Raw genomic sequence first — 55,190 nt, 5'->3', positions numbered from 1 at the left:
CAACGCCCGGCCCTTCAAATGGACCAAGACCGCCGACCAGATCCTCGACCGCATCTGCCGCTACTGCGACAGGATCTCCGAACCAGGTCACTAGGGGCCGGTCGCCGGACGCCCCCTACGGCCAGAGGAGTTCGCGGGTCCAGCCCTCGTCCGTGCGGCGGTAGCGGAGGCGGAGGTGGCGGCGCCGTTCGTCGCCCTGGAAGAACTCGACCTCGGCCGGCTCGACGACGTAGAGCGTCCAGGTGGGGGCGGGGGCGTCCGGTTCGGCCTGCGCCCGGCTCCAGGCCCGCCCGCTCGCCTCCGCGAGGGTCTCCGGGGAGTCGAGGAGCTCGCTCTGCCGGCCGACCAGGGCCGAGGCCAGGGCGCCGGTGGAGCGGGCGTGGAGGTCCTCGTACGCCTCCTCCGGCGTCCCGGTGGTGACGTGGCCCCGGATCCGGACCTGGCGGCCCTGGACCGGCCAGTAGAAGCCGAGCGCCGCCTCGGGGCGGGCGGCGAGCTGGCGGCCCTTGGCGCTGGTGGCGTGGGAGGCGAAGTGCCAGCCGCGGGCGTCGGCGTCGTGCAGCATCACCGTACGGACGTCGGGCCTGCCGTCCTCGTCCACGGTGGCCAGCGAGAGGGTGTGCGGCTCGGTCTGGCCGGCCGCGACCGCCGCCGTGAACCAGTCGTGGAAGAGGGGGAGCGGCTCGGGCGGGGCGCCCGCCGGGTCGAAGGCGGGCAGCTCGGTGTCCCAGACCTTCAGGGAGCGCAGGGCGTGGTGGAAGTCGGTCATGAGGCCACGGTAGAGCGCGCGGCGGTGGTGCCGCGGGTGCCGTTCGTGAGGGGTGTCCGGTAGTCCACCAGCGGGACCGCGTTCGCCGCCGCCTGGATCTCGTCGCGGATCTTCTTGGCGATGAGGTTCTTCCACGGGGTCTTCGGCAGGGTCCGCACCATGAGCATCCGCAGCTTGATCTTCCACTTGGAGCCGACGGTCATCTCCTTGACGAAGCCCTCCGCCATCCGCTGGTTGCGTTCCACGCCGGGCCGCATGTGCGCCTCGTAGCGCTCGAAGGCGACGCGGTGGTCGCCTCCGGCCCGGGCCAGTTCGCCCGCCAGGACGTACGCGCCGGTGAGGGCGAGCCCGGTGCCCTGGCCGGAGGCGGGGGAGGAGCAGTGGGCGGCGTCGCCGAGGAGGACGACGCGCCCCTTCGACCAGCGGTCCATCTCGATGAGGGAGATGGAGTCGAAGTAGAGGTCGTCGGCGTCGGCGGCGTGGCCGAGGAGCCGGGGGATCTCCCAGCCGTCGCCGGCGAAGGACTCGGCGAGGTGGCGCCGCTGGGCGGTGATGTCCCGGTGGTGGTACGGGAGTTCCTCGGGCGCCGAGAAGATGAAGAGGTTCTTCGCGTCGGTCTCGCCGGCCGAGCTGTAGACGCAGACCAGCTTCCCGGGCAGCGCGTGGTACGTCTCCCAGCGGTCGAGGCCGAGGTGGTTGGGGGCGGTGAAGATGGAGACGTACGCGCCGAGGTGGCGCTTGAACCGGCTCTCCTCGCCGAAGACCAGGCGTCGGGTGTGGGAGTGCAGTCCGTCGGCGCCGACCACCAGGTCGAAGCGGCGGACGGTGCCGCTCTCGAAGGTGACGGTGACGCCGTCGGCGTCCTCGTCGAGGGTGGCGATGGAGTCGCCGAAGAGGTACTCGACGTCGTCGCGGGTCCGCTCGTGGAGGATGCGGGCCAGCTCGCCGCGCATGATCTCGTCGTCCTCCGCGACGCGTCCGCCGAAGACGTCGGCGGACAGTTCGCCGATGGTGCGGCCGCGGTCGTCGACGTAGGAACCACCGCGCATGTCGGTGGACTCGGCGCGGATCTCGTCGAGGATCCCCATCCGGCGGCAGACCTCGATCGCGGTGCCGCGGATGTCCACCTTGTAGCCGCCGGTGCGGAGTCCGGGGGCGCGCTCGACGACGGTGGGGGTGAAGCCGTAGCGGTGCAGCCAGAGGGCGAGGGCGGGGCCGGCGACCGAGGCGCCCGAGATGAGGACGGTCTTCGCGGAGGTGTGTGCGGCGGTGTTCGCGGCGGTGCGAGCGGTGCTGTTCACGGCAGGACTCCTTGTCGGCGGCTGCGGGCCGTTCCCCTGCCCGCAGCCATGACTATACGGATGTCCTACACGCTTGTCTATGACGCTTGTATAGATTCCTGGCCGGGGTCACGCCCGGCCGAGGACCACCGTCCCCGACGAGCAGAACCAGCCCCCCGTGCCCGACGCCACCGCCACCTCCGGCAGGCTCCCGTCCGGGCGTCGCACCTGGAGGCCCGGCGCCTCCCCGCGCAGCTGCCGTACCGCCTCCACCAGCAGGAAGAGCCCCCGCATCCCCGGATGGCAGGCCGAGAGTCCGCCCCCGTCCGTGTTCACCGGCAGCCGGTCCTTCTCCTGGACGAACGCCCCTCCCTCGCCCTTCGCGCAGAACCCCAGGTCCTCCAGGGTCACCAGGGTCATGTAGGTGAAGGCGTCGTAGATCTCGGCGAGGTCCACGTCCGCCGGGGTCACGCCCGCCCGCTCGAAGGCGAGCCGGCCGCTGACGGCCGCCGGGGAGACCGTGAAGTCCTCCCACTCCGACATCGTGGTGTGGGAGACGTGCTCGCCCGTGCCGAGCACCCAGACCGGGGCCTTGCGGCAGTCCCGCACGTACTCCTCGGCGACCAGCAGCACCGCGCAGCCGCCGTCCGAGCGCAGACAGCAGTGCAGTCTGGTGAACGGGTCCGCGATCATCGGCCCGGCCAGGACGTCGTCGACCGTGATCGGGTCGCGGAACATCGCCTCGGGGTTGAGCGCCGCGTTCGCCCGCGCCCGGACGGCCACCTCGGCGAGCTGCTCCAGGGTCGTCCCGTACTCGTGCATGTGGCGGCGGGCGGCCATCGCGTACTTGGCGATCAGGGTGTGTCCGTACGGCACCTCGAACTGGAGCGGGCCGCGCGCGCCGAACGACAGGTTCGCGGTGCGCCGCCGGGCGCGGATGTCGGCGCGCGCGGTGGAGCCGTACACGAGGAGGACCGCGTTCGCGTGGCCGGCGGCGATCGCGTCGGCGGCGTGCGCGGCCATGACCTCCCAGGTGGCTCCGCCGACGGCGGTCGAGTCCACCCAGCGGGGCCGGAGCCCGAGGTACTCGGCGACCTCGACCGGGGCGAGGGTGCCGAGGCCCGCCGAGGCGAGGCCGTCGATCAGTGAGCGGTCCAGGCCGCTGTCCGCGAGCGCGCGCCGGGCGGCCTGGGCGTGCAGGGCGTAGGGCGTGGCCTCGTCGACCCGGCCGCAGTCGGCGAGGGCGACGCCGGCGACGGCGACGCGGCGGGGGCGGCGGACGATGGTGCGTGCGGTGGCGCCGGCGGTGGTCGGCACGGTGGCGGGCGCGTCGGTCGGCACGGTGGTCGGCATGAATCTGACGGTACATCAGATTCATGTGAACGGAACCGGCGCGACTCTGGCAACCGGACCGGCGCAGGCCTAGCATGACGCACCGTCAGAAACGGAGGGAGCCTCATGGACGCCTCGCTCGCCGTCCCGCTCACCGAGGAGCAGCAGGAGATCCGCCGCACCCTGCGCGACCTGCTCACCGAACGGGCCGGACCGCAGGAGAACCGCGCGGCCGCCGCCACCCCCCAGGGCTACGACCCCGACCTCTGGGCCCGGATGTCCGGCACCCTCGGCGTCGCCGGGCTCGCCCTCCCCGAGGAGTACGGAGGCGTCGGCTGCGGGCCCGCCGAACTCGCCCTCGCCTGCGAGGAGGCAGGCCGCGCCCTCGCCCCCTCCCCGCTCCTCGCGACCAGCGTCCTCGCCGCCCCGCTCCTCGCCGCCCTCGGCACCCCCGAGCAGCGCGCCGGACTCCTCCCCGCGCTCGCCGACGGCACTCTGACCTGCGCCCTCGCCGTCCCCGGCGGCTCGCTCGCGCTGGCCCTCGGCCTCACCGGCGACAACACCGCCGAGGACTGGTCCGGCGGCGGCCGTGCGGGCGGCGTCCAGGCCCGCGCCGTCGACGGAGGCTGGCGGCTGTACGGCGAGGCCGCCCAGGTCCTCGACGGACACAGCGCCGGACTGCTGCTCGTCGCCGCCCACACCGGCGGCTTCGCCCGCAGCCGCACCCTGCTCTTCCTCGTACGGGCAGGGTCCCCGGAACCCGGCGGGCTGGTCCGCACCCGGCAGACCACCCTGGACGCCACCAGGACCCAGGCCACCGTCCAGTTCCGGGACACCGAGGCCGAACTCCTCGGCGAGGAACCCGCCGACGTCCTCGGCGTGCTCGCCGTCACCGGCCGCACCGCCGCCGTCATGCTGGCCGCCGAGGCCGTCGGCGCGGCCCGGGAGGCGCTCGACCGGACCGTCGCCCACGTCGGCGCGCGCGAACAGTTCGGCCGGCCCGTCGGCTCCTTCCAGGCGGTCAAGCACCGCCTCGCCGACCTGTACGTCCAGGTCGAGGCCGCGGGCTCCCTCACCTCCTGCGCGGCCGGGGAGCCCGCACCCGGACCCGACAGCGGGCCGCTCGCGCTCGCCCACGCCCTGGAGGCGCTCCGCGCCACCGCGGGCGAGTCCATCCAGCTCCACGGCGGCATCGGCTTCACCTGGGAACACGAGGCGCACCTCTACTTCAAGCGGGCCGCCTCCGACGAACTGCTCTTCGGGCCCGTGCGGCGGCTGCGCGCACGGGCGGCGGAACGGACCGGACTCTTCGGAGAGGTGGCGGCGTAGATGCCCGTCGGACGCACGCTCATGCAGAAGATGTCCTCGACCAGGACCTTCGCCCGGATCGGCCCGCACGTCGTGCCCGCCATGGACAAGGCCGTGCACCGGCTGACCAGGGGAAAGGTGCTGCTCAGCGCCCAGATGCTGCCCGGTGTGGTGCTCACCGCCCGGGGCGCGAGGAGCGGCCTGCCCCGGGTCACCCCGCTCGCCTGCATGCCGGAGCCGGACGGCGGCTGGCTGCTGATCGGCTCCAACTTCGGCCGCCCCGGGCACCCGGCGTGGACGGCGAACCTGCTCGCCCATCCGGACGTCGAGGTGAACTGGAAGGGCGAGGACGTCCCCGTGCGGGCGCGGCTGCTCGCCGGGGAGGAGCGTGCGGAGGCGTGGCGGGCGGCGCTCGTGTTCTGGCCGCCGTACGCCACGTACCAGGCGCGGATCGAGCGCGAGATCAGGCTCTTCCGGCTGAGCAGGCGATGAGACGTCGCGGTCGGCGCCGGTCGCGGCCTGTGCGGCGGCGCCGCGGAGCCCGCCCGGACACGGCGACGCCGACGGCGGTCCGTGGGGCGGGCCGCCGTCGGCGTCGACGACAGGACGGGTGGAGGAGTGGGCGGGGCTATCTGGTCGGCTTCTTGCCGGTGATGCCCAGATGCACCAACAGAGCGAGGTTGGGCTTGAGTTCGGCCTGCTTCACGCCCCAGGTCGTGAAGCCCTTCTGATGGCCGGCGACCGCGGCCAGCATCGCCACGAGCGAGCCGGCCATGGCGGCGGGGCTGACCTCCTTGTCGACCTTGCCCTTGGCCTGGAGCTCCTTCACCGCGTCCGTGAGGGAGTTGGTGACCGAGTTCAGGATCTTCATGCGGATCTTGTAGAACCGCTTGTCGCCCTCCGCGGCGCCGAGGTCCACCACCCGGAGGATGGCGTCGTGCTTCCGCCAGAAGTCCAGGAAGCCTTCGACGAGTTCTTCGGAGGTCTGCCAGCCGGCCTTGCCGACCCAGGAGCGGCCGGAGACCAGCTCGGTCAACCCGGCGCCCTCCTTGGCCATTTCCTCCGCGATCTCGAGAACCGCTCCCTCGACGTCCGGGAAGTACTGATAGAACGTCGCGGGTGAAGTACCCGCCTTCCGGGCCACATCGATGACCTTGACGTCCCGGTAGGGCGAGGAGCTGAGCATCTCACCGAGGCAGTCGAGCAGCTTCTGCCGCGTCGCCTGGCCGCGTCGTCCGGCCACGCGGCCGTCGACGGTGCGTACTTGTCCTGTCATGCCGTCAGCTTACCGAGGGGGTGTCGGCGCGCGATTCGGCCGACTGCAAATGGGGTGCACCCCTCTGCCACTCGTGTTCTCCGAGGTCGGCACGCGTGTCTCCGTGGGCGGGGCGGTGCGGGGGAGGGGCGGGATCGCGCCACTCGTGACGGGTGGGCAGACGGTCGGCGGGGTCTTCGCGTCCCGGCGGCGGGATTCCCGTACCCGAATAGGCTTATGAACAGCCTGTGGACAACTTCGGTGGACAACTCAAGCGCCCCAAGGGTTCTGGGACGATAAATCGCCACTTTGTTCGCATGTCGGGGCGGTGCGGGACGCTGCGGGACGGTTTCCGCCGACCTAGCGTGTGGACATGGCCGTACGTACTGAGGGCACCCCCTGCTGGGTGGACGCACAGCTCCCCGACCTCGAGGCGGGCAAGCGCTTCTACGGCGAGCTCTTCGGCTGGACCTTCGACCCCGACCACGACGAGGCCCTCCTCGACGGGCGCCGCGTCGCCGGCCTGCTCCCCAAGCGCGACGGCCGCATGCCCACCACCTGGACCGTCTACCTCGCCACCGAGAACGCCGGCACCCTCGCCACCCGGATCAAGGCCGCCGGCGGCCAGATGGTCATGGAGCCCTACCCCGTCGGCCCCTTCGGCGTCCTCGCGCTCGCCGCCGACCCCGGCGGCGCCGTCTTCGGCCTCCGCCAGTCCGGCGACGACAACGGCTTCGAGGTGATCAACGAACCGGGCTCCTTCTGCTGGATGGAGGTGTACACGCGCCGCCCCGACGCCGTCGACACCTTCTACGCCACCGTCTTCGGCTACCTCGGCCGCCAGGCCGACGCCGACGAGGAGGGCAGGGAGGCCGACTTCGACTACCGCGTCTGGTCGCCCCCCGGCTCCCGGACCGGCGACGACAGCGCCTTCGGCGGACGCGCCGTCATCAGCGACGACTTCCCCGCCGAGATGCCGGGACACGTCCTCGTCTACTTCGCAGTCCCCGACTGCGACGAGGCCTGCGCGACCACCGTCCGGCTCGGCGGCCGGGTCGCCACCCCCGCCTTCGACACCCCGCACGGCCGCATCGCCGTCGTCCACGACAACCAGGGCGCGCGGTTCGCGGTCCTCTCGGAGCCGTCCGGCACGGTGTGAGGCTTCCCTTCCGGATGGCTTCCATATGACCTGAGACACCCCGATCCGCCCCCGGGTTCGCAACCGGGCCCTCGGACAGGAAGAATCAGGGCCACGGGGCCGTACCCTCATGGCCCGTACGGGGAGGTGGCAGGCAAGTGGAACAGCTGACGCAGCACGACCCGAGACGTATCGGGCCCTTCGAGGTGCTGGGCCGGCTCGGCGCGGGCGGAATGGGCCTGGTCTATCTCGCGCGCTCGGCCTCGGGCCGGCGCGTGGCGATCAAGACCGTGCGCACGGAGCTCGCTGAGGACCAGCTGTTCCGGGTCCGCTTCACCCGTGAGGTGGAGGCCGCGCGGGCGGTCTCCGGCTTCTACACGGCCGCCGTCGTGGACGCCGACCCACGGGCCGCCGTGCCCTGGCTGGCGACCGCGTACGTCCCCGCGCCCTCGCTCGAAGAGATAGTGAACGAGTGCGGACCGCTCCCGGCCCAGGCCGTGCGCTGGCTGGCAGCCGGCGTCGCCGAGGCCCTGCAGTCCATCCACGGCGCGGGCCTGGTCCACCGTGACCTCAAGCCCTCCAACGTCCTCGTCGTCGAGGACGGCCCCCGGGTGATCGACTTCGGCATCGCGTCGGGCGTCTCCAACACGCGCCTGACCATGACCAATGTCGCCGTCGGCACCCCGGCCTACATGTCGCCCGAGCAGGCCCGCGACTCGCGCAGCGTCACCGGCGCGAGCGATGTCTTCTCGCTGGGCTCGATGCTGGTCTTCGCCGCGACCGGCCACGCGCCGTTCCACGGCGCCAACCCGGTCGAGACCGTCTTCATGCTGCTGCGCGAGGGCCCCGACCTGGAGGGCCTGCCCGACGAGCTGCGGCCCCTCATCGACTCCTGCATGCAGATGGACGTCACCCGCCGGCCCACGCCGGCCGACCTCCAGGCCCAGCTCGCCCCGCATCTCTTCGGTCCCGGCAGCGACGACAGCGGCACGGCCTCGGCCTGGCTGCCGCGCAGCGCCACCGACATGATCGAGACCCGCCGCGGCGGCCGCCCGGCTCCGGCGGCGACCGCGCCGCCGATGCCGCCGCGCCCGCCCCGGCAGCCCGCCGAGCGGGGCGGCGACCCGCGCTTCCCGGACCCCGCACCCGTCGGGGGCGGGGGCCGGCACGCCGAGCCCGCGCCCGTCGGCGGCGGCCGGCACGCGGGGCCCTCCGAGAGCTCGGGCGGTCCCGTACGCCTCGGGGGCGCGACCGTCCCGATCGGCCCCGGCCCCCGGGTCGCCGACACGCGTGCGGCGCTCGCCGTCGGCCGGAGCGCCGACGCGGGCCCGGCGACCGGCTGGATCCGTCCGCCCGGCGGCGGCCCGCACGGTGCGGACCACGGTTCGTACGCCGGGGAGCCCGGCCCGCCGCCCGGCTCCCGCCCGGTCAACGTGCCGCCGCAGGGCTCCGACCAGACCGCGCCGGCCGAACCCGGCCCCTGGCGCCCGTGGCGCTTCCGGATGTCGAACGACGTCTGGGGCACCCCGGTCGTGGACGGCGACCTGTTGTACGTGACCTCTTTCGAGGTACACGCCCTGGACACCGGCAGCGGTCGGCGCCAGTTCAAGACCCGGGACGTGGCCTGGTCCATGGCCGTCGCCGCGGGCCGTATCCACGCCTCCGACGGGCCCACGCTCTACGCCCTCGACGCGGCCGACGGAACCGAGCGCTGGCGGCTGCACACGGACGCCTGGGTGTACTCGCTCCAGGTCGACCGGGGCACCGTCGTCACCGGCACGCGCGGCGGCGGCGTGCAGGGCTGGGAGGCCTCCAACGGCGCCAGGCTGTGGGAGATCACCGGCGCCCAGACCGACTTCGAGACCCCGGAGGCGGGGCCCGCCGTGCACGGTGACACCGTGTACGTGTGGCGGGAGGCCCGGCTCCAGGCCCTCGACGCCCGCACCGGCGTGGAGCGCTGGTCGTACCCGATCGGCGACGCCGCCTCCTGTGCCAACGTGCCCGTCCGGGTCGCTCCGGCCGAGGACGGCTGCGTGTACGTCTCCGCCGGGACCCGGGTCCTGTCGATCGACATCGCCGCGGGTCACGTCCGGTGGCACTTCGAGGCACCGGCGGTCTTCACCTCTCCGCCGGCGTTCGCGCCGGGCCCGGCGGTCACGGGCGGCGGGGTGTACCTCTCCGACCACCTCGGCACGGTGTACGCGCTCGACGCCACCACCGGTCAGGACCGCTGGCGCATCGCGACCGAGCCGCGCCAGTCGACCGAGCCGGTCCTCGTCGCCGACGGCAACGTCCACGTCGGCAGCGGCAGCGCGCTGTACACGCTCGACGCGGTCACCGGCACGCCCCGGTGGCGGTTCGCGGCGGGCGGTGAGCTGGTGGGCTCCCCGGTCGTCGCCGACGGCCGGGTGCACTTCGGCTCGGCCGACCACGTCCTCTACACGCTGGACGCGACCGGCGGGCAGCTCCGCTGGAAGCTCGCGACCGGCGGTGAGATCACCGGCTCGCCGGTGGTGAGGAACGGGGTCGTGTACGCCTGCAGCAAGGACCGCTGCGTGTACGCGCTCGACGCGGCCAAGGGCACGGCCACGGGCCGCGGGGCCGCCGCGCGGTAGCCCGGGCGACAGGGCGTACGCGGGCCGGCAGGACGTGCGCCGCCGGGTCGGCAGGGCGGCGTACGACGTACGGACGGGAGGGACCCGCCCCGAAGCGCTTCAGCTCTTCGGTGGCGGGTTCCGCCGTTCCTGCTCCGGGTCCCAGGTCGGTACGTCGAAGGTCTGGGTCGCCGCGTACGGCGCCGAGGCCTGCGGGTGCGCGCGCGGCTCCTCCAGGGTGGACGGGTCCTCCGGGGGCGGCCCGTCGAGCGTGGGACGGGTGGGCCGCGGCTGCCGGTCCACGTGGTGCGGCGGCCGGGACCTGCCCGACATGACGAGCGCGCCGAGCAGCAGCAGGATCCCGCCGCCGAAGGCGTTCGCGACCCCGTCGCCGAGCCCCGTACCGTCGCCGCCGATCGTGAGGCTGCCCTCCGCCTGTCCCACCCGCACCATCCACAGGACGGTGAAGCCGAGGACGACGAGCCCGGCGAACGCGACGAGCAGCCGGGAGCGCAGCACCACTCCGACGAGGGTCAGGAGGGCGGCGAAGAGGAACGGCGCGAGCATCGAGCCGAGCAGCTCGCCCTTGGCGTCGGTGATGCCGGTGAACAGCTCGTCGATCGCGTAGTCGCGTCCGTGACGGCCGTCGTACCAGGCACGGAAGGGGCTCCAGACGGCGGCCGTCGCTCCGACGAGAGCCAGCACCGAGCCGGCGACATTGCGGATCATCGATGCGGCCTCCTTGGCGGTCCGGCTCTCGCTCCCGACGCTACGCCCGCAGCGGGGGGCCCGCCATGCGGCCAGGGGGCGTCGCTAAAGTGGCGCGGACACGACAGGGAGACGGGGGAGCGGCGATGGTACGCACACGCCTGAAGCTCGCGGCGACACTCACGGTGGTGGTGCTGGCGCTGACCGGTTTCCACACCGGCCACGGCAGCAGTAGCAGCGGTGGCGGCAGCGGGAAGAGCAAGAGCGGCAAGAGCCGTGACGGAGACTCCGACGGCGGAGGCTGCTCCAGTTCCAAGAAGAGCAACGACGACTACGAGGGCGACTCCGACTCCGGTTCGGACTACGGTTCGAGCTCCGGCTCCGGCTCGTACACGACGGCCCCGACGCCGACGCCGACGCCGGTCTCCGCGGCGCGGGCCGAGGTCGTGGTCGTCGACTGTGTGAAGCCCGCCGCGAAGAAGCGCAAGGGCAAGCCGGCCCGCGCCGCCGACACGACCGCGACTTTGAAGATCACCCCGAACGACCTGCAGGTCCGGGGGACGTTCGTGGTCACCGTGAAGTTCAAGGACGCCAAGGGCGCGACGGTGGACATGGACATCGTCGAGGTCACCGTCAACGGCGCCGAGAAGGAGTTCGAGGCCTACGTACACGACCCCAAGGACGTCGAACGGGTGAAGAGCTGCACGATCGGTGACGTGACCGAGCGGTAGCCGGACCGCCTCAGCGCAGCCGGAATCCGGCCGCTCTCCTCCCGAACAGCTCCGCTTGGCGGTCCGCCGTGAGGTTGCCCAGGGCGACCAGGTGCGGCGCGTGCGCCAGTGCCTGGGCCCGGGCGGCCTCCTTCACCGACCACAGTGCCCGGACCGTCCCCTGCACCGCCTCCGTCGGGTGGGCCGCGATGACGGCGGCCGCCTCGCACGCGGCGGCCAGCGCGCCGCCGGGCGGGGTCAGCTCGGAGACGAGGCCCGTCTCGTACGCCCGCCGGGCCGAGATCCGTTCGGCGCTGCCCATGAGGGCCATCCGGGCGATCTCCCCGTACGGCATCCGCAGGGCCATGTGGACGGTCTCGAAGGCGCTGACCATGCCGTAGGTGGTGTGCGGGTCGAAGAAGGCGGCGTCCTCGCCCGCGACCAGGAACTCCGACTCGCCGAGCAGGTAGAACGCCCCGCCGCAGGCCATCCCCTCGACGGCGGAGACGACCGGCTTCCACAGGTCGTTCGCCTTGGGGCCGATCGTGAGGAGCGGGTCGTCGATCGTGTACGGGGACGAGGGCTGCGGCACGTTCCCGACGGCGGCCCGGTCGATGCCGGTGCAGAAGGCCCGCCCGCCCGCCCCGGTGACGACGATCGCGCGGATCTCGTCCTCGTACCGGAACCCCCGCCAGACCGCGCCCAGCTCACGGGCCATGTCCAGGGTGATCGCGTTGTGCTTCTCGGCCCGGTCGAGGGTGACGACGGCGACCCCGGACTCCTCGTCCCGCTCGACCCGGATGCTCATCCGCGCTCCAGGAGCCAGCGCGGCACGACGACGCCGTCGACCTCGGCGAAGGCCACCCGCACCGGGGCGCCGATCCGGAGCCGACTCGGGTCGACCGAGTTAAGCGGCGCGTCCGGGGCGGCGACCACGTTGCCGACGAGGCGGATGCGGGGGGCGTCGGCCAGTTCGACGATCACCGCGTTGTACGGGGCCTGGGCGGCGTACTCGGGCAGGAGGGGCGGGTGGGGGAGGACGTACGACCAGATCCGGCCGCGGCCGGACATCGGGCGCCACTCGCTCGCGAACGACTGGCAGTGCGGGCAGCAGGGGCGGGGCGGGAAGCGCAGCTCGCCGCAGTCGGCGCAGCTCTGGACGCGCAGTTCGCCCTGGGCGGCGTACTCCCAGAAGGGGGCGCCGTCCTCGTCGGTGACGGGGGTCAGCATGTGGATCAGCTCCTCAGGTGCGCAGCAGGACGGCGGAGGTGGGGACGCCCTCGCCCGCCGTGACGAGGCAGGTGGCGGCGTCGGGGACCTGGGCGGTGGAGGTGCCGCGGAGTTGCTTCACGCCCTCGTTGATGAGGTTGAAGCCGTGGACGTACGCCTCGCTGAGTCCTCCGCCGCCGGTGTTGAGGGGCAGCCGGCCGCCGATCTCCAGCGCGCCCCCCTCCGTGAAGGCGGCGCCCTCGCCGCGGCCGCAGAAGCCGTAGCCCTCCAGGGAGAGCGGGACGAGCGGGGTGAAGGCGTCGTAGATCTGGGCGACGTCGACGTCCTGGGGGCCGAAGTCGGCCTGCTTCCAGAGGTGGCGGGCGGCGGTCCAGGCGGGTCCCGAGAGCGGGTCGTCGTTCCAGTAGTTGACCATGCCGTGGTGCTGGGCGGGCAGGCCCTGGGCGGTCGAGTGGACGTACACGGGCTTCTGGCGGCAGTCGCGGGCCCGCTCGGCGGAGACGATGACGCAGGCCAGCGCCCCGTCGGTCTCCAGGCAGTTGTCGAAGAGGCAGAGGGGTTCGCTGATCCAGCGGGAGGTCATGTACATCTCGCGGGTCAGCGGGCGCTCGTACATGATCGCGGCGGGGTTCTGGTTGGCGCGGTTGCGGCAGGCCAGGGCCACGTTGAAGAGGTGGTCGCGGGTGGCGCCGTACTCGTGCATGTAGCGGCGGGCGAGCATGCCGATCTCGTCGGCGGGGCGGAGCAGGCCGAAGGGGCGGGTCCACTGGCCGGGGGTGGGCAGCTGCACGGCGGTGTTCTTCCAGGGGCGGGGGCCGCTGCCCCGCTTCCGGGACCGCCAGGCGACGCCGACGCTCGCCTGTCCGGTGGCGACGGCGGCGGCGAGATGGCCGACGGTGGCGCAGGAGCCGCCGCCGCCGTAGCCGACCTTGGAGAAGAAGGTGACGTCGCCGGCGCCGATGGCCTTGGCGACCTCGACCTCGTCGGTCTCCTCCATCGTGTACGAGGCGAAGCCGTCGACCTCGGAGGGTTCGATGCCGGCGTCGTCGAGGGCGGCGAGGATCGCTCGGCAGGCGAGTGTCCTCTCCGTCTCGGGGAGCTGTTTCGCGAAGGGTGTCTGACCTATGCCGACGATGGCCGTGGCGTCCTTGAGCACCGAACCTCCTCATGGGGCAGCACTGCTGACAGCGCGTCAGGCTACAACTAATCTGACGGATAGTCAGCTACAGGAGGTTGGGTATGAACATGCGCGGCGACCTGGAGTGGGGCACGATCCCCGGTCTCGTCCGAGCGGCCGCCGAGCGGTACGGCGCGCGGGAGGCCGTCGTCGACGGCCGCAACCGCGTCGGCTACGCCGAACTCGGTGAACGCGTGGAACGGGCCGCGGCCGCCTGCCTCGCCACCGGCATACGGGTGGGGGACCGGGTCGCGATCTGGGCCCCCAACACCCTCGACTGGATCGTCTCCGCGCTCGGCGCCGTCACCGCCGGCGCCGTCCTCGTCCCCCTGAACACCCGCTTCAAGGGCACCGAGGCGGCGTACGTCCTCCAGCGCTCCCGCGCCCGGCTGCTCTTCGTCACCGGCACCTTCCTCGGCACCTCGTACGTGGCCTCCCTGCGCCGCTCCGGCGTCGCCCTCCCGGACCTGGAGCGGGTCGTGGTCCTCGGCGACACCGCGCCCGAGGAGTGGACGACCTGGAAGGAGTTCCTGGCGGAGGGGGACGCCGTCCCGGCGGCCCAGGTCCACGCGCGGGCCGCCGCCATCGACCCCGCGGGCCCCTCGGACATCATCTACACCTCCGGTACCACCGGCCGGCCCAAGGGCGCCGTCATCAGCCACGCCCAGAGCCTGCGCTGCTACGCGATCTGGTCCGAACTCGCGGGCCTGCGCGAGGGCGACCGCTATCTCGTGGTCAACCCCTTCTTCCACACCTTCGGCTACAAGGCGGGGATCCTCGCCTGCCTGATGCGGGGCGCGGTGATCGTCCCGCAGCCGGTCTTCACGGTCGACACCGTCCTCGCCAACATCGCCGCCGAACGCATCACCGTCCTCCCCGGCCCGCCCACCCTCCACCAGTCCCTCCTGGACCACCCGGCGCGCGGGAGCCACGACCTCTCCACCCTCCGCCTCGTCGTCACGGGCGCGGCGGTCGTCCCCCTCCGCCTGGTGGAGCGCCTCCGCTCCGACCTGGGCGTCGGCACGGTCCTCACGGCGTACGGCCTCTCCGAGGCGAGCGGCATCGTCACCATGTGCCGCCGCGAGGACCCTGCCGGGACGGTGGCCACCACCTCGGGCCGCGCCATCCCCGGCACGGAGGTCCGCGTCTCGCCGACGGGCGAGGTGCTGGTCCGCGGCCACCACGTGATGACCGGCTACTTCGAGGACGAGGCGGAGACGGCGGCGGCGATCGACGAGGACGGCTGGCTCCACACGGGAGACATCGGCGTCCTCGACGAGGAGGGCAACCTCCGCATCACCGACCGCCTCAAGGACATGTTCATCGTGGGCGGCTTCAACGCCTACCCGGCCGAGATCGAGCAGCTGCTCGGCCTCCACCCGGACATCGCGGACGTCGCCGTCATCGGCGTCCCGGACCCGAGGCTGGGGGAGGTGGGCAAGGCGTTCGCGGTCCGGAGGCCGGGCGCGAGGGTCACGGCGGACGACCTGATCGCCTGGTCGCGGCGGGAGATGGCGAACTTCAAGGTGCCGAGGGAGGTCGAGTTCGTGACGGAGCTGCCCAGGAACGCGAGCGGGAAGGTGGTGAAGGGGGAGCTGAGGGCGAGGTGCGCGGGCGCCGCCTGAGCGCGTGCGCCCTCGCAGGGAGCGCAACCGTTCGACGCCGTGTACACGTCATAGGGGCAGTCCTCGGCGAACCGCAGTCCACCTCCCCTGGAGCAGCCCGTGTCCTCGCCAGCGCCTTCCGAGATCCCTCTCACCCTGACCCCGCAGCAGGCGGCCCAGGGCGTGATCATCACCGTCACGCTGCCGACCGGCCCCGCCCACCTCAGCATCCGCCCCTGCCGCCACGGCGAACTCGTCGCCGCCCGGCTGGGCGAGGGCACGGTGTACCTGCGCATCACCGTCGCGAACGGCCGGAAGAACGGCGGCGTCCTCGGCTGCCTGATCCCGCTCGCCGTGATCGGCGCGATCATCGGCGGCTCGTACGTCCTGAGCGACGACAAGGACGACCGGCCCGGTTCGACGGGCCCCGGCCCGATCCCGACGTTCTCCTACCCGCCCCCGCCCACCTTCGACGTGGACGGCACGCCCGGCGCCGGTGCCACCCCGACGGAGGAGGAGCCCGACCCGTACGAGAAGGGCACCTGCCTCAACGGCTCGCTCCCGGACTCGACGACCGCGCAGTCCGTCAGCGGTGTCGACGAGGTCCCGTGCTCGGCGTCCGACGCGCACTACAAGGTGATCCAGACGTTCCCGTTCACCTCCGACATGAACCGCTGCAACACCAACCCCAGGACCCAGTACGCCTTCTCGCACCGCTACACGATGAACGGCGCGGTCGTCAGCCAGTACGTCTACTGCCTGATCGGCCTCGGCTCGTACGCCCGCTGAGAACCGGGCGCGACACGGCGGGCCCCGCGGGGCCGTGCACACACCGGAGGGGCCGGGCAGCTGCCCGGCCCCTCCGTTCGTGGCGGTCCGATCGCGTTGCGCACGGGTCCTGTCCTGACGGATCCCCCCTGGTTCCGCCAGGTGTCCCCCGAGCCCGTGTGCTCCCCCGTCGACCGGACCTCCCTTGCCGGCCCCGGCAGCTCCCCCGAAGTCGCCGCCGCGGCCGTTCCCCGTCGGGAATGGCTCAGTTGGCCGGCTCGGTGGTCACGTGGATGTTGCCGAGCGGAGCGGCGACCGGGGTCTCACCGTCGGCCTCGCCGCCGGTGACGTGGATGTTCTTGATGCCGATCTTCTCGGCTATCGCGTCCTCGGCCTCTCCGCCGGTGACGTGGATGTTCTTGGTCTCGATGTCCGTCGGCTTGACGATCGGCTCGTCGCTCATCGCAACCTCCTGTGGTTCTACTCGGGACAGATGGGTCGTCGAGACCCGTCCGACCGTTCCCCCGTGAACGGCCGGACGGGTCCCCCTGCAGGGCCGCTCACCCTAGTGCGTCGGTGCGACGGCCTTCTCGGCGACCCGTCTGCCCCCCGACGCGACGGATCGATAGGGGAAGCATGGCCGTCGGCGATAAACGAACGATGAACGCCCAGTCCGGGGGACCGGCCGGGCGGTTCAGGCGGCCGCGGCCGGGGCGAGCAGGGACCGGACCTCCGCGGCCTCGGGGGAGTCCAGCTCCTCGTAGATGGCCAGGGCGTCCCGCCAGCACACCTCGGCCCTGCCCAACTGGCCGAGCCCGGTGAGGGCGTGGCCCAGGACGGTGAGGACGTTGCCCCGGCGCCACTCGCCTCCGATGCCGCGCAGAACCGTCAGCGCCGTCTCGGCGTCGGCGGCCGCCTGCGCGTACCGGCGTCCCGCCACGTCCACCTCGGCCATGCGGAACAGCGTCATGCCCTCCCACAGCCGCTGCCGGCTGTCGCGGAAGACCTCCAGGGCCGCGGCCAGGCTGTCGTGGGCCTCGGTGAGCTGGCCGCTCCGGGTCAGCGCCACACCCATCGCGTAGCGGCCGTTCGCCCCCTTCAGGCCGTGGCCCATCCGGTCGTAGATGGCCGTTCCCCGGCGGGCCAGGACGACCGCGCTGGTCGTGCGCCCGGTGAGCAGGTGGATCCGGGAGAGGTTGCACAGGGCGCTCGCCTCACCCGGTTCGTCCTGGCAGTTCCGGAACTCCTCGATGGCGCGGTTGAGGAACTCCTCGCCCTCCTCGTAGCGGTTGCGGTAGACCGCCATGACGCCCAGGGTGTTCGCCGCCCACGAGCGGGGCATGCGGTCGTCGACCCGGTCGGCCAGGCCCATCGCCTCACGGGCCTCCTGGTCCGCCTGGTCGAAGCGGCCGGACACATGGTGCACGTACGCCGACGCGATCGCCGCGCGGCCCGCCGCACGGGTGTCGTCGGTGCGCGCCGCCGCCTCCCGCAGAACCGTCGCCACCGCCTCGTACTCGCGCGAGTTCGCGCCCGACTCCGCCAGGTCCAGCGACGCCCAGAGCAGGTCCACGCCCCGCCGCAGGGTCCCCGGGGACGCCACCGACTGGCGGACCGTCGCCAGGAGGCAGTTCGCCTCGGCGTAGAGCCAGTCCTGGGCCGTGTGGCGGTCGGTGAAGGTGAGGCCCTCGTGGGTGGTGGGTTCCAGGTGATCGACGAGGCGGTCGCCGGGGCGCTCGATCGCGTACACCCGCGCCGCCGTCGACAGGTAGAAGTCCAGGAGGCGGGACAGGGCCGCCTCCTTCTCCGTCGGGGGCTGTTCGTCGCGGTCCGCGCACGCACGCGCGTAGAGCCGTACCAGGTCGTGGTAGCGGTAGCGTCCCGGGGCCGCCGATTCCAGGAGGGACGTGTCGACCAAGGCCTCCAAGAGGTCCTCCGTGTCCCAGAGCGGGAGGTCCAGGACCGCCGCGGCCGCCGCGAGCGAGATGTCCGGGCCGTCCGCAAGGCCCAGCAGCCGGAACGCGCGCGCCTGCGCCGGCTCCAGCTGTCCGTAGCCGAGTTCGAAGGTGGCCTTCACCGCCAGGTCGCCCGCCTGGAGTTCGTCCAGGCGCCGCCGCTCGTCCGCCAGCTTCGCCGCCAGGACCGACACCGTCCACGTCCGGCGGGCCGCCAGTCGCGAGGCCGCGATCCGGATCGCCAGGGGCAGGAAACCGCAGGCCGCCACCACGTCGAGGGCCGCCTCGCGTTCCGACTGGACCCGCTCCACGCCCACGATCCGCGTGAACAGCTGGAGCGCCTCCTCCGGGGACATCACGTCCAGGTCCACCAGATGCGCGCCCGCCAGGTCGACCATCCGGATCCGGCTCGTCACCAGCGCCGCGCAGCCCGCCGTGCCGGGCAGCAGCGGGCGGATCTGCGCCGCGTCCCGCGCGTTGTCCAGGAGGACCAGGACCCGGCGCCCGTCCAGCGTCGAGCGGTACAGCGCAGCCCGGTCGTCGAGCGAGTCCGGAATGGCCGAGTCCGGGGTGCCGAGGGCCCGGAGGAACGAGCCCAGGACCGTCTCCGGCGCGGCCGCCCGGGAGCCCGCCCCCTGGAGGTCCACGTACAGCTGCCCGTCCGGGAAGTGCGGCCGGGCGTCGTGCGCGACGTGCACGGCCAGCGTCGTCTTGCCGACCCCGCCGATGCCGGCCAGCGCCGACACCGCCATGACATGGCCCTCGGCCGTGGCCAGCCGGGCGCCCAGCTCCCGTACGAACGCGGCCCGGCCCGTGAAGTCCGGGACGGTCGCCGGGAGTTGCGCGGGACGGGCGACGGACGGAGCGGCCGGGGCGGCCTCCTCCACCGGGCGGGCGAGCTCGGCGTCGGCCTGCAGGATGCGCTGCTGGAGCCGGGAGAGTTCGGGGGTGGGGTCGACGCCCAGTTCGTCGGCGAGCAGCCGGCGCGTGTCCGCGTACACCGCGAGCGCCTCGGCCTGTCGGCCGCTCCGGTAGAGGGCGAGCATCAGCAGCTCTCGGAGCCGCTCCCGCAGCGGGTGCGCGGCGGTGAGCGCGGTCAGCTCGGACACGGCCTCCGCGTGCGCGCCGACCTCCAGGTCGATGTCGAGCCGGGTCTCCAGGAGCGTGAGTCGCCACTCCTCCAGACGGGTCCGCTGCGTCTCGGCGTACGGCCCCGGCACGGAGGCCAGCACCTCGCCGTCCCACAGGTCCAGCGCCTCCGCGAGCCGGTCGCGGGCGCCCGCCCGGTCCCCGGCGGCCCGCAGCTTCTCGGCCTCGACGCCGAGTTCCTGCGCGGCGGCGACGTCGAGCGCGGCGGCGGAGGTGCGCAGGGCGTAGCCGCCGGACTCGCTGACGAGGACCTTGGGGCCGAGCGCCTTGCGGAGCCGGGAGGCGTACGTCCGTACGGCCGCGAGGGCCTGCGAGGGCGACTCCTCGCCCCAGAGGGCGTCGATCAGCTCGGAGGCGGTGGCGGTGCGCCCGCCCCGCAGGAGCAGCGCGGCGAGCAGGGCCCGCTGCTGGGGGGACCCGGTGGGCACGGGCTCCCCGTCCCGCCAGGCCCGGACGGGCCCGAGCACGGCGAACCGGAGGAGCCCGGAGGCGGGTGCGGTGGGGTGGTGACCGGGGATGTCGTCCGTCCCGGGGTCCGCACCCGCGTCGGGCCCGGCGCCGGGCCTGTCGTCCGCACCCGTGTCCGGCCCGGCGTTCGTGCCCGCGTCGGGCCCCGCGTCCGCCTCCCCGTTCGTACCCGCGACGTGGCCGGAATGCATACCCTCGCCCCGGCCCGCTCCCTCGCTCGCGGCCCCGTCCCGGCCCGTGAGGGCCTGTGCTTCCGTGTCTGCCCGTCCGCGACCGCCCTCGTCGGGGTTCAGGCCCGTGCCGGCGTCCGCGCCCGTCTTCGGAGCCCGTTGCACCGGAACTCGCGGCCCGCTCTCACGGTCCATAGCTCCCCCTGCCCGTACCGCCCACGCTTGTTTCGCCCTGGACAGTCTGCCTTGTCCGGAGGGAGTCCGTCAGCATCGGGTCGGCCGTAGTCCGGGCCGTGACACGGCCGTAGTGAGCCCGTCGTACCACCGATTCGCCGCACGATAGCTGACGGACCGTCAGATCAGCGCTACCGTGAAAGCCATGGAGACCTTCCCGAAGATCATCTCGGTGGACGACCACACCGTGGAGCCCCCGCACGTCTGGCGGGACCGGCTCCCGTCCCGGTACCACGACACCGGGCCCCGGATCGTCCGCGCCCCGCTCAAGGAAATGACCTTCCTCGGCGGGAGGTTCGCCCCCGTCATGGGGGCCAAGGGGGACGAGGGCCCGATCGGCGACTGGTGGGTCTACGAGGACCTGCACCGGCCCCTGACCCGCCTCGACACCGCCGTCGGCTACGACCGTGACGAGATACGGCTCGAAGTCATCACCTACGAGCAGATGCGGCCCGGCTCCCACTCGGTGCCCGAGCGGCTCGCCGACATGGACGTCAACCACGTCCAGTCCGCGCTCTGCTTCCCGACCTTCCCCCGCTTCTGCGGGCAGACCTTCACCGAGGCGGGCGACCGCGAGCTCGGGCTGCTCTGCGTCCGGGCGTACAACGACTGGATGGTGGAGGAGTGGTGCGGGCCCGAGGCGCAGGGGCGACTCATCCCGCTCACCCTCATCCCGCTCTGGGACCCGGAGCTGGCCGCCGCCGAGGTCCGCCGGAACGCCGCGCGCGGGGTGCGGGCGGTCGCGTTCTCGGAGATCCCGCCGCACCTCGGGCTCCCCTCGGTGCACACGGACCACTGGGACCCCTTCTTCCGCGCCTGCGACGAGACCGGCACGGTCATCGCGATGCACATCGGCTCGTCCAGCCGGATGCCGTCGACGTCCGCCGACGCCCCGCCGGCCGTCGGCTCGACCATCACCTTCGCCAACTGCTGTTTCTCGATGGTCGACTGGCTGATGAGCGGCAAGTTCGAGCGCTTCCCCAACCTCAGGATCATGTACGCGGAGGGCCAGATCGGCTGGATCCCGTACATCCTGGAGCGCGCCGACGTGGTGTGGGAGGAGAACCGCGGCTGGGGCGGGGTCGCCGACAAGGTGCTGCGCCCGCCGTCGGAGCTCTTCGCCGGGCATGTCTTCGGCTGCTTCTTCGACGACGCGTTCGGCCTGAAGAACCTCGACGCGATCGGGGTCGGGAACGTCCTGTACGAGACGGACTACCCGCACTCGGACTCCACCTGGCCCAAGTCCAGGGAGGTCGGCGAGGCGCAGATGGGTCATCTGGCACCCGACGTCGTCGAGCGCATCGTCCGCGGCAACGCGATCGACCTCCTCGGCCTGACCCCGGACGGCCTCTGGCGCCCGTAGGCCGATGGCCCCCACCCCTTGTCTGATGGCCCGTCAGGTACGAGCATGGGCCCCGCTCGCAGAAGTGACGGTTCGTCAGACAAGGGCCGCGAGGCCAGGGCTCGAGGGGGTTCCTCATGGTGGTCTACGGGATGCAGCTGCCGGTCCAGTCGCAGAGCGCGATCTACGCCGAGCCCTGGGAGGCGACCGCCGGGGTCGCCGATCTGCTCGCCGTCGCCCGCGCCGCCGAGGACCACGGATTCGACTACCTCGCCTGCTGCGAGCACGTCGCCATCCCGCGCCGGCTCGCCGAGGCCATGAGCACCGTCTGGTACGACCCGGTCGCCACGCTCTCCTTCCTCGCCGCCGCCACCGAACGCGTCCGGCTGCTCTCGCACGTCGCCGTCGTCGGGCTGCGCCATCCGCTCGCCACCGCCAAGGCGTACGCGACGCTCGACCACCTCTCCGGCGGCCGGCTCGTCCTGGGGGTCGGCGCCGGGCACGTGCAGGAGGAGTTCGAGACGCTCGGCGTGGACTTCGCGCGCCGGGGCGCCGTGCTCGACGAGACCATGGACGCGCTGCGGGCCGCGCTCGGGCCCGAGGAGTACCCGGAGCACCTGGGGGAGCGGTTCGCCTTCAAGGACCTCGGGCAGCTGCCCCGGCCCGCACAGGAGCGCGTCCCCCTCTGGGTCGGCGGCTCCTCCCCGGCCGCCGTGCGCCGCGCCGCGCTCAAGGGGGACGGCTGGCTCCCGCAGGGCGATCCGCGCGAGCGGCTCGCCGTGCAGATCCAGAAGCTGCTGCGGCTCCGCGCCGAGGCCGGGATCGCGGAGCCGATCACCGTCGGCGCGATCGCCGAGCCCCTCTACATCGGCACGCCCGACCGGCCCGTCGGCCGGCGCACCCTCAGCGGTCGCCCGGAGGAGATCGCCGCCTCCCTGCGCGCGTACGGGGAGATGGGCGTGCACCAGATCCAGGTCCGGTTCCGCTCCCGGAGCCGTACCGAACTCGTCGACCAGATGGCGGCCTTCGGCACGGAGGTCGCCCCTCACCTCTAGGGAGCACGGACATGGGCACACTCGACGGACGGGTCGTCCTCGTCACCGGCGCGGCACGCGGGCAGGGCGAGCAGGAGGCCCGGCTGTTCGCCGCGGAGGGCGCCAGGGTCGTCCTCGCGGACGTCCTCGACGACGCCGGCGCCACGCTGGCCAAGGAGCTCGGGGAGGAGCGGGCCGTCTACGTCCGTCTGGACGTGACCAGGGAGGACGACTGGGCCGCGGCCGTGACGGTCGCCAAGGAGCGGTTCGGGAAGATCGACGGGCTCGTCAACAACGCCGGCATCCTCCGCTTCAACGAGCTGCTCTCCACTCCCCTGGAGGAGTTCCAGGCGATCGTCTCCGTCAACCAGACCGGCTGCTTCCTCGGCATCCGCACCGTCGCGCCCGAGATCGCGGCGGCCGGCGGCGGGACGATCGTCAACACGGCCTCGTACACGGGTCTGACGGGGATGGCGGGGGTCGGCGCGTACGCCGCCTCGAAGCACGCCGTCCTCGGGCTGACCCGGGTGGCGGCCCTGGAGCTGGCCGCGAAGGGGATACGGGTGAACGCCGTCTGCCCGGGCGCCATCGACACCCCCATGAGCAACCCGGAGGGCGTGGACCCGGCCGCCACGGCCGAGCTGTACCGCAAGCTCGTGCCGCTCGGGCGGATCGGCCGCCCGGCCGAGGTGGCGGCCCTCGCGCTGTTCCTGACCGGTGACGACTCGGCGTACATCACGGGGCAGCCGTTCGTGATCGACGGCGGCTGGCTGGCGGGAGTCAGCCTCTTCTAGTTCCGGCTCCAGCCTTACCTGACGACTCGTCAGCTATTGACGGGCCCACCCCGCGGTGCGACAGTCGGGCACATCAAGAATCTGACGGCTCGTCAGAAACCCGTCAGGAACTCACGAGGACGGTGAACCCCCTTGGAATTCGGGATCTTCGTACAGGGATACGTCGGCAAGCGCGCCGAGACCGATCCCGAAGCCGAGCACAAGGCGCTCATGGAGGAGACCGAGTACGTCATCCAGGCGGACAGGTCCGGCTTCAAGTACGCCTGGGCCTCGGAGCACCACTTCCTGGAGGAGTACTCGCACCTCTCCGCCAACGACGTCTACCTGGGCTACCTCGCCCACGCCACCGACCGGATCCACCTCGGCTCCGGCATCTTCAACCCCCTCGCCCCCGTCAACCACCCGGTGAAGGTCGCCGAGAAGGTCGCCATGCTCGACCATCTCTCCGGCGGACGCTTCGAGTTCGGCTCCGGCCGGGGCGCCGGCTCCCACGAGATCCTCGGGTTCATGCCGGGCATCACCGACATGAACCACACCAAGGAGCTGTGGGAGGAGACGATCGCCGAGTTCCCCAAGATGTGGCTCCAGGACGAGTACGTCGGCTTCCAGGGCAAGCACTGGTCGCTGCCGCCCCGCAAGGTCCTCCCGAAGCCGTACGGGAAGTCCCACCCCGCCATGTGGTACGCCGCCGGGTCCCCGTCCTCGTACGCCATGGCCGGCAGGAAGGGCCTCGGAGTCCTCGGCTTCAGCGTGCAGAAGGTCTCCGACATGGAGTGGGTCGTCGAGTCGTACAAGAACGCGATCAAGGAAGCCAAGGCGATCGGCGACTTCGTCAACGACAACGTCATGGTGACCTCGACGGCGATCTGCGCCGAGACCCACGACAAGGCGGTCGAGATCGCGGTCGGCGGCGGGCTGAACTACCTCCAGTCCCTCCTGTTCCGCTACCACGACACCTTCCCGCGGCCGGAGGGCATCCCGGAGTGGCCCGAGCTGCTGCCCGAGTACTCCGCCGAGATCATCGAACTCCTCATCCAGGAGGAGCTGATGATCTGCGGCGATCCGTCGGAGGTCCTGGCGCAGTGCAAGCGGTGGGAGCAGGCGGGGGCGGACCAGCTGTCCTTCGGACTGCCGATCGGGATCTCGTACGAGGACACGATGAACTCGATCAAGCTGATCGGTGAGCACGTGATCCCGAAGATCGACACGGACCCGATCCACCGCACGACCCGCTTCCGCCGCGCCGCGGGCGCCTGACGCTCCACCCGCGGCACGGGCCCAGCCCCTGACCGGCGCCTCCGCCTCCGCGCGCGGGGCCCGCGCCTTGCAGGGGCCTCCGCCCGCCACCGCCCGGCGTGTGGGGCCCGCGTCCCGCGCCCCCCGCCGTGTGGGCGATCGTCCCTCCCCCGAGGACTTCGTCCAGGGGGGACCCCCAGGGCGGGACGGGTGGGCACACGGGACGGCGCCCTTGGCGGCGCCCCCGGCCCTTGTGCCTGGACCCGCACCCACAGTGCGACGCACATCGGGTGCGGGTCCAGGCCCGGAAGCCTGACCGCCAGGTGCAGCCGCAGCGCGGTGCACGACGAGCGCGGGGTGGTGTCTTCCCGGACCGCCGCCCCGTACCGGCCCCGGCCGGAGGCCGTTCCGCGGCGGCCCCCGGTCCGGGGCACACCCGTGTCCACGTCCAGAAAGGGACCGTCATGCTCGACCACCTCATCACGGGCGCCACCGTCGTGGACGGCACCGGCGCCCCCGCCTTCACCGCCGACGTCGGCATCCGCGACGGCCGGATCGCCGTCGTCGCGGAGCCCGGCACCGTACGCGAGGAGGCCGGGAGCACCGAGGACGCCACCGGTCTCGTCCTCACGCCCGGCTTCGTCGACCCGCACACCCACTACGACGCCCAGCTGTTCTGGGACCCGTACGCCACCCCGTCCATGAACCACGGGGTCACCACCGTCGCCGGCGGCAACTGCGGTTTCACCCTCGCCCCGCTCCACCCGGACCGGCCCGAGGACGCCGACTACACGCGTCGCATGATGTCGAAGGTCGAGGGCATGGCCCTGAAGGCGCTGGAGGAGGGCGTCGACTGGTCCTGGTCGTCGTTCGCCGAGTACCTCGACGCCCTCGACGGCCGGATCGCCGTCAACGCCGGTTTCATGGTCGGTCACTGCGCCCTGCGCAGGTACGTGATGGGCGCCGACGCCGTCGGCGGGCAGCCCACCCCCGAGCAGCTGGCGCACATGGTCGCCCTCCTCAAGGAGGCCATGGAGGCCGGTGCCTGGGGTCTTTCGACCACCCAGTCGTCCACCCACTCCGACGGCGACGGCGCTCCCGTCGCCTCCCGGCACGCCGGCCCGGAGGAGCTCGTCGCGCTCTCCCGCGCCGTCGGCGAGCACGAGGGCACCCAGCTCGAAGCGATCCTGGCCGGCTGCCTCGACCAGTTCTCCGACGACGAGATCGAGCTGTTCGTCGAGATGACGGCCGCCGCCGGACGCCCTCTCAACTGGAACGTCCTCACGATCGACGCGTCCGTCCCCGAACGGGTCCCGCGCCAGCTCACCGCCTCCGAGCGGGCCCGGAAGTCCGGCGGGCGGATCGTGGCCCTCACCATGCCGATCCTGACCCCGATGAACATGTCGCTCGGGACGTTCTGCGCCCTCAATCTCATCCCGGGGTGGGGGGAGGTCCTCGGACTTCCCGTCCCGGAGCGGATCGAGAAGCTCCGTGACCCGGACGTGCGGGCCGAGATGCTGCGGCGGGCCGACTCCAGGGAGGCCGGCGTCTTCCGGCGGCTCGCCCACTTCGGGCGGTACGTCATCGGGGACACGTACAGCCCCGAGAACGAGGGACTCACCGGCCGCGTGGTGAACGACATCGCGGCCGAGCGCGGCCAGGACGCCTTCCAGTGCCTCGTCGAGATCTGCGCCCACGACGAGCTCCGGACGGTCCTGTGGCCGATGCCCAGCGACAACGACCCGGCCTCCTGGGCGCTGCGCCGCGAGACCTGGGACCACGAGGACGTGATGCTCGGCGGTTCCGACGCGGGCGCCCATCTGGACCGGATGTGCGGGGCGCCGTACACGACCCGGTTCCTCGGCGACTGTCTGCGCGGCCGGAGGCTCGTGCCGCTGGAGCGGGCGGTGCGGATGCTGACCGACGACCCGGCCCGGCTCTTCGGGCTCCGCGAGCGCGGCCGCATCGCCGAGGGCTTCCACGCCGACCTGGTCCTCTTCGACCCGGAGCGGATCGACGCGGGCCCGGCGACCCTCGTGCACGACCTGCCGGGGGAGAGCCCGCGGCTCGACTCGCGGGCGGTCGGGATCGTGTCGGTACGGGTCAACGGCGTGGAGACGGTACGGGACGACGAGGTGACCGGCGCGGTCCCGGGGAAGGTACTGCGCTCCGGCCGTGACACGAGGACGGTGGCGACCAGGTGAACCAGCAGCTCTTCATCGGCGGCGAGTGGGTCGAGCCCGACGGCGGTCACTACGAGGTGATCGACCCGGCCACCGAGGAGGTCGTCGGACTCGCCCCGGAGGCCTCCCGTGCCCAGGTGTACGACGCGGCCGCCGCGGCCCGCGAGGCCTTCGACTCCTGGTCGCGGACGAAGCCGGAGGAGCGGGCGGCGATCCTCGACCGGGCGGCCGACCTGATGGCCAGGGACGCCGAGGCGAACACCCTTCTCGCCCGCGCCGAGACGGGTGCGACGACCGGCACCGCGCGCGGCATGCAGGTCGCCGTGGGCTCCGCCCGCTTCCGGCGGTACGCGCGGGGGGCGATGGAACCGGTCGAGCAGGCGCTGCCCCCGCAGATCAACGAGGCGGGCCCGATGGGGAAGGCCGGGGTGTTCGGCGCGGTGGCGGTGCGTCGCCCGGTCGGGGTCGTCACCTGCATCACCTCGTACAACAACCCCTGGGCCAACCCGGCGGGCAAGGTCGCCCCCGCGCTCGCGATGGGCAACACGGTCCTGGTGAAGCCCGCCCCGCAGGACCCGCTCTCCGTGTACGCGATGACCCGCGCCCTGGAGGAGGCCGGCGTCCCGCCGGGTGTCGTCAACGTGGTCACCGGTTCCTCGGTGGAGGCGGGTCGGGCGGCCGTGGACTCCCCGGACGTCGACATGGTGTCGTTCACCGGCTCCACGGCGGTCGGGCAGGCGATCGGCGAGGTCTGCGGCCGCACGCTCAAGCGGCAGCTGATGGAGCTGGGCGGGAAGGGGGCCGCCCTCGTCCTCGACGATGCCGACCTGGATGCGGCGGTGATGGGGATCGGGACGACGTTCTCCTTCTACAGCGGGCAGATCTGTACGGCCCCGACCCGGGTGCTCGCCCAGCGCGGGATCTACGAGCGGCTGATCGAGAAGCTCACCGGCTATCTGGCCTTCATGAAGGTGGGGGACCCGGCGGAGCGGGGCACGATCGTCGGCCCGGTGATCTCGGCGGCCCACCGCGACCGGGTGGAGTCGTACGTCGAGCTCGGCCGGAAGGAGGGGGCGCGGGTGGTCGTCGGCGGCGAGCGGCCGGACCTCCCGAAGGGCTTCTACGTGGCGCCGACGCTGCTCGCCGACTGCACCAACGAGATGCGGGTGGTGCGGGAGGAGATCTTCGGGCCGGTCGTCGTGGTGGTCCCCTTCGACGACGAGGAGGAGGGCATCGCGCTCGCCAACGACAGCGACTACGGGCTCCTCGACTACGTGTGGTCGGGCGACGTGGCCCGCGCCTTCCGGATCGCGGCCCGGCTGCGGGCCGGCGGGGTGGGCGTGAACACGATCGGACGGAACATGGAGGCGCCGTTCGGCGGATTCAAGCGGAGCGGGGTCGGACGGGACGTGGGCTCGTACGCGTTGCACGCGTACAGCGAGCTGCAGGCGGTGGTGTGGCCGGGCTGACGACGTCCTCGAAAATTCCTCGGGAAAATTTCGAATAGGACATTTCGGACCCAGCTGCGGTTCCCGCATATCGGACATGGGTCGACCGACCTACCAGTTGGTCGGCCCGTGCCGTTGGTCGATCTTTCAATCATTGGCGCACATCCGATTCGACCCTCGCAATGCAAGGCGGCGATCGATCAGGTGAGCGGATTTCGATCCTCCGGATATGGAAACCGCAGCCTTTAACGTCCTGTTCATGACTCAGGTGGATGCGCGGCCCCAGGCCGGAGACACGGTAAGGGGCGTCAATGCCCCGGGTGACACCGACGGCGCGGCCGGTGCCCATGGCGTCCGCACCAAAGGCCTCGGCGGAAACTCCGTCGGCCTCCTCGGCAGTGCCGTCATCGGCATCTCGACCGTCGCCCCCGTCTACTGCCTGACCTCGACGCTCGGCTCCACCGCCGGCGAGGTCGGACTGCAGATGCCCGCGATCTTCCTCGCCGGCTTCCTCCCGATGCTCCTCGTCGCCTTCGCGTACCGGGAGCTCAACAAGGTCATGCCCGACTGCGGCACCTCGTTCACCTGGACCGTGAAGGCCTTCGGGCCCCGGATCGGCTGGATGTGCGGCTGGGGCCTCGTCATCGCGACGATCATCGTCCTCTCCAACCTGGCGGGCGTCGCGACCTCCTACTTCTGGCTCCTCGCCGGTGAGATCAGCGGCGCTCCGTCCATCGCCGCCCTGGACGACAACAAAGCCGTCCACATCGTCACCTGCCTGGCCCTCATCGCCGCGGCCACCGCGATCAGCTACCGCGGCATGACCGCCACCAAGGGCGTCCAGTACACCCTCGTCGGCCTCCAGCTCGTCGTCCTCGCCGTCTTCGTGGGCATGGCACTGACGAAGGCCGGCTCCTTCGAGACCTCGGTCGACTTCTCCTGGTCCTGGATGAACCCCTTCGCGGTCCAGTCCTTCGCGGCCTTCACCGCCGGCCTCTCGCTCTCGATCTTCATGTACTGGGGCTGGGACGCCTGCATGGCGACCAACGAGGAGACCACCGGCAGCGCCAAGACCCCCGGCCGCGCCGCGCTCATCGCGATGGTCGTCCTGGTCGGCTCCTACCTGGCCACCGGCATCGCCGCGCAGATGGTCGTCGGCTCCGGCGAGGAGGGCCTCGGCCTCGCCAACCCGGAGACCTCCGACAACGTCTTCGCCGCCCTCGCCGGCCCGGTCATGGGCCCCACGCTCGGCATCCTGCTCTTCGTCGCGGTCCTCGCCTCGGCGGCGGCGAGCCTCCAGACGACGTTCATCCCGGTCGCCCGCACGGTGCTCGCGATGTCCACGTACGAGGCCCTGCCGAAGTCCTTCACCAAGGTCCACCCGGTCTTCAAGACCCCCGGCAAGGCCACGATCGTGGCTGGTGTCGCCACCGGCGTCTTCTACACCGTGATGACCCTGCTCAGCGAGAACGTCCTGGTCGACACCATCTACGCGCTCGGCCTGATGATCTGCTTCTACTACGCGCTCACGGCCTTCGCCTGCGTCTGGTACTTCCGCGGCGAGCTCTTCCGCTCCGGCCGGGACTTCGCCTACAAGGGCCTGATGCCGCTGCTCGGCGGACTGATGCTGACCGCCGTCTTCGGCAAGACGCTGTACGACATGTGGGACCCGGCGTACGGCTCCGGCTCCGCGGTCTTCGGCGTCGGCTCGGTCTTCGTGATCGGCGTCGGACTGCTGCTCATCGGCGTGGTGATCATGCTGGTCATGCAGCGCCGCAGCCCCGCGTTCTTCCGGGGCGAGGTCCTGACGAAGGAGACGCCGTCGCTGGTCGTCGCCGACTGAGTCCGGTGCGTCCGGTGGAGCGTTCCTGAGTCGCTGAAACGCGAAGGTGGCGGGCCCGTGGGGGGTCCCGCCACCTTCGTCGTCCTTCCCGTCGCCCGCGTACGGCTCAGTGGTGTCCGGGGAGCAGGCGTTCCACCGCCGCGTTCGCGGGCGGCAGGTCGGGCGTACCGGCCGGCTTGGCCTTCGGGGTCAGGACGCCGCTGAGCGGCACGACCGACGGCAGGTTCATCCCGCCCGTGTCGGCGGCGGCCGTTCCGGCGGCGGCGAGGCCGCCGGTCGCGGCGAAACAGGTCAGGGCGACTGCGGTGAGCATCTTCTTCATGCCCGCACCAACGCGGACGGCATGGATCCGGTTACGAGGGCGCTTCCGAAGCCTTCCTAGGATGCGCCCATGCACGGAGAGACGAACTGGTCCCTGCGCCCCGGGAGGGCGGAGGACGTCGAGGCGATGGCCGAGCTGCGGGCGGTCGTCATGCGCGACGACCTGGTGCGCCTCGGGCGCTACGACGAGCACCGGGTGCGGCAGCGGCTGAGGGACGGCTTCTCGCCCGGGCACACCTCGGTCGTCGAGGTGGACGGCGGCTTCGCGGGCTGTGTGACGCTGCGCCCTTGCGAAGACGGCGAAGGGCTCTACCTGGAGCACTTCTACCTGGCCCCCGCGGTCCAGGGGCGAGGCCTCGGGACAGCGGTGCTGCGGGAGCTCCTCGCCCGGGCGGACGAGGCCGCTGCACCGGTCCGCCTGGTCGTGCTCCAGGGCAGCGCCGCCCTCCGCCTCTACGAGCGGGAGGGCTTCGCCCACGAGTCGGAGGACCCGGTGGACGTGCTGCTCGCCCGCGAGCCACGGGTCGCCGCCGCACCCGCCCGAGGGAGGGGTCCCGCTACGCCTCCGCGATGAGCGCGGTGGCGACCGTACGGAAGCCGAGCCGCCCGTAGAGCCGGGCCACGTCCGCGTCCGACGCCGACAGGAACACCAGCTCCACGCCGCGGGACCGGGCGTCGGACACCAGCGCCGCCGTCACCGCGAGCCCGAGGCCCCGGCGCCGCGCCGCCGGGACGGTGCCGACGCCGACGACCTCGGAGACGGCCCCGACGGGCTGGTGCTGCCCCGCCGAGAGCGCGGTGCCTGCGTCGTCCAGGGCGGCCGAGAGATGGGTGTGACCCGCCGCGATCCGGTCGGCGACCTGGGCGACGGCGTCCGGCGTCGGCTCGGCACCGAAGGCCGCGTACGGAGCGGCGACCGCGCTCGCCAGGAACGGATCGCGCGCGCCGACCATCCGTACGGTGACGCCCTCGGGCCCGGCCACCGGGAGCGCGTCGCCCGCCAGGACCATCAGCGGATGCTCGTGGACGGTGAGCCCGCTCGCCTCCACCGCCGCCCGCAGCCCCGGCGTCGTCTCGGCCACCCACTCGAACGCCTCGGGCGCGCCCAGCTCCCGCTGCCGCGCCCTGACCCGGTCCACGTCGGCGACCGTCACCTCCCCGTCGTACCCGAGCGTGGGCCGCGCGTAGTACGGCCAGCCCGCCCCCTCCCGTACGAACAGGGTCAGCGGCCCGAACTCCTCTGCGCGGGCGGCGGAACGGGGGACGGCGTCGTAGTACGTCTCGATTCGCTTCAGCACGGGGTCACGGTAGGCGTCCGGTGCCGGAGGCCGCCCGTGTATTTCGGTCCCGCCCGGAACCGCACATGGCATGATCCCGTCACTCATTGCACGATCGACCGGGGGAGACGGCATGAGCACACACACCTGCCCGAGATGCGGGAGCGACGACCGGGTGCAGGCCGTGCCGGCCGTGTACCTCGCCGGACGGGACTCCGTGAGCAGCCGGGAGCGGAACCGGGACGGCGACATGCGGACCGTGACGCGGACGGCGACGACAGGGCTGTCCAAGGCGCTCGCGCCCGTACCCGAGCCGCCCTCGTACGCCGTCGGCTGCCTCGGCTTCCTCGCCGCCGTCGTCGCCGTCGTCACGTTCCTGATCGGGCTCCTGTCCGGGAAGTGGTTCGAGGACGAGCCGGCTCCGGCGGAACCTCTGGAACGGAACGGCTACCAACTGGTCCGACCGGAGTCGCCCTTCGGTGACCCCGGGCCGCCACCGGACCTCGCCTACCTGGGCTGGATCTCGGCCCTCGCGCTGCTCACGGCCGTCCTGGTGTTCACTTGGCTGTACCGGCGCAAGGCCCGCTTCACCCGCCTGACGCGCGGCCGCCACCACGCCGAGGAGCTCTGGTCGTGCGGCTGGTACTGCCACCGCTGCGGCACGGTCCACTTCGAGGACGTCCCCGGCGAGGACCGTGCCCCCCTCACCCTCCAGCAGTTCCGCGAACGGGTCTGGGAGCGCGGCGGCTACGGGGACCTGGCGGGCGAACAGCGAGCGGTGGCCGCGCTCGGGGACTGAGGGCTCCCGCCCGTCAGCGGACGTCCAGGAACACCGGGTTCGTGAAGGCGACGAGCGCCCCCGGCAGCGGGGGCAGGGCCGCCGGGTGCCGGACCTCGGCGCGCACGTACGTGGCGTACGCGGCGGTCGTCGCCCACTCGGCGGGTCCGGCCGCCACGGGCGTCGTGTGCAGCACTCCCTGGTCCGTGACGAAGCGGACCGTGCCGCCGTCCGGGGCGCCGGTCACCCTCAGCCGTACCGTCACCGGCTCGTCGTCCGCGACCCGCAGCCGCTCCCCGATGCCCGCCGAACGCCCCCGGCCGTCCGTCACCGAGAACTCCAGGGAGACCGCGGAGGACTCGGCGACGTACGAGCGGCCCGCGCGCAGCCCCGCGAGGATCGACCTCCGGCTCAGGTCGTCGGCGAGGACCACGGTCTGCGGGGTGCCGACGCGCTCCGGGTCGCGGTGGGCGTCGCTGTTGCCCATCGCGGGCGTCCAGCGGCCCCGGGCCAGCGCCGCGTCCCAGCCGGCCAGGGACACCTCGTCGTCCGGGGTGAAGGGGCCGTTCCACACCTCGACGGCGTCCGCCTCGCCGAAGCCGGACCTCCACATGCAGCCGACGCAGGTGGCGTGCGGATGGGCGGGGACGACGAGGCCGCCGGCCCGGCGGATCTCCCGCGCGAAGTGCCCGAAACGGTTCTCCCTGGCCCGGTAGCGCCAGTCGACGAAGGTGCCCGGGTCGGTGCCGATCGCGAGGACGTGCCCGTTGCGGGTGGTGACCTCCTCGCCGAGCAGGATCAGCAGGTCGTCCCCGGCGAGCCCGGCCCACGCGCCGTGCCCGCCGTGGGTGTTGTGCTCGGTCGCGGTCAGGAAGTCCAGCCCGGCGGCGCGGGCGAGCGCGGCGACCTCGGCGGGGGTCCGGCGCCCGTCCGAGTACACGGTGTGGACGTGGCAGTCGCCGCGGTACCAGGCGCGGCCACGGCCCGCGGCCCGCTCCGGCGGGTACACCGGGCGGGGCGCCGGCGCCCCGGCGCCGAACCGGAGGGTGACCGTGACGCGGTACGGGAGCCCCTGCGGCGCCACGGTGTAGGGGGCGAGGACGACGTACCAGGTGCCGGCCTTCAGCGGCCCGGCGATGTAGCCCGGCGTCGCCTCGTCCGTCCGGACGAAGAACTCCTTGCGCGCGCCGCCCGACCAGCCGCGGAAGCCGTTCCCGCCGAGTGCGGTGCCGCGCTGGTCGAAGAGGCCGATGTCGAGGGCGTTGCCCTGGGTGCCGACGGGCACGGCGGGCCGTTCGTAGGAGTACGCGACATGGAGCTCGCGGACGCCGCGGGGCAGCTCGACGGGGAGGTACACGTAGTCGGGGGAGCCGGGCGGCAGCGTGCCGGTCACGGTCTCCGTCCGTTCGCCGTCCTCGGCGTGGGCGAAGCTCACACCGCCCAGTGTGACGGCCGAAGCGATGCCCGTCGTGATGCCTGTCGCGAGGAGTGCCCGTCTGCTCGGTTCGCTCATGGAGGCACCCTGGCGCGCACCCGTGAACGCCCGGCCAACGCGGCACGCACCCGTGTCGCACCTCTCGGAAATCCAGCCCCCACGCCCTACCGTGCCGCTATGCGGATCTCGACCACGATCTTCCTGACCGACGAGACCATCAGCCCCGTGCGGCTCGCGCGCGAGCTCGAACAGCGCGGCTTCGGCGGGCTCTACCTCCCCGAGCACACCCACATCCCCGTCGCCAGGGACACGGACTACCCGGCGGGCGGTGAACTGCCCCGGGAGTACGGCCGCACCCTCGACCCCTTCGTCGCCCTCGGCCAGGCCGCCGCCGTCACCGAGCGCCTCGCGCTCGGCACCGGCGTCACCCTGATCACCGAGCACGACCCGATCGCCCTCGCCAAGCAGATCGCGACCCTCGACCACGTCTCCGGCGGCCGCTTCACCCTCGGCCTCGGCTTCGGCTGGAACAAGGAGGAGGCCGCCGACCACGGCGTGGACTGGCGCACCCGCCGGGAGCTCGGCCGCGACCGCCTCGACCTGATGCGAGCGCTCTGGGCCCCTGAACCCACGGCGTACGAAGGAGAGTTCGGCCATTCGGTCCGCGCCTCGGAAGCCTGGCCGAAGCCCGGGGGCGGGGCGCCCCGCATCCTCCTCGGCGGCGCGGCGGGCCCGAAGCTCTTCGCCCAGATCGCCGCACAGACGGACGGCTGGATGCCGATCGGCGGCCGCGGCCTGACGGAGTCGCTCCCGGTCCTGAAGGAGGCGTGGGAAGAGGCGGGCCGAGACCCGAAGACCCTGGAGATCGTCCCGTACGCGGTCCTCCCGACCCCGGGCAAGCTCGCGCACTACGCGGAACTGGGCTGCCGGGAGGTCGTCCTCCAGCTCCCCCCGGCGACCGAACCGGAGGTCCTGCGGGTCCTGGACGCGTACGCCGAGTACCTCTGACCTGTCGACCGCGGAACACGCCCCCGTGACGCCGAGGCGCCGGGCGGCACCCGGCACCGCTTCGTGGAGGATCGGCCGCTTGCCGCTTGCCGCTTGCCGCTGCCGCTTGGCGCCTGGCTGCACCCGGCACCGCTTCGTGGACGGATCCGCCGCTTCCTGCGGGGACCCGAAGCCTCCTCGTGGTGCCCGCTCGTATGCTCGGTTCATGACGGATGACCAGGAAGCCCGCCCCACCGCGAACGCCATGCGCCGTGCCTTGAAGCGGGCCAGGGACGGGGTCGCGCTCGATGTCGGCGAGGCGGCCGTGCTGCTGCGGGCGCGGGGGGAGGATCTGGCGGACCTGGTCGCGTCCGCGGGACGGGTCCGGGACGCCGGGCTCGAGGCGGCCGGCCGGCCCGGGATCATCACCTACTCCAAGAGCGTGTTCATACCGTTGACCCGGCTGTGCCGGGACAAGTGCCACTACTGCACCTTCGTCACCGTCCCGGGCAAGCTCCGCCGCGACGGGCACGGCATGTTCATGTCGCCGGACGAGGTCCTCGACATCGCCCGCCGTGGCGCGGAACTGGGCTGCAAGGAAGCGCTGATCACTCTCGGGGACAAGCCCGAGGACCGCTGGCCCGAGGCCCGCGAATGGCTCGACGCGCACGGCTACGACGACACCATCGCCTACGTCCGCGCCATGGCCATCCGCATCCTGGAAGAGACCGGGCTCCTGCCCCACCTCAACCCCGGGGTGATGTCGTGGACCGATTTCCAGCGGCTCAAGCCCGTCGCCCCGTCGATGGGGATGATGCTGGAGACGACCGCGACCCGGCTGTGGTCGGAGCCCGGCGGCCCGCACCACGGCTCCCCCGACAAGGAGCCGGCGGTCCGGCTGCGGGTCCTCGAGGACGCCGGGCGGTCCTCCGTCCCCTTCACCTCCGGCCTGCTCCTGGGCATCGGGGAGACGCCGGAGGAGCGGGCGGAGTCGCTGTTCGCGCTGCGCAGGGTCTCGCGGGCGTATCACTCCGTCCAGGAGCTGATCATCCAGAACTTCCGTGCCAAGCCGGACACGGCCATGCGCGGCATGCCGGACGCCGAACTCGACGACCTCGTCGCGACCGTCGCCGTCGCCCGCCACATCATGGGCCCCTCCGCCTGCCTCCAGGCCCCGCCCAACCTCGTCGACTCCGAGTACGAGCGCCTGATCGCCGCGGGCATCGACGACTGGGGCGGCGTCTCCCCCCTCACCATCGACCACGTGAACCCGGAGCGCCCCTGGCCGCGGATCGAGGAGCTGGCCGAGAAGTCCCGGGCGGCGGGCTTCGAGCTGCGGGAGCGGCTCTGCGTCTACCCGGAGTTCGTCACGCGCGGCGAGCCCTGGCTCGACCCGCGCCTCCTACCGCACGTCCGCGCCCTCGCCGACCCCGAGACGGGCCTCGCGAACCCCGACGCACCGGTGCGCGGGCTGCCGTGGCAGGAGCCCGACGAGGCGTTCACCGCGTCCGGCCGCACCGACCTGCACACCACCATCGACACCACCGGGCGCACGCACGACCGGCGCGAGGACTTCGACGACGTCTACGGCGACTGGGACGCCCTGCGGGAAGCCGCCGCCCCCGGCATGGTCCCCGAACGCGTCGACGCCGACGTCCGCGAGGCCCTCGCCGTCGCCGCCGACGACCCCACCAGGCTGACCGACGCCCAGGCGCTGGCGCTCCTGCACGCCGACGGGCCGGCGCTCGACGCCCTGACCCGGATCGCGGACGACGTCCGCAGGTCGGTGTCGGGCGAGGAGGTGACGTACATCGTCACCAGGAACATCAACTTCACCAACGTCTGCTACACCGGCTGCCGTTTCTGCGCCTTCGCCCAGCGCCGTACCGACGCCGACGCCTACACCCTCTCCCTCGACCAGGTCGCCGACCGCGCCGAACAGGCCTGGGACGTCGGCGCCGTCGAGGTCTGCATGCAGGGCGGCATCCACCCCGACCTGCCCGGCACCGCCTACTTCGACATCGCCGCCGCCGTGAAGAAGCGCGTACCCGGCATGCACGTCCACGCCTTCTCCCCCATGGAAGTCGTCAACGGCGCCACCCGCACCGGCCTGTCCATCCGCGAATGGCTCACCGCCGCCAAGGAGGCCGGGCTGGACTCCATCCCCGGCACCGCGGCCGAGATCCTCGACGACGAGGTCCGCTGGGTCCTCACCAAGGGCAAACTCCCCACCGCCACCTGGATCGAGGTCGTCACCACCGCCCACGAACTGGGCATCCGCTCCTCCTCCACGATGATGTACGGGCACGTCGACCAGCCACGGCACTGGCTCGGCCACTTCCGCACCCTCTCCCGCATCCAGCAGGAGACCGGCGGCTTCACCGAGTTCGTCACCCTCCCCTTCATCCACACCAACGCGCCCGTCTACCTCGCCGGCATCGCCCGCCCCGGCCCCACCGCCCGTGACAACCGCGCCGTCATCGCCATGGCCCGCCTCCTCCTCCACCCCCACATCCCCAACATCCAGACCAGCTGGGTCAAGCTCGGCACCGAAGGCGCCGCCGAGATGCTCCGCTCCGGCGCCAACGACCTCGGCGGAACCCTGATGGAAGAGACCATCTCCCGCATGGCCGGCTCCAGCTACGGCTCCTACCGCTCCATCCGCGACCTCGAAGCCATCGCCGAAGCGGCAGGCCGCCCGGCGAAGCCCCGGACGACCCTCTACGGCGAGGTGCCGGAAGAACGACAGCGCACGGCGAGGGCGTCGGACGGACACCTCCCGGAACTGCTGCCGGTCCTCCCGCAGGAGTAGCGGGTCAGCCGACCAGCAGGTCCTTCTTCAGCTCCTTGAGCTCCCGGTCGTCGATGCCGAGGCCCTTCCGCAGGTAGCCGCGGAAGGAGCCGTACTCCTCCTCGACCTCGTCGAAGCTCGCGTCGAGGTACGCGGGGCGGACGTCGAGGAGGGGCTTGTAGACGGCGGCCTGCGGGGCCGGGAGGTGGGAGAGGATCGCCTCGTTGGCGGCGGCCCGGTAGGTGTTGCTGGCCAGGTAGTCGGCCATGACGGTCTCCTCGGGGACCCCGAGGGCGGTGAGCAGGGCGGCGTTCGACCAGCCGGTGCGGTCCTTGCCGGCCGTGCAGTGGAAGAGGACGCCGCGCCCGCGGTCGGTGCCGATGCCGTCGAAGACGGTGGTGTAGGCGGTGCGGGCGGTGTCGCCGCTCACCATGAAGCGGTTGCCCTCGACCATCATGGCCGCGGCCTCGGCGGGGCTCTTCGGCATCGACGTGAAGGTGCCGGTGCCGGCGAGGACGTCGGCGACGACGTGCGTGGCACCCGCCGGGACGCGGTCGGGCGCGGAGGTCCGCTCGGACTCCGTGCGCAGGTCGAAGACCGTACGGACACCGAGGCGCCGCAGCTTGGCGAGGTCGGCGTCGGTGAGCTTCTCCAGGGAGTCGGAGCGGTAGACCTCGCCCATCCTCACCCAGTGGCCGTCGGCGGTGCGGTAGCCGCCCGCGTCACGGAGGTTGACCGTGCCCTGGAGGCGGATCAGCCGGTCGGCGAGGTGCAGCGGGGTGCCCCGGTCGGGGACCAGGTCGAACCAGCGGCGGTCGGTGGCGGCGAGGCCGGAGACGGTGACGGAGCCCGTGGCGCCGCCGCGGGCGACGGTCCGGTCGCCGGTGCGGATCGTGACCCCGCGGGTGCCGGGGGCGCTCCACGCGACGGTGTAGGTGCCGCCGGTGTGCTCGGTGACGGTCGCGGCGGTGAAGGGGACGCGGCGGTCGTCGCCGTGCCGGTGGCCGGGGGAGTGCGCGGAGGCGGCCGGGGCGACGAGCCCGGTGAGCAGGACGGCCGCGAGTGCCGCGGCGGAGAGGGACGTGACTCGTGTCAGGGGGTTCATGACGCGGATCGTTCAAGTCATGCCCCAACCTCGGGTGAACTGCGGTCAAAAGTGAACTGAAGGGCTTCGGATCACATAACGTTCCGGTCCCCGAACGGGCGTATCCGGTCCATTACAGTGCTGCGCAGACCGGTCTACGGGGGGAGGGCACGTCGTGGCCACGACAGCCGCGGCCGTGTGGGGCCGCGCCGAACAGCAGGACTTCCGCGCCCGCGTACGGGGCTGTCTGCTCGGCGGAGCCCTCGGCGACGCCCTGGGCGCCGGCGTCGACGGGCTCACCCTCGACGAGATCAGGGACGCCCACGGACCTGACGGACTCGGCGAGCCCGCGCCCGCGTTCGGCCGCCGCGGCGCCGTCACCGCCGCCACCCAGATGGGGCTCTTCACCGTCGACGGCCTGATCCGCGCCCAGGTCCGCCGCGACACCGGCGCCTGGCACCCGCCCACCGACGTCCACCGGGCGCATCTGCGCTGGGCCGCCACCCAGCGCGACTGGGGCCCCGACGAGCGTCGCAAGGACAACGGCTGGCTCGCCCACGAGGAATGGCTCTACGCCCGCCGCAACCCGCCCCGCGCCTGCCTCACCGGCTTCGGCGACGAGGTCCTCGGCACCCTCGACAGGCCCAAGAACCCGGAGGCCTCCGACTCCGGCGCGCTCGTCCGCTCCGCCCCCTTCGGGCTGCTCGTCGGCTGGGAGCCGCAGCTCGTCTGCCAGCTCGCCGTGGAGTGCGCCGCCCAGAGCCACGGCGCCCCGGCCGCAGGCCTCGCCGCCGGCGCCTTCGCGGTCGTCGTCCACGGCCTCGCGCGCGGCGGCTCCGTGGAGGCGGCCGTCGACCGGGCCCTCGGGCAGCTGGCGGCGCGCCCCGGCCACGAGCCGGTCACCGAGGCGCTGGGCCGCGCCCTCGGAGCCGTACGGGAAGGGGTTCCGGATCCGGAGCGGGTGGCCGCCCTCGGGGCGGACGAGGACCGGGCGGAGGGGCAGCTGGCGGCGGCCGTGTACTGCGCGCTGGTCGGCGAGGACGTACGGCACGGGCTGCGGCTCGCCGTCAACCACGACGGGCCGTCGGCGGTGACCGGGGCGCTCACGGGCGCGCTGCTCGGCGCCCTGCACGGCGAGACGGCCCTCCCGCCGGCCTGGCTGGCCGAACTGGAGGGCCGTGCGACGGTCCTGGAGCTCGCGGACGACTTCTCGATGGAGATGACGCAGGGGGCCGCCCTGCACGGCCCGACGGAGTCGTCGCCGGGCTGGCTGGCGCGCTACCCGAGGGGCTGACCGGCGTGCCTCGCCCCGGCGCCGACCGGCGCTACCCGAGGGGCTGACCGGCGCGCTCGCCGCCCTGCGCGGGGATCGCGGCGTCGCCCTCGTCGTCCGGGTCGCTGCCGATCCGGGCCAGGAGCGCGTCCCGCTCCGGGGTGTCCTCGGGCCGGACGAAGCCGATGAGGACGTACAGGACGAGGGACGTGGCGAGCGGCGAGACGATCTGGATCTGCAGCTCGATGCCGTCGAGGCCGTAGTTGGTGAGCCAGAAGACGAAGAGTCCGGCGGCCCAGGAGACGAGCGCCGCGGTCGGGCCGGACTTCCGGAAGGTGCGGAGCAGGCCGAGCATGAAGGGGATGGCGATCGGCCCCATGAGCCCGGCGACCCACTTGATGACGACGGTGATGATGTCCTTGAAGGTGGGGGAGTTGACCTGGGTGGCGATGGCCATCGACAGCGCGAGGAAGGCGATCGTCGACCAGCGCGCGGCGAGCAGCCCGGCCTTCTGGCTCCAGCCCCGGGCGGCCTTGCTGACGGCGGGGGCGATGTCACGGGTGAAGACGGCGGCGATGGCGTTGGCGTCGGAGGAGCACATGGCCATGGTGTGCGAGAAGAAGCCGACGACGACCAGGCCGAGGAGGCCGTGCGGCAGCAGCTGCTCGGTCATCAGGGCGTACGAGTCGGAGGCGTCGGGCTTCTTCGGGTCGACGAGCAGCGGCGCGACCCACATGGGGAAGAAGAGGACCAGCGGCCAGACGAACCAGAGCGCCGCGGAGAGCCGGCCGGAGCGGGTGGCCGCGCGGGCGTCGGGGGTGGCCATGTAGCGCTGGGCCTGGTTCCACATGCCGCCGCTGTACTCGAAGGTCTTGATGAAGAGGTACGCGAGGAGGAAGGTCAGCGTGTACGGGCCGGCCGTCGGTGCGGTGTGGCCCTGGAGCTCGGGGCGGTCCCACACGGTCCACAGGGCGCTGAAGCCGCCGAGCTTCCCGAGGACGGCGACGAGCATGGCGACGCCGGCGAGGAGCTGGATGACGAACTGGCCGAGTTCGGTGAGGGCGTCGGCCCAGAGCCCGCCGACGGTGCAGTAGATGCCGGTGACCACACCGGTGATGAGGATGCCCTGGTTGAGGGAGATGCCGGTGAAGACGGAGAGCAGGGTGGCGATGGCGGCCCACTTGGCGCCGACGTCGACGATCTTCAGCAGGACGCCGGACCAGGCGAGTGCCTGCTGGGTGGGGAGGTTGTAGCGGTCCTTGAGGTATTCGAGCGGGGAGGCCACCTTGAGGCGGGAGCGCAGCCGGTTGAGCCGGGGCGCGAAGAGGTTCGCGCCGATGGCGATGCCGATCGCGATGGGGAAGGACCAGGTGACGTAGGACGTGACGCCGTAGGTGAAGGCGATGCCCGCGTACCCGGTGAACATCACCGCGCTGTAGCCCGACATGTGGTGGGAGATGCCGGAGAGCCACCAGGGCATCCGGCCGCCGGCCGTGAAGAAGTCGGAGACGGTGTCCACCCGCTTGTGGGACCAGACACCGATCGCGACCATCACGCCGAAGTAGCCGATGAGCACGGCCCAGTCGAGACTGTTCATGGAGCCCCCTCCAGGGGTTCTGGTCCGCCTTGTGAACGCCGTTCATGGTGTGGCGAGTTACAAGGCAGGGACAATGCAATGGAGGGTCAAGGGACAGTAAAATCGTTCTGTTTACTGACTCTTGTTCATGTCCATGAACTTCTCCCGCGTGGAATCGGCGGAGAATCAGAAGGTTCCTGCGGGTATCAGCGCATCAGCTCCCCGGCGTTGACCAGGAGCGACTGACCCGTGATCGCGCGCGCCCGGTCCGAGGCGAGGAAGGCCGCGGCCTCCGCCACGTCCCCGTCCGTCGCGAGCTCCGGGAGGGCCGTCCGCTCGGTGAGCCGGGCGAGCACCTCCGCCTCCGGGACCTTCTCGGTGTGCGCGGTGAACCGGACGAAGGCCTGCACCGGCGGCCCCCACATCCAGCCGGGCAGCACGGTGTTGACCCGGATGCGGTGCGGCCCGAGCTCGTGCGCGAGCGAGTACATCGCCGAGGTCAGCGCCCCCTTCGAGGCCGCGTACGCCGCCTGCCGCACCTGTGTGGGCGCGGCGACCGCCGACTGCGTGCCGATCAGGACCACCGAACCCCCGCGCGCCTTGAGCGCCGGCAGGCAGGCCCGGGTCATCCGCAGCGTGCCGAGCAGGTTGACGTCGAGGACCCCCTGCCAGGTCGCGAAGTCGGCGTCCTCCAGGCCGCCGAAGTAGGAGTCCCAGGCGGCGACGTGGACCACCGCGTCGATCCCGCCGAACCGCTCGGTCGCCAGGGCGGCGAGCGCGTCGCACTGCGCCTCGTCGGTGATGTCGGTGGCCCGGTGGGCGGTACGGCGCCCCTCCGGGTCGATCTCGGCGGCGGACTTGGCGAGGTTGGCCTCGGTGCGGGCGCCGAGGACCGCGTTGCCCCCGTCCCGTACGACCGTCTCGGCGATGCGGTGACCGAGTCCGGCGCCGACACCCGACACGACGACCGTCTTCCCCTGGAGCAGCATCCGGGTCCTCCCTGGGCCTGTTCATCGATCTGACGGTCCGTCAGAGTAGGGCCGAGTCGCCGACAAGGGAAGGGGAACGAGGATGAGCGAGGAGACCCGCAGCGAGACGTACGCGGAGCTGGCGTCCGTCGGCCCGTACGGGGTGCGGCCCGGCCACGCGCTGATCACCATGGTCGAGCCGCACCCGGGCCACGAGTACGCGTACAACCGCTGGTACGAGGACGACCACTACTACGCCGGCGCCATGGCCATGCCCTGGATGTACGCGGGCCGCCGCTGGGTCGCCACCCGTGAACTCCAGGACCTGCGCACCCCGGAGAAGTCCGCCGTCGCCCGGCCCGTCACCGCGGGCTGCTACCTCTCCACGTACTGGATCACCGAGGGCCGCTACGACGACCACATGAAGTGGACCGTCGGCATCAACAAGCGCCTCAACCGCGACGCCCGCGTCCACCAGGAACGGACCCACGTCTTCACCGCGTTCCAGGACCACGAGGCGACCGTCTACCGCGACGGAGCGGCCGGCCCCCGCGACTTCCACGCCCTCGACCACCCCTACGCCGGGCTGATCCTCCAGGTGATCGACACCGAGGGGCCCGAGCGGCGGGCGGAACTCCTGGAACGGCTGCGCTCGCGCGAACTGCCCCGCCGGCTCGCCGGCTCACCCGCGGCGATGGTCACGCTCTTCCGCCCGACCCCGCTCCCCGGCGACCGCATGACGTACGTGAAACAGGTCGAGGGCGTCGACACCCGGCTGACCCTGCTGTGGTTCCTGGAAAGCGACCCGAGAGAGTGCTGGACGGACCACTTCGCGGACCTGGAGTCACTGGGGGCGGACGCGGGCCGGGTGGAACTGGTGGCGCCCTTCATCCCGACGGTGCCGGGGACGGACCTGTACGTGGATCAGCTGCGCTAGGGGGTGGCGCCCGGTCCGGGGGCAAGGCCGAGCCCCCTCGGCCAGGACGGCGGACCGGTCGAGAGGGCTCTTTCGTACTGCTGACGGCTCGAGCGACGGGGCTCAGAGGGCCCCGTTGCTCACCTCGCCGACGAAGGCGTTCCACGATCCCGGTCCGAAAGAGAGGGCGGGACCCTCGGGGGCCTTGGAGTCGCGCACCGCGATCGCGGTCACGAGGGGGGACTTCACTTCGACGCAGGCCCCGTTCCCTCCGGAGTACGAGGACTTCGTCCAGGTGTCGGTGCCACCCTGAATAATCGCCATGCTGCTCAGCTCCGGTTCTGCCAGTGGATGTGTCGCGCCAACGTTCTTGCCGGCGTGATCGACGCTACTCGCCGGTCCCGTCCGGCGGGACCGGCGTTCACACGTCCGAGTGGCATATTCCAACTGAGCTTCCGTGGGAGCGAGTACGCGGTGTACCGTGCCTGCCCCGCTGTCTTTCGGCCCTGCGCGGGGGCGTTTTTCGGCTCAGCCCCTGGCGTGCTTCTTCACCATCTCCGAGATGAAGTCGCGGGTCTGCTCCACGTTCAGGGCCTGCGCCCTGAGGTGCTCGTACATGACGCTGTACTTGCCGACGTCCTGCGCCTTCTCCAGGTACAGATCGCTCGTCACGCCCTCGATGTAGACGACGCTGGAGTCGGACGTGTCCGGGAACTCCAGGATCGAGTACTGCCCGCTGATCCCGGGATGCGCGCCCATCTCGAACGGGATCACCTGCACCGTGACGTGCGGCAGATGCGACTGCTCGATGAGATGCTCCAGCTGCTCCACCATCAGCTGCCTGCTGCCGACGATCCGGTGCAGCGCGCCCTCGTCGATGACCGCCCACAGGCGCAGCGGACGCTCCTCGTCCCGGATGCGCTCCTGGCGGCGGGTGCGGACCGTGACCCGCTTGTCGATGTCCGCGGGCGTCGACTCCGGCAGCGCGCCGGTGATGACCGCCTCCGCGTAGGCGTGCGTCTGGAGCAGTCCGGGGATGATCTGCGGCTCGTACATCCGCAGGCTCTCCGCGTCGGTCTCCAGGCCGATGTAGACGCTGTACGGGATGTCGCCGAAGGCGTGCCACCAGCCCTGCTGGCGGGAGTCCTTGGCCATCTGCATGAGCGAGTCGACCATGCGCTCGTCCTCGACCTCGTACACGCCGCACAGGTCGCGCACATCGCGCTGGCTGATGGAGCGGCGGCCGTTCTCCAGCCGGCTGATCTTGGACTGGGAGACGAGGAGACGCTCGGCGACCTGCTCGGCCGTCATGTTCTTCGCTTCCCGGAGCTTGCGCAGCTCCTGGCCCAATCGGCGTCGCCTGACGGTGGGGTTGACGTTGGACGCCACGGAAACGGCACCTCCGGCTGTCTGCTGCGTAGCTGTGGGTATCTATCGCTTGGCAGACTGCCACCAAAGTCCAGGTGTGCGCTGGAAAACGACCACAACGTATGCACGGCTGACCACCGGAGACGCCCGGGACGCGCGTGCGCGGGGCGGCCGTCCAGACCGCCCCGCACACCTGTGCGGCTCCCGGGTGGGTTCTGTGCTGTGCGTGGTGCCTAGAGCGCCGCCGCGCGGGCCATGTTGCCGCGAGGCTGCGCCGGGACACCCGCGGCGCTCCGACGCGGCTGTGCCGCCGCGCCGTTCTGGACGTCCATCACGGCGTGCGCCACGAGTCCGCCCATCGGGTCGTGCCGGATCAGATCGCGCAGCCGGGACCGCGACGACCGTCCTTCGTTGCCGGGGTAGAGGTGCTTCCCGAGACCGACCGCGTGGGCCAGCGCGGCAAGCGCCGCGGTCCGCGGGTCCGGCGGTACGCCGGTGCGGATCGCACTGTCCAGCCGGGAACGGATCTCCCGACTGATCGCCGTGTCCGTCGCCTGGTAGCGAGTCGTCGGCAACACCCCGCACATCTGGGTCTCCACGGCATGCACCATGCCGCATCGCTCCAGATGCGAGAGATACGTCTGACGGAGCCCCAGCCGGGGTCCGCCGATCCAGTGGACGGCCCGAACCGGGCTGCCGCGCCTGCGCAGCAGCTCCAGTGCGGAGTCCAGTGTCGGATCTCCGGTCGGCCGTGGCATCACCACGGCGATACGATCCCCGTCAGGGGCTATCCGGCCTGCCAGCGCCAGCTCCACTAGCTGTGCTCCGGCCAGACCGAGGTCGAGCGACTGCGGCTGCGCTGTGGTACCCGTGGTCGGGTCCAGAGCGAGCAACAGAAGCTCTTCCGGAATGGTTCTGCGGCTCCTGCCCATCCATGCCTCCCCGCGTGGATGAATGACAGGGTGACCCCTCTCACATTCATCTGTCGAGAGTGCCTGGGTGGTTCATCCGGGAACCAGTAGGTATGTCGTTCTCGTCTAGCACGGGGGCCAAGGGGTTCACACAGGACACTGGTACACGGACCGGTACATGGTCCGTACGTAGCCATGACGCATGGAGGAGGCACGGTGGCGGGCGAGTCCCCCGACAAGGCGGAGCAGCAGGGGTCGTCTCAGGAGACGACGGCCTCGGGCGGCGGCGGCAGGGATCCTCGGCTTTCCGTGCTCCATGAGTCGGACGCCTCGTCGGCGGCTGCGGTTGCGCCGACTTCGACTTCGGCGGTCCAGCTGGACCAGCCGACGGCCGTCTTCAAGACGCTGACGCCGCGGACCTCGGAGGACGACGCGCCGGCGGCGGCGCCGGAGTCGGACCGGTCGGAGCGGCCGAAGCGGTCGGAGCAGTCGGAGTCGGAGCCGGAGAAGGCTCCGGAGCCGGAGAGCGACCGTCTGAAGGCCGCGGTGGCGGCGTGGGTGGCGACGGCGGAGGAGCCGGAGGCGGAGGACGCCTCCGAGGCGTCCGGTCATGCCGAGGACGCGTCCGAGGGCGAGGCGGAGTCGGACGTGTCCGCCGAGGCTGACGACGAGCCCGAGGGCGGGCAGGAGGGCGGCGAGCCCGAGGACGCGTCGGACGACGAGACGCGTGACGACTCCGACGAGGAGCCCGTCGAGGAGCCCGTCCAGGCGACGGCGACCGCGGAGTCCTCCACGGCCGCTACGGCCGCCACGGAGCAGCCCTCCGAGGAGGAGCCCTCCGAGGAGTCCGCCGCGGAATCCTGGTTCGCCGCGCGGAAGCCGGCGGCGGACGCGAAGCCCGCGGCCGAGGAGCCGACCGAGGCTCCCGCTCCCGCCGACGTTGCGGACGCGGACGACGACGGCGGTCACGACGACGTCGAGGACGAGCCGGTCGACCAGCCGACGACCATGTTCAAGGCCGTCCGGCTGCCCGTGGACCAGCCCACGACCGCGCTGAAGCTCCCGTCCTCCCTGACCGGCAAGGGCGCCGGCACCGCGGACGCGGACAGCGAGCGCACCAGCACCTTCCTGCCGCTGCGGGCGGACATCCCCGCCGAGCAGAAGGCCCAGGCGGCCCCGGCGGCACCCAAGGCGCCCGAGGCTGCCAAGCCCGCCGCCTCCGCCCCCGTACAGCCGAAGGCGCCGTCCGCGTCGACACCCGCGCCCGCTGCTGCGCCCGCTCCCGCGCTCGCCGAGGCGGAGCGGACGCGGCAGCAGCCGCTCCCGCCGCTGCCCCCGCTCGACCTGCTCGCCGAGCTGACGAACACGCCGCCTCCGCCGCCGACTCCACTGCGGACGACGGTGCGCCGGGTGCGGATCTGGACCCCGCTGATTCTGCTCGTCCTGATCGTCTTTGCGATCGTGCAGATGGTCCGCCCGCTGCCCCCGCCCGTGCTGACGCTGTCGGCCGCGCCGACCTTCACCTTCCAGGGCGGCGAGCTGAAGCTGCCGTTCCCCACCGAGGGACAGGGTGCCGTCGAGGTCGAGGGCGTCGGATCCATGGGGACGTACGGGGCGCAGAAGCCGGCCCCGATCGCGAGCGTCACGAAGACGATGACGGCGTACGTGATCCTCCGCGACCACCCGCTCAAGGGGAGCCAGAAGGGCCCCGAGATCGAGATCGACCAGAAGGCCGCCGAGCAGGGCAAGGCCGAGCACGAGTCGACGGCGGCGGTCCAGCAGGGCCAGACGTACTCGGAGAAGGAGCTCCTGGAGCTCCTCATGATCCCCTCCGCGAACAACGTGGCCCGGCTGCTCGCGCGCTGGGACGCCGGTTCGGAGGCCGCGTTCGTCGAGAAGATGAACGCCGCCGCGAAGGACCTGGGCATGACCCAGTCCACGTACACCGACCCGTCGGGTCTGCTCGACAGCACCGTGTCGACCCCGCAGGACCAGCTGAAGCTGGCGAAGGCGGTCATGCAGTACGACGTGTTCCGCGAGATCGTGAACATGCCGAACGTGACGGTGGAAGGCATCCCCGGTCGGATCGAGAACAACAACAACATCCTGCTCAAGCCGGGTGTGAGCGGTATCAAGACCGGCTCGTCGACCCCGGCGGGCGGCAATCTGCTCTGGTCGGCGAACACCGTCGTCGACGGCGAGAACCGGCGCATCCTCGGCATCGTGATGGGTGCGAAGGACGCGGAGCAGCTCGGCCAGAAGCTCCAGCTCGCCATCGACAACAGCTACAAGATCATCCAGCAGGCCCAGAAGGACGTCACCTCGGCGGCCGTGGTCCGCAAGGGGCAGGTCCTCGGCTACGTCGACGACGGCCTGGGCGGCCGGACGCCGGTCGTGGCGACGAAGGAGCTCAAGGCGATCGGCTGGCCGGGCCTCCGGGTGAAGCTGGCGCTCACGGACGGAGGCAAGGCCGTCCCGCACAGCGGCAAGGCGGGCGACGTCGTCGGCCAGGTGTCGATCGGTACGGGCGCCGGCAAGGTCAGCTCCCCGGTCGCGCTGCAGACGGACCTGGCGGAGCCCGGCTTCGACAAGAAGCTGACGCGCGTGGGCTGACGCGCGTGGGCTGAGCCGATCGGGCCGGGCGGTCGTCCGCTCGGGCCGGCCGGCCACCCGCTCGGCTGGGCTCCCCGGGTTCTCCGGGGAGCCCAGCTGTTAGCGTTTTCCCGGGGACGAGTACGACGCGTGACACACGCGAGAGAAGCGAGACGGGCAGCACGGGAAAGGGCCGCAGTGACCACCGCCGAGCCGACACGCGCCGACCGCGCGGACTCAGCCCCTGATTCCGACCATGCCGACGGCCGCGCAGACGGCCGCGCCGATGCCCACGGCGAAACCACGACCACGGCCGCCACCACGACCACGGCCGCCACCACGACCGTCACCGAAGCCGCGACCACGACCGTCACCGACGCCGCCGACGATGACGCCGCCGACGATGACGCGTCCCGTGATTCGCTCCCGCGAATAGTGCTTCCGGCTCAGCGGCCGGTCCCGGCGCCCACCGCCCCGGCCCCGGCCCCGCGGCGGAAGCGCCGCTATACGGTCATGGCGGCCACCGGCCTCGCGGCCGTCACCCACATCCTGTGGTTCTTCTTCTTCGCGAACAGCGGCGGCGACCTGGCGGCGCAGGACGCGTGGGCCGAGTTCGTCGGCCGCCACCCCGACTCGGCGTACAACCTGGCCTGGTACGGCGGGATGCACCCGGTGTCGTACAGCGTCGTGTCGCCGTACCTGATGTCGCTGCTCGGCGTGCGCAGCACGATGATGGTCGCGGGGACGCTGTCGGCGGGGCTGACCGCGCTGATCCTGGTGCGGGTGCGGGCGGTCCGCAATCCACTCGCGTGCTCGATCGCGGGCGTCTTCGCCTTCCTCTGCAACGCCTTGTCCGGGCGGGTGACCTTCGGCCTCGGCATGATGTTCGCGGTCGGCGCGGTCGCGGCGGTGTTCTGCTGGCCGCACCGCTGGCGCCGCAAGCGCTGGGCGAAGGCCGCGGTCGCGGCGCCGCTCGCCGGTCTGGCCACGGCGTGCAGCCCGGTGGCGGGCCTGTTCCTGGGGGTCGCGGCGGCGGCGCTGTTCCTGAACCGCCGCCGGCCGGGCGCGTACGCGCTGGGGCTCGCCCCGGTGGTGGTCGTGGCCCTGTCCTCGTGGCTGTTCCCCTTCTCCGGCACGCAGCCGATGGCCTTCGGTTCGACGGCGCTGCCGCTGCTGTTCGGAGCGCTGACCTTCCTCCTCGTCCCGAAGGACTGGCGTACGGTCCGCACCGCCGCGGTGGTGTACACGATCGGCACGCTGCTCACCTGGCTGATCGACTCGCAGATCGGCTCGAACATCTCGCGGCTCCCGATGCTCTTCGCGGGCGTCGTGCTGCTTGCGGCCCTGCCCTACACGGCGCCGCGCTCACGCCGCTGGTACGCACTGGTGCTGGCCTTCGTCGGCCTGAACTTCTGGATCGGCTTCAAGGGCGTCGACGACGTGATCCGCACGGCCCCGGACGCCTCCTGGGCGCGCGAACTCGCGCCGCTGATCAACCAGCTCCAGGTGCGGGACGCGCGCAAGGCGCGGGTCGAGGTCGTCCCGGCGTCGAGCCACCGCGAGTCCTCGGCACTCAGCCCGTACATCAACCTGGCGCGGGGCTGGAACCGCCAGGCGGACATGGAGCGCAACCCGCTCTTCTACGACGACACGCTGAACTCCGTGAACTACGAGGAATGGCTCCACCGCTGGGCCGTCCACTACGTGGTGCTGCCCACGGGCGCGCCCGACTCGGGCGCGGAGCAGGAGGCGGAGCTGGTCGGCGAGGGCCTGCCGTACCTGAAGCAGGTGTGGTCGGACGAGAACTGGCGCCTGTACGAGGTCGCGAACCCGACGCCCCTCGCGAACCCGCCGGCGGTGGTGCAGAGCGCGGAGGAGAACGAGGTCGTGATCCGCGTCGAAACCCCCGGCCGGGTCCTCATCCGCGTCCCGTACTCGCCGTGGCTGGCCCTGATGGACGAGAACGGCGGCAAGATCGAATCCCCGCAGGAGACGGAGGCGTCGAAGCTGGCCCGCGAGGAGTCGGACACCGAGATCACGAAGGTCTTCGCCAACGAGGAGGGCTGCCTCTTCAAGACGGAGGCGGACGCGGAGGGCGACGAGTGGACGCAACTGATCGCCCCGAAGGCCGGCGTCTACCGCCTGGCGGCCCCGTACAAGCTCTCCCGGGGCACACCGTGCCCGGAAGAACTCCGCTGAGCCTCGGCCTCGGCCTCCGCCTCCGCCTCCGGCGGGGCGGGCGGCGGGGTCAGGGCTGGCGGTAACCGGCCAGCAACCGTCGCATGGCGAGGGCGTGCCCGCCGCTCCCGATGACGAGCGCCCGGTAGACCCGCCCCGCCGCCCCGGGAAAGACGGCACGGGTCTCGGCGCGCAGCCGGCAGCGCCCGTCCGTCAGCTCCTCGACCCGGAAGACAAGGCTGTACGTGGAGAACCGGTGCCGCCCTTCGAGCGCCAGCTCCCGCCCCGGCACGAGCCGGGCGACCCGGAACCCGGGAAACTCCGACCCGACGCCGAGCGGCCGGCCCCCACCGTTCTCCCGGGGAACGGCCCCCACGACCCGCGCGTACCGCGCCCCACTCCCGGTGGAGAGCGACCGCCCGACCTTCACGAGCAACCGCCGCCAGAACTCCTCGACCCCGGCGTCCACGACGACGACATGCTCATCGACAAACGGCAACACACTCACGGAAGCCTGCCTTCGGTCGGCTACGGGATACGTGCGGCTGACACGACGAAGACCACCCGGTGACGTCACCGGATGGTCTTCTCGCTTGTGCCCCCGGCAGGATTCGAACCTGCGACACCCGCTTTAGGAGTTCGGTCGGGGCGGGTGCTGCCGGGGTCGGACTGCTGATCGCGGCCGCCGTGAGGGGCCGTAGGGGACTGCTGCGATCCACCGTCGTTGATGTCAGCCGTGGATGTCGGCTGTCGACGGTCAGCGAACGGCCGCCGATAGTCCGAGGCGTCGCCGACCGGGGGATAGTCCCTGCCGAACATCACGTAGACGGGGTTGTCGGTGTCTCCGGCTTCCAGCGCCAGGAAGATGTCCACGTCGTGGTTGGCGAACCGGTGCAGGTACTGGACGAACAGCTCCAGCTCCTCATCGGACAGCCGCTCGTCGTGCCGCTCGTTGTGCATGCCGCCCACCCCCGTTAACGACTATCGACCGGGACGGACGATACCCGGGCCGAAACAGAGAGGCGGCTCCCGGGGCGTCCACCGCTACCGTGCGGGCCGACTCCATGAGGTCCTTGGTGACCTGACGGCGTGGATGTCAGACCGCCCTGACATCCTGCGCCCGTGAGAATGACATGGGCCGACTTCTGGGCACTGATAGCCACCCTGGACGGCGAGGCGACCGAAGAGAGCTGCCAGCGCCTTGCCGAGCTGCTGAGCCGCCGCTCCGTCCCCGACATCATCGGCTTCGCGGAACGCCATGCCGAGGCTCTCTACCGCCTGGACCAAGAGAAGTTCGGCTCCCTTCCCGTGGTTGACCTGACGACTGGGGACGGCAGCCCTTTCCCGCAGTCGGCTGACGTCTTCCTGTACACCCGTTGCGCCGTGGTCGCCGCCGGCCGAGCAGTCTGGGAAAGCGTCTTTTTCGACGTCGACAAGTTCACCCCGTACACCTCCACCGAGTACGACGGCGAATGGCTGCTGTACGTGCCGGACAAGGCGTATGAGCTGGCCACAGGCGAGGAGTGGCACCGCCCGACTCGGTACTGCTTCGAGAGCTACTCCAACCGGGACGGCTGGCCACACCTACGGACCTGAGACGAACTACCGCTGGATGGGGATCTCGTAGACGATCTCGCAAAGCGCGGCGGGTACGACGATGTCAGCCGTCTCCACTGGCCTGCCCTGGTCGCTGTAGTAGGTCCGCCGGATGTGCGTGACGAGTGCGGCCTTCTGAATCCCGAGAAGTGACGCTTCCTCGGCGGTCGCCCGCCGAGGCTCCGGCTGCTCGACGGCGTGGCTGACCGTGACGCCGATCTCGGCCATCCGGTTCACGACGCCGGCCCCGGCGTGGGGCCCGCCCTCGGGAAGGACGACGAGGGTTCCGCCGGTGAGGTCGTACGGCTCCCAACTCGTCGACAACTGCACGGGCCGCCCGTCGGCGAGGAACTCGTACACGGTCCGGACACACAGCTCGCCTTCAATGCCGAAGATCACGCTGCAGCCGGCAGTGAGACCCTTCTGCTGGCTGTAGTGGAGAGGCACCGTGGACATGTTCTGGTAGGCCCACCAGTTGTTGGTGCCGTTGCGCTCGTAACCGAGCCTGGCAGTCAGGCTGCCGCCTGACTTGCGGTAGTAGTTGACCATGATGAGGCTGCCAGTGCCGTTGCTGTAGGCAGACAGAACGCCATTGGACATCGAAGTGCAGCGAGCGCTCACCGGGAGGTGGCCATCACTTGGACACGAGGTCGCTCCGCCTGCGTATGCCGGCGCGCTGAGGCCGACCATTGCAGCTGCGGCCGCACCAACTACGGTCGCTCGTATACCAGATCCCACGAAAGTCTGCCTCTGCCTGATCAGTAAGTGAACCGGCCGATCGTAGATGTGGTCACTCGCTGCCTTCCGCTGAGCAGTGATTGTCTGTCAAGTCATTGAGTGTTTCAGCGTGGTCGCTGATTGGGTGAAAGCTGGTGAGGTTGGGGTGAGGGCCGCAGCGGACAAGGATCCCGTGCCGTCGGGGGAGATAATGGAAGTCTCAACCCAAGGCGCAGGAGCCCTGTTGGATCGGCATCCTGCCGCACTCGACCTCCCGCATCCCCTGGTCGAGTGGGTCACCATGCTCACCATCACCCATGAGCGACACCGCAGGTGCAAACTCCCGCCGCACCAGCGCGCGCTCGTCGCTCTGGTGTACCTGCGCTGCCACGACACCCTTCCCCGGATCGCGGCCGGCTTCGGGATATCCGTCGGCACCGCCCACGCGTACGTCATCGCCGTGACCGGTCTGCTCGCCGAACGCGCGCCGGGCCTGCTCAAGACGCTGCGCGACCACGATCCGGAGTTCGTCCTCCTGGACGGGACACTCACCGAGTGCGACCGCGTCGGCAACAGCCGGGCCGACTACTCGGCCAAGCACCGCAGACACGGCGGGAACGTCCAAGTCATCACCGAACCTGTCGGCGAGGTGCTGTGGAACGCGGCACGGCACCTGCGCACACGGCTCCGGAGGGCGCGTGCGTCTCTGGCGTATTGGCAGGTCAAGAGTGTAGAGGCGGGGTGGTGTGTCCCGCTGGTCCACAAACGGGCCGCGCCTCTACCGTCCTGTCCCGTGGCCGGTAACGTGCGGGAGGAGCACCGGGTTTGGGGGGAGACCTGATCCCGAAGCCGCCGTCCACGCCCTACTCCCGGCAGATCTTCTGCTGCTTCTTCCGCGACAAGCACGGCATCGAGGGCGATCGAGACGATCGGCGTGGACAACGCCATCTTCGAGACCGACTACCCTCACGTCGACTCGACGTGACCACACACGAAGCAGGTGGCGGCGGAGCGCGTGGCCGGCCTACCGGGCGAAGTCGCCTACAGGCTTCTGCGCGGCAACGTGACCCGCATGCTGGATCTCCCCTTCGATAAAGACCGGTCCGCCCCGTAATGACCCCTTTGTTCGCCGAGTGGAGTACGGATCCGCTCAGCGAGCGAGGGCGATCACCCAATGCCGCTCGATGAAAACCTGACAGATTTTCATGGCCGATTCGCGTATGGATGAGACTGCTTGCACCAAGCGCACTGGCCTGGACGTAGATCATTTACCCTGGAAGCTCAAATCTCCCTCATAAATTCTTACTTGCCGTCACGAACCCGAGACGGCGAGGTAAGTTCTTATCAACCGATCGCTCTGACCAAGCGATCCAGCTGAAGGGGGATTCTTGCGCACAATGATCCGTAGGAGCCTCGTAGTTCCGATAGCCGCCGTAGCCATTTTCGGCTCGACGAACTCGGCTGCTTTCGCCGAACCGATGGAGACGACTCCCGTGGAGGAAGGCATTCTGCAGCCCGGCCCTCCGCCGGAGGAGGGGGAGGGCTTTGAGCCAGCTCCCTCCGAGACGGAGGAGCTGCCGCCCACATCGGGGAAGCCGCCGGCAGACGGCCCGAGCGCCGAGTACTGCGGCCCCACCAAGAATGTGTACAAGCCGAACGCGAATCTCGGCAAGGCCCATGCCGGCATCGGCGTCGCTCAGGCCAACTACAACGCCACGAGTCGCACGGCCCGTTCCTGGTTCAAGTCTGAGGTAGGCGGCGAGGTGGGAGTGACGCTCTCCCCGGAGGTCAAGGTGTCCGCAAGCGTCGTTGTCTTGGAAGTCGAAGCGAAATACGGCGTCGACCTCTCCGCCAAGGTGACTGCCAAGGTCGGCAATGAGATCCAGGTCGACACGCCACCAAAGAAGACCACGTACGCGAAGTTCGGGGTCTGGCGGATGAAGAACACTGGCACTGCCTACACGATCTACAGCAATTGCACGACGTCGCCGAAGAAGACCGGAACGACTTTCACCCCCTGGTATGTCGGATGGTACCTGTGGGAGCGATGACCAAAAACTTCGGAAGGCCTCAGGGAATTAGATTCCTGCTTCTGGGAGTGAGTGCATCCGTCGCGCTCCTCTCTGTCGGCTGCACGACTGATGAAGGCGAAGGAAAGGAGAAAGACCCGGCTTCCGCCACCCCCTCTTCGCCCCGACCAAGCGCGACAGCTACGAAGGAAGAACATTCCGGCTCTGTCGCAACGGCGCCAAAACTTATCGACGGTAAGTCTCTCGCCGCTGTGGCAAATATTCAGGGCAACATGGAAGTGCCTCTCAAGGGCGGCGTGCGCGAAGCACCGCTGAGCATCATGGTTTCGTGCCAGGGCAAGGGAACGGTGACCGTTACCTACGCCCCCTCCGGACTGTCCTTCCCGCTCCAGTGCGTGGACAGCACGGTCAGCACCACGTACAACCAGATCGACCTCAAGCACGAACGGGCGTCTGCGTCCGTCAGCGTGCAGGCACCGAGCTCTGTGCGCTGGGCCATGAGCGTCGGCCAGTAAGTACGACTAGGGCGAGTATCGGGTTGTGATCAAGGAGTGGTCCTGGCCAGGTTCTTGATCCAGATAATCGCGCCGCGAAGGTGGAGGCCGGCGAGGTAGCTCGCAGGGGTCTTGTCGTAGCGAGTGGCGATGCCTCGCCAGGCTTTGA

General features: G+C 71.6%; 47 protein-coding genes and 3 pseudogenes. 27 read left to right on the top strand and 23 right to left on the bottom strand.

Going from position 1 to position 55,190, the window contains the following annotated elements:
- Positions 1–115: 115 nt before the first annotated feature.
- From ACZ4XX_RS32440 to ACZ4XX_RS32430, 3 genes are all read right to left on the bottom strand, one after another.
- On the bottom strand, positions 116–769 hold the full coding sequence (locus tag ACZ4XX_RS32440; protein WP_468511434.1) for a pyridoxine/pyridoxamine 5'-phosphate oxidase: 654 nt from the start codon (positions 767–769) through the stop codon (positions 116–118).
- Positions 766–2,070, bottom strand: a complete 1,305-nt coding sequence (locus tag ACZ4XX_RS32435) for an FAD-dependent monooxygenase (protein ID WP_468511433.1) — start codon at positions 2,068–2,070, stop codon at positions 766–768. Before ACZ4XX_RS32435 ends, ACZ4XX_RS32440 begins: the two co-directional genes overlap by 4 nt.
- A 108-nt stretch (positions 2,071–2,178) precedes the next feature.
- A complete protein-coding gene (locus tag ACZ4XX_RS32430) occupies positions 2,179–3,402 on the bottom strand; it encodes a thiolase C-terminal domain-containing protein (protein WP_468511432.1) in 1,224 nt (407 codons plus the stop codon).
- Between the two features lie 105 nt (positions 3,403–3,507).
- Here ACZ4XX_RS32430 and ACZ4XX_RS32425 point away from each other — a divergent pair, with 105 nt between their 5' ends.
- Both ACZ4XX_RS32425 and ACZ4XX_RS32420 read left to right on the top strand, forming a co-directional pair.
- A complete protein-coding gene (locus tag ACZ4XX_RS32425) occupies positions 3,508–4,710 on the top strand; it encodes an acyl-CoA dehydrogenase family protein (protein ID WP_468511431.1) in 1,203 nt (400 codons plus the stop codon).
- Positions 4,711–5,181, top strand: a complete 471-nt coding sequence (locus ACZ4XX_RS32420; RefSeq protein WP_468511430.1) for a nitroreductase family deazaflavin-dependent oxidoreductase — start codon at positions 4,711–4,713, stop codon at positions 5,179–5,181.
- A gap of 136 nt (positions 5,182–5,317) precedes the next feature.
- Here ACZ4XX_RS32420 and ACZ4XX_RS32415 read toward each other — a convergent pair whose 3' ends face one another.
- Positions 5,318–5,965, bottom strand: coding sequence for a TetR family transcriptional regulator (locus ACZ4XX_RS32415; RefSeq protein ID WP_030315615.1), 648 nt, complete (start codon positions 5,963–5,965; stop codon positions 5,318–5,320).
- 352 nt (positions 5,966–6,317) lie between these two features.
- Between ACZ4XX_RS32415 and ACZ4XX_RS32410 the strand changes: the two genes are divergently transcribed.
- Entirely contained in the window at positions 6,318–7,103 is a 786-nt protein-coding gene (locus ACZ4XX_RS32410; protein ID WP_468511429.1) for a VOC family protein, read from the top strand.
- A 137-nt stretch (positions 7,104–7,240) separates the two neighbouring features.
- Complete coding sequence (gene afsK, locus ACZ4XX_RS32405; RefSeq protein WP_468511428.1) at positions 7,241–9,697, top strand: protein serine/threonine kinase AfsK; 2,457 nt, start codon at positions 7,241–7,243, stop codon at positions 9,695–9,697.
- Between the two features lie 99 nt (positions 9,698–9,796).
- Here the strand turns inward: afsK and ACZ4XX_RS32400 are convergent, their stop codons facing one another.
- The gene (locus ACZ4XX_RS32400) at positions 9,797–10,405 is read right to left on the bottom strand and encodes a hypothetical protein (RefSeq protein WP_468511427.1); all 609 of its coding nucleotides are present in this window, start codon (positions 10,403–10,405) and stop codon (positions 9,797–9,799) included.
- Positions 10,406–10,530: 125 nt separating this feature from the next.
- On the opposite strand from ACZ4XX_RS32400, the gene ACZ4XX_RS32395 reads away from it, so the two are divergent.
- Positions 10,531–11,115 carry a hypothetical protein gene (locus ACZ4XX_RS32395; RefSeq protein ID WP_468511426.1) on the top strand — a complete coding sequence of 195 codons (585 nt, stop codon included), beginning with the start codon at positions 10,531–10,533 and terminating at the stop codon, positions 11,113–11,115.
- Between the two features lie 10 nt (positions 11,116–11,125).
- On the opposite strand, the gene ACZ4XX_RS32390 is transcribed toward ACZ4XX_RS32395, so the two are convergent.
- The 3 genes from ACZ4XX_RS32390 to ACZ4XX_RS32380 are packed head-to-tail and all read right to left on the bottom strand — an operon-like array spanning position 11,126 to position 13,480.
- Positions 11,126–11,902 (bottom strand): enoyl-CoA hydratase/isomerase family protein, encoded by a 777-nt coding sequence (locus ACZ4XX_RS32390; RefSeq protein WP_468511425.1) that lies wholly within the window; start codon positions 11,900–11,902, stop codon positions 11,126–11,128.
- Positions 11,899–12,324, bottom strand: a complete 426-nt coding sequence (locus tag ACZ4XX_RS32385; protein WP_318210760.1) for a Zn-ribbon domain-containing OB-fold protein — start codon at positions 12,322–12,324, stop codon at positions 11,899–11,901. Before ACZ4XX_RS32385 ends, ACZ4XX_RS32390 begins: the two co-directional genes overlap by 4 nt.
- Before the next feature lie 13 nt (positions 12,325–12,337).
- The gene (locus ACZ4XX_RS32380; protein ID WP_468511424.1) at positions 12,338–13,480 is read right to left on the bottom strand and encodes a lipid-transfer protein; all 1,143 of its coding nucleotides are present in this window, start codon (positions 13,478–13,480) and stop codon (positions 12,338–12,340) included.
- A gap of 89 nt (positions 13,481–13,569) precedes the next feature.
- Between ACZ4XX_RS32380 and ACZ4XX_RS32375 the strand changes: the two genes are divergently transcribed.
- Together ACZ4XX_RS32375 and ACZ4XX_RS32370 are read left to right on the top strand one after the other, a co-directional pair.
- The gene (locus tag ACZ4XX_RS32375) at positions 13,570–15,126 is read left to right on the top strand and encodes a FadD3 family acyl-CoA ligase (RefSeq protein WP_468511438.1); all 1,557 of its coding nucleotides are present in this window, start codon (positions 13,570–13,572) and stop codon (positions 15,124–15,126) included.
- Positions 15,127–15,225: 99 nt separating this feature from the next.
- Positions 15,226–15,894, top strand: coding sequence for an LppU/SCO3897 family protein (locus ACZ4XX_RS32370; protein WP_468511423.1), 669 nt, complete (start codon positions 15,226–15,228; stop codon positions 15,892–15,894).
- A gap of 244 nt (positions 15,895–16,138) precedes the next feature.
- Here ACZ4XX_RS32370 and ACZ4XX_RS32365 read toward each other — a convergent pair whose 3' ends face one another.
- A complete protein-coding gene (locus ACZ4XX_RS32365; RefSeq protein ID WP_468511422.1) occupies positions 16,139–16,336 on the bottom strand; it encodes a hypothetical protein in 198 nt (65 codons plus the stop codon).
- Between the two features lie 231 nt (positions 16,337–16,567).
- On the bottom strand, positions 16,568–19,636 hold the full coding sequence (gene afsR / locus ACZ4XX_RS32360; protein WP_468511421.1) for an SARP-family global regulator AfsR: 3,069 nt from the start codon (positions 19,634–19,636) through the stop codon (positions 16,568–16,570).
- Between the two features lie 358 nt (positions 19,637–19,994).
- Between afsR and ACZ4XX_RS32355 the strand changes: the two genes are divergently transcribed.
- The 7 genes from ACZ4XX_RS32355 (at position 19,995) to ACZ4XX_RS32325 (ending at position 29,729) form a co-directional block, all read left to right on the top strand.
- Positions 19,995–21,212, top strand: coding sequence for an amidohydrolase family protein (locus tag ACZ4XX_RS32355; protein ID WP_468511420.1), 1,218 nt, complete (start codon positions 19,995–19,997; stop codon positions 21,210–21,212).
- Between the two features lie 116 nt (positions 21,213–21,328).
- Positions 21,329–22,246, top strand: a complete 918-nt coding sequence (locus tag ACZ4XX_RS32350) for an LLM class F420-dependent oxidoreductase (protein WP_468511419.1) — start codon at positions 21,329–21,331, stop codon at positions 22,244–22,246.
- A gap of 11 nt (positions 22,247–22,257) precedes the next feature.
- Entirely contained in the window at positions 22,258–23,019 is a 762-nt protein-coding gene (locus ACZ4XX_RS32345) for an SDR family NAD(P)-dependent oxidoreductase (protein ID WP_468511418.1), read from the top strand.
- A 132-nt stretch (positions 23,020–23,151) separates the two neighbouring features.
- Complete coding sequence (locus tag ACZ4XX_RS32340; RefSeq protein WP_468511417.1) at positions 23,152–24,276, top strand: LLM class flavin-dependent oxidoreductase; 1,125 nt, start codon at positions 23,152–23,154, stop codon at positions 24,274–24,276.
- A gap of 443 nt (positions 24,277–24,719) precedes the next feature.
- Positions 24,720–26,459 carry an N-acyl-D-amino-acid deacylase family protein gene (locus tag ACZ4XX_RS32335; protein WP_468511416.1) on the top strand — a complete coding sequence of 580 codons (1,740 nt, stop codon included), beginning with the start codon at positions 24,720–24,722 and terminating at the stop codon, positions 26,457–26,459.
- Positions 26,456–27,907: an aldehyde dehydrogenase family protein gene (locus ACZ4XX_RS32330; RefSeq protein WP_468511415.1), complete on the top strand. Its 1,452-nt coding sequence runs from the start codon at positions 26,456–26,458 to the stop codon at positions 27,905–27,907. The genes ACZ4XX_RS32335 and ACZ4XX_RS32330 overlap by 4 nt, the downstream gene beginning before the upstream one ends.
- Positions 27,908–28,145: 238 nt before the next feature.
- Positions 28,146–29,729, top strand: a complete 1,584-nt coding sequence (locus tag ACZ4XX_RS32325; RefSeq protein WP_468511414.1) for an APC family permease — start codon at positions 28,146–28,148, stop codon at positions 29,727–29,729.
- 106 nt (positions 29,730–29,835) lie between these two features.
- Here ACZ4XX_RS32325 and ACZ4XX_RS32320 read toward each other — a convergent pair whose 3' ends face one another.
- Positions 29,836–30,051: a hypothetical protein gene (locus ACZ4XX_RS32320; RefSeq protein ID WP_468511413.1), complete on the bottom strand. Its 216-nt coding sequence runs from the start codon at positions 30,049–30,051 to the stop codon at positions 29,836–29,838.
- Positions 30,052–30,120: 69 nt separating this feature from the next.
- Between ACZ4XX_RS32320 and ACZ4XX_RS32315 the strand changes: the two genes are divergently transcribed.
- Positions 30,121–30,624 (top strand): GNAT family N-acetyltransferase, encoded by a 504-nt coding sequence (locus ACZ4XX_RS32315; protein ID WP_468511412.1) that lies wholly within the window; start codon positions 30,121–30,123, stop codon positions 30,622–30,624.
- On the opposite strand, the gene ACZ4XX_RS32310 is transcribed toward ACZ4XX_RS32315, so the two are convergent.
- Positions 30,608–31,348 (bottom strand): GNAT family N-acetyltransferase, encoded by a 741-nt coding sequence (locus tag ACZ4XX_RS32310; protein ID WP_468511411.1) that lies wholly within the window; start codon positions 31,346–31,348, stop codon positions 30,608–30,610. The genes ACZ4XX_RS32315 and ACZ4XX_RS32310 overlap by 17 nt on opposite strands.
- A 112-nt stretch (positions 31,349–31,460) precedes the next feature.
- On the opposite strand from ACZ4XX_RS32310, the gene ACZ4XX_RS32305 reads away from it, so the two are divergent.
- A complete protein-coding gene (locus tag ACZ4XX_RS32305) occupies positions 31,461–32,126 on the top strand; it encodes a hypothetical protein (protein WP_468511410.1) in 666 nt (221 codons plus the stop codon).
- Between the two features lie 13 nt (positions 32,127–32,139).
- On the opposite strand, the gene ACZ4XX_RS32300 is transcribed toward ACZ4XX_RS32305, so the two are convergent.
- The gene (locus ACZ4XX_RS32300; RefSeq protein ID WP_468511409.1) at positions 32,140–33,618 is read right to left on the bottom strand and encodes a CehA/McbA family metallohydrolase; all 1,479 of its coding nucleotides are present in this window, start codon (positions 33,616–33,618) and stop codon (positions 32,140–32,142) included.
- Positions 33,619–33,717: 99 nt separating this feature from the next.
- On the opposite strand from ACZ4XX_RS32300, the gene ACZ4XX_RS32295 reads away from it, so the two are divergent.
- Together ACZ4XX_RS32295 and ACZ4XX_RS32290 are read left to right on the top strand one after the other, a co-directional pair.
- Positions 33,718–34,548, top strand: coding sequence for an LLM class F420-dependent oxidoreductase (locus ACZ4XX_RS32295; protein ID WP_468511408.1), 831 nt, complete (start codon positions 33,718–33,720; stop codon positions 34,546–34,548).
- A gap of 205 nt (positions 34,549–34,753) precedes the next feature.
- A complete protein-coding gene (locus tag ACZ4XX_RS32290) occupies positions 34,754–37,339 on the top strand; it encodes a bifunctional FO biosynthesis protein CofGH (protein WP_468511407.1) in 2,586 nt (861 codons plus the stop codon).
- A gap of 4 nt (positions 37,340–37,343) precedes the next feature.
- On the opposite strand, the gene ACZ4XX_RS32285 is transcribed toward ACZ4XX_RS32290, so the two are convergent.
- Positions 37,344–38,423 carry a tyrosine-protein phosphatase gene (locus tag ACZ4XX_RS32285; RefSeq protein WP_468511406.1) on the bottom strand — a complete coding sequence of 360 codons (1,080 nt, stop codon included), beginning with the start codon at positions 38,421–38,423 and terminating at the stop codon, positions 37,344–37,346.
- A 154-nt stretch (positions 38,424–38,577) separates the two neighbouring features.
- On the opposite strand from ACZ4XX_RS32285, the gene ACZ4XX_RS32280 reads away from it, so the two are divergent.
- Positions 38,578–39,696: an ADP-ribosylglycohydrolase family protein gene (locus ACZ4XX_RS32280; protein WP_468511405.1), complete on the top strand. Its 1,119-nt coding sequence runs from the start codon at positions 38,578–38,580 to the stop codon at positions 39,694–39,696.
- A gap of 31 nt (positions 39,697–39,727) precedes the next feature.
- On the opposite strand, the gene ACZ4XX_RS32275 is transcribed toward ACZ4XX_RS32280, so the two are convergent.
- The gene (locus ACZ4XX_RS32275) at positions 39,728–41,272 is read right to left on the bottom strand and encodes a sodium:solute symporter family protein (protein WP_468511404.1); all 1,545 of its coding nucleotides are present in this window, start codon (positions 41,270–41,272) and stop codon (positions 39,728–39,730) included.
- Positions 41,273–41,457: 185 nt separating this feature from the next.
- Complete coding sequence (locus ACZ4XX_RS32270; protein ID WP_468511403.1) at positions 41,458–42,240, bottom strand: SDR family oxidoreductase; 783 nt, start codon at positions 42,238–42,240, stop codon at positions 41,458–41,460.
- A gap of 82 nt (positions 42,241–42,322) precedes the next feature.
- Here ACZ4XX_RS32270 and ACZ4XX_RS32265 point away from each other — a divergent pair, with 82 nt between their 5' ends.
- The gene (locus tag ACZ4XX_RS32265) at positions 42,323–43,156 is read left to right on the top strand and encodes a hypothetical protein (protein ID WP_468511402.1); all 834 of its coding nucleotides are present in this window, start codon (positions 42,323–42,325) and stop codon (positions 43,154–43,156) included.
- Between the two features lie 102 nt (positions 43,157–43,258).
- On the opposite strand, the gene ACZ4XX_RS32260 is transcribed toward ACZ4XX_RS32265, so the two are convergent.
- The 3 genes from ACZ4XX_RS32260 to ACZ4XX_RS32250 all read right to left on the bottom strand — a co-directional run bounded on the left by ACZ4XX_RS32260 (position 43,259) and on the right by ACZ4XX_RS32250 (position 45,435).
- Positions 43,259–43,459: a DUF397 domain-containing protein gene (locus tag ACZ4XX_RS32260; protein ID WP_073916245.1), complete on the bottom strand. Its 201-nt coding sequence runs from the start codon at positions 43,457–43,459 to the stop codon at positions 43,259–43,261.
- 204 nt (positions 43,460–43,663) lie between these two features.
- Positions 43,664–44,524: a helix-turn-helix domain-containing protein gene (locus ACZ4XX_RS32255; protein WP_229315753.1), complete on the bottom strand. Its 861-nt coding sequence runs from the start codon at positions 44,522–44,524 to the stop codon at positions 43,664–43,666.
- A 212-nt stretch (positions 44,525–44,736) separates the two neighbouring features.
- The gene (locus ACZ4XX_RS32250; RefSeq protein WP_468511401.1) at positions 44,737–45,435 is read right to left on the bottom strand and encodes a GOLPH3/VPS74 family protein; all 699 of its coding nucleotides are present in this window, start codon (positions 45,433–45,435) and stop codon (positions 44,737–44,739) included.
- Positions 45,436–45,609: 174 nt separating this feature from the next.
- On the opposite strand from ACZ4XX_RS32250, the gene ACZ4XX_RS32245 reads away from it, so the two are divergent.
- On the top strand, positions 45,610–48,027 hold the full coding sequence (locus ACZ4XX_RS32245) for a D-alanyl-D-alanine carboxypeptidase family protein (protein WP_468511400.1): 2,418 nt from the start codon (positions 45,610–45,612) through the stop codon (positions 48,025–48,027).
- Between the two features lie 492 nt (positions 48,028–48,519).
- On the top strand, positions 48,520–50,205 hold the full coding sequence (locus ACZ4XX_RS32240; protein ID WP_468511437.1) for an MFS transporter: 1,686 nt from the start codon (positions 48,520–48,522) through the stop codon (positions 50,203–50,205).
- Positions 50,206–50,254: 49 nt separating this feature from the next.
- Here ACZ4XX_RS32240 and ACZ4XX_RS32235 read toward each other — a convergent pair whose 3' ends face one another.
- Together ACZ4XX_RS32235 and ACZ4XX_RS32230 are read right to left on the bottom strand one after the other, a co-directional pair.
- Positions 50,255–50,686 (bottom strand): hypothetical protein, encoded by a 432-nt coding sequence (locus ACZ4XX_RS32235; RefSeq protein ID WP_468511436.1) that lies wholly within the window; start codon positions 50,684–50,686, stop codon positions 50,255–50,257.
- Between the two features lie 71 nt (positions 50,687–50,757).
- Positions 50,758–51,144 (bottom strand): hypothetical protein, encoded by a 387-nt coding sequence (locus tag ACZ4XX_RS32230; protein WP_468511399.1) that lies wholly within the window; start codon positions 51,142–51,144, stop codon positions 50,758–50,760.
- A 168-nt stretch (positions 51,145–51,312) separates the two neighbouring features.
- On the opposite strand from ACZ4XX_RS32230, the gene ACZ4XX_RS32225 reads away from it, so the two are divergent.
- Positions 51,313–51,780, top strand: a complete 468-nt coding sequence (locus tag ACZ4XX_RS32225; RefSeq protein WP_468511435.1) for a DUF4240 domain-containing protein — start codon at positions 51,313–51,315, stop codon at positions 51,778–51,780.
- 6 nt (positions 51,781–51,786) lie between these two features.
- Here ACZ4XX_RS32225 and ACZ4XX_RS32220 read toward each other — a convergent pair whose 3' ends face one another.
- Positions 51,787–52,380: a UTRA domain-containing protein gene (locus ACZ4XX_RS32220; RefSeq protein ID WP_468511398.1), complete on the bottom strand. Its 594-nt coding sequence runs from the start codon at positions 52,378–52,380 to the stop codon at positions 51,787–51,789.
- Positions 52,381–52,708: 328 nt separating this feature from the next.
- On the opposite strand from ACZ4XX_RS32220, the pseudogene ACZ4XX_RS32215 reads away from it, so the two are divergent.
- From ACZ4XX_RS32215 to ACZ4XX_RS32200, 4 genes and pseudogenes are all read left to right on the top strand, one after another.
- A pseudogene (locus tag ACZ4XX_RS32215) lies at positions 52,709–53,155 on the top strand (helix-turn-helix domain-containing protein); the annotation flags it as partial.
- Positions 53,156–53,293: 138 nt separating this feature from the next.
- A pseudogene (locus ACZ4XX_RS32210) lies at positions 53,294–53,611 on the top strand (amidohydrolase family protein); the annotation flags it as partial.
- 274 nt (positions 53,612–53,885) lie between these two features.
- Complete coding sequence (locus tag ACZ4XX_RS32205) at positions 53,886–54,548, top strand: hypothetical protein (RefSeq protein WP_468511397.1); 663 nt, start codon at positions 53,886–53,888, stop codon at positions 54,546–54,548.
- Positions 54,545–55,042, top strand: a complete 498-nt coding sequence (locus ACZ4XX_RS32200; protein ID WP_468511396.1) for a hypothetical protein — start codon at positions 54,545–54,547, stop codon at positions 55,040–55,042. The genes ACZ4XX_RS32205 and ACZ4XX_RS32200 overlap by 4 nt, the downstream gene beginning before the upstream one ends.
- 29 nt (positions 55,043–55,071) lie before the next feature.
- Here the strand turns inward: ACZ4XX_RS32200 and ACZ4XX_RS32195 are convergent.
- Positions 55,072–55,190 (bottom strand): annotated as a pseudogene (locus tag ACZ4XX_RS32195) (IS5/IS1182 family transposase); the annotation flags it as partial.

Source organism: Streptomyces sp. NPDC029956, from assembly GCF_055574655.1.
The sequence above is the reverse complement of the archived record's forward strand: the minus strand, read 5'-3'. Positions and strand labels throughout refer to the sequence as shown.

Bases quoted from the DNA above. Each gene is read 5' to 3' on its own strand.
- ACZ4XX_RS32440 (WP_468511434.1), bottom strand. From the start codon at position 769: ATGACCGACTTCCACCACGCCCTGCGCTCCCTGAAGGTCTGGGACACC.
- ACZ4XX_RS32430 (WP_468511432.1), bottom strand. From the start codon at position 3,402: ATGCCGACCACCGTGCCGACCGACGCGCCCGCCACCGTGCCGACCACC.
- ACZ4XX_RS32425 (WP_468511431.1), top strand. From the start codon at position 3,508: ATGGACGCCTCGCTCGCCGTCCCGCTCACCGAGGAGCAGCAGGAGATC.
- ACZ4XX_RS32420 (WP_468511430.1), top strand. From the start codon at position 4,711: ATGCCCGTCGGACGCACGCTCATGCAGAAGATGTCCTCGACCAGGACC.
- ACZ4XX_RS32415 (WP_030315615.1), bottom strand. From the start codon at position 5,965: ATGACAGGACAAGTACGCACCGTCGACGGCCGCGTGGCCGGACGACGC.
- ACZ4XX_RS32410 (WP_468511429.1), top strand. From the start codon at position 6,318: ATGGCCGTACGTACTGAGGGCACCCCCTGCTGGGTGGACGCACAGCTC.
- ACZ4XX_RS32400 (WP_468511427.1), bottom strand. From the start codon at position 10,405: ATGATCCGCAATGTCGCCGGCTCGGTGCTGGCTCTCGTCGGAGCGACG.
- ACZ4XX_RS32395 (WP_468511426.1), top strand. From the start codon at position 10,531: ATGGTACGCACACGCCTGAAGCTCGCGGCGACACTCACGGTGGTGGTG.
- ACZ4XX_RS32390 (WP_468511425.1), bottom strand. From the start codon at position 11,902: ATGAGCATCCGGGTCGAGCGGGACGAGGAGTCCGGGGTCGCCGTCGTC.
- ACZ4XX_RS32385 (WP_318210760.1), bottom strand. From the start codon at position 12,324: ATGCTGACCCCCGTCACCGACGAGGACGGCGCCCCCTTCTGGGAGTAC.
- ACZ4XX_RS32375 (WP_468511438.1), top strand. From the start codon at position 13,570: ATGCGCGGCGACCTGGAGTGGGGCACGATCCCCGGTCTCGTCCGAGCG.
- ACZ4XX_RS32365 (WP_468511422.1), bottom strand. From the start codon at position 16,336: ATGAGCGACGAGCCGATCGTCAAGCCGACGGACATCGAGACCAAGAAC.
- afsR (WP_468511421.1), bottom strand. From the start codon at position 19,636: ATGCATTCCGGCCACGTCGCGGGTACGAACGGGGAGGCGGACGCGGGG.
- ACZ4XX_RS32355 (WP_468511420.1), top strand. From the start codon at position 19,995: ATGGAGACCTTCCCGAAGATCATCTCGGTGGACGACCACACCGTGGAG.
- ACZ4XX_RS32350 (WP_468511419.1), top strand. From the start codon at position 21,329: ATGGTGGTCTACGGGATGCAGCTGCCGGTCCAGTCGCAGAGCGCGATC.
- ACZ4XX_RS32345 (WP_468511418.1), top strand. From the start codon at position 22,258: ATGGGCACACTCGACGGACGGGTCGTCCTCGTCACCGGCGCGGCACGC.
- ACZ4XX_RS32335 (WP_468511416.1), top strand. From the start codon at position 24,720: ATGCTCGACCACCTCATCACGGGCGCCACCGTCGTGGACGGCACCGGC.
- ACZ4XX_RS32325 (WP_468511414.1), top strand. From the start codon at position 28,146: ATGACTCAGGTGGATGCGCGGCCCCAGGCCGGAGACACGGTAAGGGGC.
- ACZ4XX_RS32320 (WP_468511413.1), bottom strand. From the start codon at position 30,051: ATGAAGAAGATGCTCACCGCAGTCGCCCTGACCTGTTTCGCCGCGACC.
- ACZ4XX_RS32315 (WP_468511412.1), top strand. From the start codon at position 30,121: ATGCACGGAGAGACGAACTGGTCCCTGCGCCCCGGGAGGGCGGAGGAC.
- ACZ4XX_RS32305 (WP_468511410.1), top strand. From the start codon at position 31,461: ATGAGCACACACACCTGCCCGAGATGCGGGAGCGACGACCGGGTGCAG.
- ACZ4XX_RS32300 (WP_468511409.1), bottom strand. From the start codon at position 33,618: ATGAGCGAACCGAGCAGACGGGCACTCCTCGCGACAGGCATCACGACG.
- ACZ4XX_RS32295 (WP_468511408.1), top strand. From the start codon at position 33,718: ATGCGGATCTCGACCACGATCTTCCTGACCGACGAGACCATCAGCCCC.
- ACZ4XX_RS32290 (WP_468511407.1), top strand. From the start codon at position 34,754: ATGACGGATGACCAGGAAGCCCGCCCCACCGCGAACGCCATGCGCCGT.
- ACZ4XX_RS32285 (WP_468511406.1), bottom strand. From the start codon at position 38,423: ATGAACCCCCTGACACGAGTCACGTCCCTCTCCGCCGCGGCACTCGCG.
- ACZ4XX_RS32275 (WP_468511404.1), bottom strand. From the start codon at position 41,272: ATGAACAGTCTCGACTGGGCCGTGCTCATCGGCTACTTCGGCGTGATG.
- ACZ4XX_RS32270 (WP_468511403.1), bottom strand. From the start codon at position 42,240: ATGCTGCTCCAGGGGAAGACGGTCGTCGTGTCGGGTGTCGGCGCCGGA.
- ACZ4XX_RS32265 (WP_468511402.1), top strand. From the start codon at position 42,323: ATGAGCGAGGAGACCCGCAGCGAGACGTACGCGGAGCTGGCGTCCGTC.
- ACZ4XX_RS32260 (WP_073916245.1), bottom strand. From the start codon at position 43,459: ATGGCGATTATTCAGGGTGGCACCGACACCTGGACGAAGTCCTCGTAC.
- ACZ4XX_RS32250 (WP_468511401.1), bottom strand. From the start codon at position 45,435: ATGGGCAGGAGCCGCAGAACCATTCCGGAAGAGCTTCTGTTGCTCGCT.
- ACZ4XX_RS32245 (WP_468511400.1), top strand. From the start codon at position 45,610: ATGACGCATGGAGGAGGCACGGTGGCGGGCGAGTCCCCCGACAAGGCG.
- ACZ4XX_RS32240 (WP_468511437.1), top strand. From the start codon at position 48,520: ATGGCGGCCACCGGCCTCGCGGCCGTCACCCACATCCTGTGGTTCTTC.
- ACZ4XX_RS32230 (WP_468511399.1), bottom strand. From the start codon at position 51,144: ATGCACAACGAGCGGCACGACGAGCGGCTGTCCGATGAGGAGCTGGAG.
- ACZ4XX_RS32225 (WP_468511435.1), top strand. From the start codon at position 51,313: ATGACATGGGCCGACTTCTGGGCACTGATAGCCACCCTGGACGGCGAG.
- ACZ4XX_RS32220 (WP_468511398.1), bottom strand. From the start codon at position 52,380: ATGTCCAATGGCGTTCTGTCTGCCTACAGCAACGGCACTGGCAGCCTC.
- ACZ4XX_RS32200 (WP_468511396.1), top strand. From the start codon at position 54,545: ATGACCAAAAACTTCGGAAGGCCTCAGGGAATTAGATTCCTGCTTCTG.